A 57,051-nucleotide genomic window follows, 5' to 3' on the forward strand; every position below is an offset into this window, starting at 1 on the left:
GACCGCAGCATCGATCCGGAGCCGTTGGGACAGGTGCTGGCACAGGCTGCCGAGCGCGGGCTGCCGTTCACCGGCGTCGTGTGGCGCAGCAGCGGACCGAACAAAGAAGACGGCGCCGGCTCGGAAAACTGGGCCGGCCGCCTCGAAACGGAAATCACCAATCTGCTCAGCGCCGTGCATGCGGTGCAAGGCGGCGCGGTGAAACTGCCTGGCGGACTGTGGATCGTCACCGAACGGGCCGTGGCCACCGAATCCGGCGAACAGGTAGACCCGGTGCAGGCGGCACTGTGGGGATTCGGCCGCACCACCATCAACGAGGAACCGGTACTGCGCGCCAAGTTGGTCGATTGCGACGGGTCACCCGAGGCCGTGCAGGCACTGGCCCACTTGCTGGCGACCCCGGTTGACGAACCGGAACTCGCGGTGCGACAAGGAAAGCTGCTGGCCTCCCGGTTATTGCCATGGTCGCGCAGCGGTCATCTCACGGTGCCGCGTGCAGGCGACTACGTCCTGGCCCCCACCGAACGCGGCGCCATTGACAACCTGCGGCTGACCGAAGTGGACGTGGCGCCCCCGGACGCGGGCTACGTGCAGGTCCGGGTGGAGGCCTCGGGCCTCAACTTCCGCGATGTGCTCAACGTCCTCGGCCTCTACCCGGGCGACCCCGGGCCGATCGGTGGAGACTTCGCGGGTGTCGTCACCCAGCTGGGCGAGGGCGTCGCCGGAGTCGAGGTGGGCCAGCGCGTCTACGGCTTCATGCAGGGGGCGTTCTCCAGCCGGTTCAACGTGCCTGCCCAGTTGCTGGCGCCGATCCCGGACGGGGTGAGCGCGGTCGAGGCGGCGACGATTCCCGCTGCGGCGCTGACGGTTCGGCTCGCGTTCGACTGGGCGCAGCTGAAGCCCGGCGAGCGTGTGCTCATCCACGCCGCCAGCGGTGGTGTCGGCCTGGCGGCGATTCAGATGGCACAGCAGTGTGGTGCCGTCGTCTTCGCCACGGCCAGCACCTTCAAACGTGCGACGTTGCGCAAGTTGGGTGTGGAGCACGTCTACGACTCGCGCACAACGGATTTCGCCGACCAGATCCTGGCTGATACCGATGGTGCCGGCGTCGACGTGGTGCTCAACAGCCTGACCAGTGAGGGATTCCTCGAAGCGACCGTGCGGGCCACCGCCCACAATGGCCGCTTCGCTGAGATCGCCAAACGTGACATCTGGACGCCTGAGCAGATGGCGCAGGCTCGTCCCGACATCGCCTACGAGATCGTGGCGCTGGACACCGTGACCTTCCAGGAGCCCGAACGTATTCGGAGCTTGCTGATGGAGGTCTCGGAAGGATTGGCCAAGGGCGAGTGGACACCGCTGCCCGCCGAGATTTACCCGCTGACCGAGGCGAGGGCCGCATTCCGCCGGATGCAGCAAGCGCGGCACATCGGAAAGATCGTGGTTCAGACACCGAATCCGCTGCAGCCCCAGGCGGATCGGAGCTACCTGATCACCGGCGGACTCGGTGCGATCGGTCTGCACACGGCGTCGTATCTGGCTCAACTCGGTGCGGGTGACATCGTGTTGACCAGCCGGCGCGCGCCCGGTGCGGACGTGCAACAGGCAATCGACGAGATCGCCGAGCGCTACAAGTGCCGCATCCACGTGTTCTGCGCCGATGTCGGCTCGGAGTCCGACGTCGCGAAGCTGTTGGAGCGCATCCGCGCGGAGTTGCCCCCGTTAGCCGGTGTGGCACATTTGGCGGGGGTGCTCGACGATGCGCTGCTGTCCCAGCAGAGCCTGGAGCGATTCCGAACAACCTTGACGCCCAAGGCGTTCGGCGCGTGCCATTTGGACAGATTGACGCAGGACGACGATCTGGACTTCTTCATCGTGTCCTCCTCGGTGTCGAGCTTGTTCGGTTCGCCCGGTCAGTCCAACTACGCGACCGCCAATGCCCTGCTCGACGGCCTGGTCGCGCGGCGAAGGGCGCAAGGCTTGCCGGCCACCGGCGTCAACTTCGGTCCCTGGGCCCAGGGTGGCATGGCCTCTTCGGAGGCCGCGACCGCCAATATCAGTGCGCAGGGCCTGATTCCGCTGGAACCGGCGGCCGCGCTCGGTGCCCTCGCCGAGGTCGTGGCGAATGGAACGGGCCAGGCCACCGTGCTCAAGGCCAACTGGCAGCGTGCCGCGAAGGTGCTGGGCAGTTCGCGCCCACCGATCCTCGACCTCGTGTTGCCCAGTGCCGTCGGAGAGGTGACCGGTGACAGCGAATTGCTCAAGCAGCTGATGGAGATTCCGGTGCCGCAGCGCGCCGGCTTCGTGACCGAATTCCTTCAACGGGAGGTGCAGAACTTCCTGCGGCTCGCGTCGCCGCCCGCCGCAAGCAGTCGGTTCCTGGACCTGGGTACGGATTCACTGATGGCGATCGAACTCCGCAACCGGCTGCACAGTCAGTTCGGCGGCAAGTTCACGATCAACGCGACAGCGGTCTTCGACTATCCGACCATCGGGGGCCTTGCCGAATATCTCGTGGGTCAGCTGTCCGAGGCGGACTCAGAGCCGGGCGAGGCGGAATCGATTGCCGCGCCAGAGTCCAACTGATGTCAGGCGCTGATGTCGAAACCGGTGATGACCTTGGTTGGGCGGACCCGTACCAATAGTTCGCCGGGTGCGGAGTTGCGGCGGCCGAACTCCTCGGCCCGCTCGGCGCCCATGTAGCGGCCGCCGGTGCGGGTCGCGATGCGCAGCACGTCCTGCGGATCCTCCGTCACCGTCGCGACCCCCTGCACCTGCACAAACGAGTAGGGCGGGTGGGGGTCGTCGACACAGATCACGACTCGCGAATCACGGGCCAGCGCACGGCCTTTCGACGTGCCGCGGCCGGTGTTGAACGCCAGATGGCCATCGTCGACGACAAACCACACCGGGGCGACCAGGGGCCTGCCGTCGGCGGCAACGTACCCCAGCATCCCGGTACGGGTGCCGGCTGACAGGAACTCGATGACCCTCTCGGTCAACTCCGCGGGCTCGGCCATTCGTTACAGGCGGGCCAGGTCGTAGTCGCCGAGGTGGTCAATCAGATTGTGCAGGTGCTCACCCGAGGTGCCCAGCGTGTGTTCGATCGCGGTGAGCCGGGCGGCGTAGTGGCTGACCGGATATTCCACCGTCACCCCGATGCCGCCATGCATCTGGACCGACTCCTGCGCGATGTGCCGGCCCGAGCGGCCGACCTGCAGCTTGGCGCGCGAGGCGATCACCGGGTCGATGTCGCCGTCGGCGATCGACATGGCCGCATACAGGGTCATGCTGCGGGCCAATTCGAGCGAGACGTACATGTCGGCCGCGCGCTGGGTGAGCGCCTGGAATTTGTTGAGCGTGACGCCGAATTGCTTGCGGGTCTTCAGGTAATCGGTCGTCAGGCGCAGTGATTCCTCCATTGCGCCCAGCGCTTCGGCGCACAACGCCGACTGGATGCGCACGATGGCGTCGCGAATGGGGCCCGATGCGTCGATGGCCTCGCCAAGAGGTTCGGCGGGGGTGGAGTCCAGATCGATCTGGGCGCCGCGCTGTCCGTCGAACGTCCGGTACGGGTGCCTGGTCACCGATGCCGCATCGACCAGGAACAGACCGGTGCCGCCGCTCGGCAAGGCGGCGCTGACCACCAAGGTGTCCGCACAGTCCCCCGCGAGCACCGGGTTCTTCCGGCCGCTCAAGGTCCACGAATCACCTTGCTGCGCAGCCTTGGTGACCACCTCGGTGGACGGCTTGCGCTGGCCCGGCTCGAGGTGGGCGAACGCCAGCAGTCGCTGTCCGCCCGCGACCTCGTCCAGCAGTTCCTTCTGCTCAGCGCTGCCCAGCTCGGCGATCAGCGCACCGGGGCCCAACGCGGCGTGCAGCACCGGTTCGGGGGCCAGCCGGCGTCCGACCTCGTTGAGTACCACCATGATCTCGATCTGGCCGGACTCCTCCGGATCGAAGCCGAGGCCCAGAATCCCGGTGTCGGCGAGTTGATTCCAGACCTCGCGGCTCCAGCCGAGATCGGAGCCGATGATCTTGTTGCGGCTTTCTGGGTCATAGGTGCGCGACAGCAGGTCGCGGGTGGTGTCGCGGAGCAGGCTTTGCTCGTCGCTCAACTGAAAGTCCATGGCTGCCTCACAATCCCAGAATCGTCGACGCGATGATGTTGCGCTGCACCTCGCTGCTACCGCCGTAGATCGACGTCTTGCGATAGTTGAGGTAGTGCGGCGCACTGTGTTGCGCCCAGGCCGGGGACGCAATGTCTTCGCCGTTGGCCGGCAGCGCATCCGGGCCGGCCACCTCGACGAGCAGTTCGGTGGCCGCCTGTTGCAACTGGCTGCCGCGCAGCTTGAGCACCGACGACGCCGGATTGGGCTGCCCGTTCGCGGAGTCGGTGACCACCCGCGACTGGGTGAGTTCCAGTGCCAAGAGCTCGTTTTCGGCCTCGGCCAGCCGCGCCGCGAACAGCGGATCGTTGAGCACCCCGGTAGCCGCGGCGTGTTTCTTCACCTCGGCGAGGCGCACCTTGGTCCGCCCCACACCCGCGATGCCGGTGCGCTCGTTGCCCAGCAGGAATTTTGCGTATGTCCAGCCCTGATTCTCTTCTCCGACAAGCTGATTGGCGGGCACTCGGACGTCTTCGAAGAAGACCTCGTTGATCTCGTGGCCGCCGTCGATCGTCTTGATGGGTCGCAGGGTGATGCCCGGCGTGTTCATGTCGAACAGCAGGAACGAGATGCCGGCCTGCCGCTTGGGCGCCTGCGGGTCGGTGCGGACCAGGCAGAAGATCCAGTCCGCGTACTGGCCGAGCGTGGTCCAGGTCTTCTGACCATTGACGACGTAGTTGTCGCCGTCGCGCACCGCGGTGGTGCGCAGCGACGCCAGGTCCGAACCCGCCTCGGGCTCGGAGAAGCCTTGGCACCACCAGATGTCGAGACTGGCCGTGGGAGGCAGGAAGCGTTGTTTGACCTCCTCCGAACCGAATTCGGCGATCACCGGGCCCACCATCTTGGTGTTGAAGTTGAGCGGCTCCGGGACGCATGCCAGCTGCATTTCGTCGGCCCAGATCTGATGCTGGGTCGGCGTCCAGTCCTTGCCACCCCACTCGACAGGCCAGTTCGGTACCGCCAGGCCGTGCTCGTGCAGGATCTTGTGGCTGGCGACGATGTCGTCGTGGTTCACTTCCGCCGAGCCCCGGCGCACCCGCTCGCGCACTTCCTCTGGGATCTTGGTCGTGTAGATGTTGCGAAGTTCGTCGCGGAATGCGGCTTCCTCGGGCGTGAGCGCCAGTTGCATGGCAGCCTCCTGTCGTTTCGGGGTGAGGGTGACGATGCAGCGTCCAGAGCTGTCTTCTGGCGATGCTGGTCGTTCGCTCGACTTCCATCTTGACCCATCCCTCGCGGGTCTCGTGCACAGCCTCGGGTTAATCCACAGTTCGGCCCGGCGGCGCGGTTGAGCGGTGCCGTTGTGGCGGTCCGCGGACCTACCGTCGGCCCATGCGAACAGAACTTCCGGCGGAGCGCCTGCAGCGGCGGCTCAACGCGGAACCGCAGAACGATGCGTCCCCCGAGCCCGAGGACGCCGGGTCGGCCTCGAGGGAGGACGCCCCGGATGACGACCAGAATTCGCTGCTGCCGCGGTGGCTTCCCGACGCGTCGCAGGACCGGGGCTGGGTCGCCAGGGTGCGTGCCGACCCCGGACGCGCCGGCGCTATCGGGTTGGCGATCGTGGCGGCGCTGGCGGTCCTGGTCACGGTGTTCACGTTGCTGCGCGACCGGCCGACGCCGGTGATGTCGGCCAAGCTGCCTCCGGTGGAGAAGGTCTCGACGGCCAGCCCCAGGTCATCGGCGAGTCCGGGTGCCGCACCAGCGCCGAGTCCCGACCGCCCGGTGGTGGTCAGCGTGGTTGGTCTGGTGCACACGCCAGGCCTGGTGACCCTGGCGCCGGGCGCGCGCATCGCCGATGCGCTGCAGGCGGCCGGCGGTGCGGTGAACGGCGCGGACACCATCGGACTGAACATGGCCCGACCGCTCGGTGACGGCGAACAAATCGTGGTCGGGCTCGCACCCGTTCCGGGACAGCCGACGGCGCTGGGCAGCTCGGTGGCCACCGGAACGACACCGACATCGAGGGCACCGACGCCCGGATCGGGATCGGTCAAGCCGAAGCCGGGCCAGGCGGTCGATCTGAATACCGCGACCGTTCAGGACCTCGACGCCCTGCCCGGTGTCGGGCCGGTCACCGCCGCCGCGATCGTGGCGTGGCGGCAGGCCAACGGCAAATTCACCAGCGTCGACCAGCTGGCCGATGTCGAGGGCATCGGGCCGGCGCGGCTGGAGAAGCTGCGCGCCCTGGTCCGTGTCTGACCCCGGTGGTTCATCCCGGGGCGGGCGAATCACTTTCGGGGCATGTCGATGTACGCCTGGTGCCTGCCGCGCTGGCCTCCTGGGCGGTGACTGCCGCCGGGATCTGGTGGTCGACCGGCCGGATCTTCGCCTGCTGCTGCGTCGCGCTGACCATCGTGTCCGGTGTGGCGGCGTGGCATGCGGTGCGCGGGCCCGATCGAAATGCGCGGCTCCGTGCGATCAGCGCCGGTCTCGCCGCGATCGGTGTGGTGGGGGCGGGATACGGCTTCGCCATCGCGCTGCGCACCGACGCAGTCGGTCACCACCCGATCACCGCGGCCTTCGGCACCAGCGCTCCGGTTACGGTTGCCCCCACCGAGAGCCCGGTGTCGTTGGGCAGCAGCCGGTTGATGTTCCGGGCAACCCTGCGACGCCTGCGCACGGCCCAAATATCGGGCCGGGTCGTTGTTTTCGCGCGCGCCTCGGACTTCGGAGCCGTGACGGTGGGCCAGCCCGTGCAGTTCACCGCGCGCATCACCCGTCCGACCCGTCGCGACCTGACCGTCGCCGTGCTCAACGCGTCTGGCCCCCCGACCATGGGCACGGCAAACGCGGTGCAGTCGGCGGCGCACAGCGTGCGCAGCCGCTTCGCCAGGGCCGTCCGCGACACGCTGCCCGGCGATCAGGCAGCGATGCTGCCCGCGCTGGTGATCGGTGACACGTCGGCGGTGCCGGCCGACACCGGCCGCGACTTTCGCGCAGCCGGCATGACGCACCTGATGGCCGTGTCGGGTGCCAACGTGACGATCGTGTGCGCCGCCGTGCTGTTTTCGGCCCGGTTGATCGGCCCCCGGGCGGCCGTCGCGCTTGCCGCGCTGGCGCTGGTGGCCTTCGTCATCGTCGTGCAGCCGACGGCGAGCGTGTTGCGGGCGGCCGTGATGGGCGCCATCGGGCTGGCCGGAATGCTGACTTCGCGCCGGCGGCAAGCCATTCCGGCCCTCGCCGCCAGCGTGTTGGTGTTGCTGGCCGTCGCCCCCGCGCTGGCCGTCGACGTGGGGTTCGCGCTGTCAGTGCTCGCCACCGCCGCGCTGATCGTCATCGCGCCGGTCTGGTCCCGGCGCCTGGTGGCCAAGGGGTGGCCCAAGCCGCTGGCCGACGCCCTTGCCGTCGCCTGGACCGCGCAGGTGGTCACCGCACCGCTGGTCGCGGCGATCTCCGGGCGATTCAGCGTGGTTGCCGCGGTCGCGAATCTCATCGTGGCGGCCGTGATCGCGCCGATCACGGTGTTCGGCACGGCCGCGGCCGCGCTCTGCGGGATTTGGCCGGCCGCCGCGCGGCTGCTTATCCGCTTCACCGGCCCGGAGTTGTGGTGGGTGGACGGCGTGGCCCGCTGGGCGGCCAACATGCCCGGCGCCACGGTGCCGGTCCCGGAGGGTACGCCCGGCACCGTGATCGTCGGCGGTGTCACGGTGCTGGCGGTGGTGCTGTGGCGATGGCGGCCGTTTCGCGTCGCGGCGGGAGGGGCGGCGCTGGTCGGGCTGGCCTGGGCGCTGTCCGGACTGGGGTAGGGCGGGTGTCGAGCCGGTGGATCCCCGAGCGGCATGGTCGGCGGGGCGTGACACCATCGTGGGGTGAGCGAGGATTCGCCGTTGCACCTGGTCCTGGGAGACGAGGAACTGCTGGTCGAGCGGGCGGTAGCCGACGTGCTGCGGTCGGCGCGGAAACGGGCCGGCACCGAGGACGTTCCGGTCAACCGCATGCGGGCGGGCGACGTCAGCACCTATGAGCTCGCCGAGCTGCTGAGTCCGTCGCTGTTCGCCGACGAGCGCATCGTCGTGCTGGAGGCCGCCGGCGAAGCGGGGAAAGACGCTGCCGCCGTGATTGTTTCGGCCGCGAGCGACATGCCGACGGGCGTGGTGCTGGTGGTGGTGCACTCGGGCGGTGGTCGAGCCAAGGCGTTGGCCACCGAGCTGCAGTCCCTTGGCGCCGTGGTGCATTCCTGCGCGCGGATCACCAAACTCAGCGAACGCGTCGATTTCGTCCGCAAGGAGTTTCGCGACCTGCGGGTGAAGGCCGACGAGGAGACGGTGACCGCAATGCTGGATTCGGTCGGTTCCGATCTGCGGGAGTTGGCCTCTGCCTGCTCCCAGTTGGTCGCCGATACCGGCGGGGTGGTCGACGCCGCCGCGGTGCGCCGCTATCACAGCGGCAAGGCCGAGGTGAAAGGCTTCGACATCGCGGACAAGGCGGTGGCCGGCGACATCCAGGGAGCCGCCGAGGCGTTGCGGTGGGCGATGATGCGGGGCGAGCCGCTGGTGGTGCTGGCGGATGCGCTGGCCGAAGCGATCCACACGATCGGTCGCGTCGGACCGCTGTCGGGTGATCCCTACCGGCTGGCGTCACAGCTCGGGATGCCGCCCTGGCGGGTGCAGAAGGCCCAGAAACAGGCTCGGCGTTGGTCGCGTGACTCGGTGGCGACGGCGATGAAGGTGGTGGCCACGCTCAACGCGAACGTCAAAGGCGCGGTGGCGGACGCCGACTACGCCCTGGAATCCGCGGTCAGACAGGTTGCCGAGCTAGCCGCCCAGCGCAGCCATTAGGGGCGGGCGTTCTCGGCCGGGAGAGCCTCAGATCTTGTTGAGGACCTGCGCCAGCGCCGACTTCTTGTTCGCCGCCTGGTTCTTGTGGATCACGCCCTTGCTGGCCGCCTTGTCCAGCTTGCGGTTGGTCGACACCAGCAACTCGGCGGCCTTGTCTTTGTCGCCGGCGTGGGCAGCCTCGCGGAAGGCGCGGACCGCGGTACGCAGCGACGACTTCACCGACTTGTTGCGCAGGCGAGCGCGCTCGTTCGTCTTGTTGCGCTTCTGCTGCGACTTGATGTTGGCCACGCGGGAGTTCCTTCTTCGATTAGACGTTTTGTTGGGCGCCGGATACCACCACAGCGATTGCCCAGGTTATCAGTGAGTTACGTTTTCTCCCAAAACGGGAACACGTGGGCTGCCAGAACGTCGACCTGAGGCAGCATCTGAACAGTGAGTCTTACGAACCAGCTTGACGACACCAAGCGGGGTTTTCGCGCTGCCCGTTCTGAGCGCATCTTCGGCGGATACAACATCTCGTCGGATGCCTACGAGATGGCGTTCGACGAGATGTTCGACGCCCAGGGCACCGTGCGCGGCCCCTACAAGGGCATTTACGCCGAGCTTGCGCCGTCGGATGCCTCGGAGCTGAAAGCGCGCGCTGAAGCGCTATCCCGCGCCTTCCTCGACCAGGGGATCACCTTCTCGCTGTCGGGCCAGGAGCGGCCCTTTCCGCTGGACCTGGTGCCGCGGGTTATCTCGGCTGCCGAGTGGACCCGGCTGGAACGCGGCATCACCCAGCGGGTCAAGGCGCTCGAGATGTACCTCGACGACATCTACGGTGACCAGGAAATACTGAACGACGGGGTCATCCCGCGCCGCCTGATCACGTCTTGTGAGCATTTCCACCGCCAGGCGATGGGCATCGTCCCGCCCAACGGCGTGCGAATCCACGTGGCCGGAATCGATTTGATCCGCGACGAGAAGGGCACCTGGCGGGTTCTCGAGGACAACCTGCGCTCGCCGTCGGGGGTCTCCTATGTCATGGAGAACCGGCGGACCATGGCGCGCGTTTTCCCGAACCTGTTCGCCAGCCACCGGGTGCGCGCGGTCGACGACTACGCCAGCCACCTGCTGCGGGCGCTGCGCAACTCCGCGGCCACCAACGAGGCCGACCCGACGGTGGTGGTGCTGACCCCCGGTGTCTATAACTCGGCGTATTTCGAGCATTCGCTGCTGGCCCGCCAGATGGGCGTCGAGCTGGTCGAAGGGCGCGACATGTTCTGCCGCGACAACCAGGTGTACATGCGCACCACCGAGGGGGAGCGTCAGGTCGACGTCATCTATCGGCGCATCGACGACGCCTTCCTGGACCCGCTGCAGTTCCGCGCCGACTCGGTGTTGGGGGTGGCCGGGCTGGTCAATGCCGCCCGCGCCGGCAACGTCGTCATTTCCAGCGCAATCGGCAACGGGGTCGGCGACGACAAACTCGTCTACACCTACGTGCCCACCATGATCGAGTACTACCTGGGCGAGAAGCCGCTGCTGGCCAACGTGGACACCCTGCGCTGCTGGCTCGATGACGAACGCGAAGAGGTGCTGGACCGCCTCGACGAGTTGGTGCTCAAGCCGGTCGAGGGGTCTGGTGGTTACGGCATCGTGTTCGGACCGGAGGCCTCCGAGAAAGAGCTGGCCGCCGCCGCCAAGAAGGTGCGCGACGATCCGCGGAGCTGGATCGCGCAGCCGATGATGGAGCTCTCGACGGTGCCGACGCAGATCGGCAACACGCTGGCGCCGCGCTATGTGGACCTGCGGCCGTTCGCCGTCAACGACGGCAACGACGTATGGGTGTTGCCCGGCGGGCTGACCCGGGTTGCCCTGGTCGAGGGGTCGCGGGTGGTCAACTCCAGTCAGGGCGGCGGCTCCAAGGACACCTGGGTGCTCGCGTCGCGGGCGTCGGCCGGCGACCACGAGCTCGGGGCGGCGGAGGTGGTGCGCTCGTTGCCCACCTCCATGCCGGACCCGATGCTCGACGACGCGCCGCGGCGGGCCTCCCAGCAGGCGCAGCCCACCGAACTGCCTCAGCGCGAGCAGCAACAGCTACAGCAACAGCAAAGGGCGGTGCACGATGCTGGCACGTAACGCCGAGGCGCTCTACTGGATCGGCCGTTACGTCGAACGCGCCGACGACACCGCACGGATCCTGGACGTGGCGCTGCATCAATTGCTCGAGGATTCCAGCGTGGTCCCGGACCAGGCTTCGCGCCTGCTGCTGCGGGTGCTCGGTATCGACCCGCCGGATCACGACCTGGACGTGTGGTCGCTGACCGACCTGGTGGCCTACAGCACCAACACCCAGGGTGGGTGCTCGATCGTCGACGCCATCACCTCGGCGCGCGAGAACGCGAAGTCGGCGCGCGAGGTGACCTCCAGCGAGATATGGGAGTGCCTCAACACCACCTACCACGCCCTGCCCGAACGCGAACGTGCCGCCAAACGCCTTGGGCCACATGACTTCTTGTCGTTCATTGAGCGGCGCGCGGCAATGTTTGCCGGGCTGGCCGACTCAACGCTGTCCCGCGACGACGGCTACCGGTTCATGGTGCTGGGCAGGGCGATCGAACGGGTGGACATGACCGTGCGGCTGTTGCTGTCGCGGGTCGGTGACAGCGCCTCGTCCCCGGCATGGGTGACGTTGTTGCGCTCGGCGGGCGCGCACGACACCTACCTGCGTACCTACCGGGGTGTGCTGGACGCCGGCCGGGTAGTCGAATTCATGTTGTTGGACCGGCTGTTTCCGCGTTCGGTGTTCTATTCGCTGCGACTGGCCGAACACAACCTCGACGAACTGGTTCACAACCGGCAGAGCCGGATCGGGGCCACCGCCGAGGCGCAGCGGTTGCTCGGTCAGGCCCGCAGCGAATTGGAATTCGTCCAGCCCGGCGTCCTGCTGGAATCGTTGGAAGGCCGTCTGGCGGGGCTGCAGAGCACCTGCCGTGACGTCGGAGAAGCCTTGGCGCTGCAGTATTTTCACGTGACGCCCTGGGTGGCCTGGTCGGACGCGGGCCAGCGCGGCCGACTGGTCAGCAGGAAAGGGGACGGCTGATGTGGCGGCTGCGGGTGGTGCACACCACGGGATACGCCTACCAGTCGCCGGTGACCGCCTCCTACAACGAGGCCCGCCTGACCCCGCGGTCGAACAACCGGCAAAACGTCATCCTCAACCGCGTCGAAACCATCCCGGCAACCCGGTCCTACCGCTACATCGACTACTGGGGCACCGCGGTCACGGCGTTCGACCTGCACGCGCCCCACACCGATCTCACGGTGATGTCGTCCTCGGTCGTCGAAACCGAGCGCGCCGAGCCGCTCACGACGGAGGTGGGCTGGAACGATTTGCAATCCGAGGCGGTGATCGATCGTTACGACGACCTGCTGCGCGCTACCGAGCACGCCCCGGCCAGCAGGCGGGTGGCGTCGGTGGGCAAGAAGATCAGCAAGACCCACAAGCCGGCCGAAGCCGTTGTGGCCGCCGCCAATTGGGTGCGCAACGAATTGGAATACCTTCCGGGAACCACCAGCGTGCACTCGTCCGGGCTCGATGCGCTCAAAGCGGGTAAGGGCGTCTGCCAGGACTTCGTACACCTGTCGCTGATGTTGTTGCGCGGCATGGGAATTCCTGCGCACTACGTCTCGGGTTATCTGCATCCCAAACGCGACGCCGTCGTGGGGGACACCGTGGAGGGGCGAAGCCACGCCTGGATCGAGGCGTGGACGGGTGGGTGGTGGAGCTATGACCCCACCAACGACACTGAGATCACCGAGCAGTACGTCGGCGTGGGTGTGGGCCGCGACTACGCCGACGTTTCCCCACTGAAGGGCATCTACTCCGGGGAGGGCGCCACCGACCTCGACGTGATCGTGGAGGTGACCCGGCTGGCCTAGCCGGAACGGAACCCGCCGGCGTGGGACCGCGCAGGGATACCGTTGTAGGGATGAACGATTCAGCCGAAGGTGCAGCGCGGCGCTTGGCGAGTCGCCCCAGGCTGGGCGGCTCGTCCCTGGCGGTGCTGTCCCTGTTCTGCATCGGGCTGCTCATCGGCGGGATCGCGATCGGGGTTGCCGTGGGCGGCGTGATGCCGTTGCCTTACGGCCCGGCGAGCGCCGTCGCGGCTTACGTCCGCGCCCAGCCGGCGGCCGTGCGCATCATCGCCGTTGCGACGTTCGCGTCCTCGGTGCCGTTGGCGATCTACGCGGCGACCGCCGGCGCCCGGTTGCGGCAACTCGGCGCCGGCGCCGGGCCCGCGGCGATCGCGCTGACCGGCGGAACCTTGGCCGCCGGTGCCCTCGGTCTGTCCGGCCTGCTGGGTTGGACGTTGTCGATACCGGACGTCGCTGCGAACGCTGCCGTTGTCAGGGCGCTCTACTTGTTGGTCTTTCTCACCGGCGGTCCGGGCCACATGGTGGCGTTGGGTCTGCTGGTCGGCGGGATCGCTGCGCCGTGCCTCGGTCGGGCGTTGGTACCCGGACCGGTCGCCCGGATGGGTCTGGCGACTGCCGCCTTGGCCGAATTGACGGCGGTGGTGCTGATTTGGCCGGCGTTGGGCGTCATCTTGCCGATCGCCCGGGTCCTGGCCTTGACCTGGCTGATGGTCGCAGGCGTTGCGCTATCCCACGGGGCGCAACGAGATTCGGCAGCCCGGTGAGCGGCGGCCGCCGGCGTCACGAGGGTGCGTCGACCTGAACCCGATGCAGGTCGTCACCGAGTTCGATGCGCCCACCGAAGTGCGCGACCGCCAAGGCGCGCCACTGTTCTTCTTGTCCGGGCACCAGTGCCGGCACGTAGTGCGTCATGACCAGGGTGCCCACCCTCGCGCGGGCCGCGGTTGCCGCCGCCTCCTCGACCGAGGAGTGGTAATCGCAGATGTCCAGCAGCCGCTGCTGCGGGATGGTGGCGACGATGTCTTTGCGGATCACGGTGTGCACCAGCGCGCCGGCGCCCGCCGCCAGCTCGTCCAGGCCGGCGCACGGGACGCTGTCACCGGCCAGCACCACCGAGGCGCCCTGGTAGTCGATGCGAAAGCCGATGGTCGGGGCCACCGGGCGGTGATCGGTGGGGGCTACCCGGATGGACACGTCGTCGTGGTCCCAGACGGCACCGCGGGTGTATTCGTGAACATCCACCGCCGGCGGCTCACTGATATCGGCGTGATGGGCGATCCGGTAGCCGATGTCGTGGCGGAACGCGTTCAGCGTCGCCGCGACCGCCTCGGCGGTGCCGGGCGGTCCGATGATGGGCAGCGGCGCGGGGTCGGGGGTGAAGGTGCTGATCCACCGCGTGATGAGGACGTCGCCCAGGTCACCGATGTGGTCGCTGTGCAGATGGGTCAGCAGTAACGCCGACAATCCGGCGGCGCCCACCCCGACCGCCGCGGCGCGCTGCAGCACGCCGCGCCCGCAATCGACCAAGAACACCTGGCCGCCGGCCCGCACCAGGGTCGACGGCCCGGCGCGGTTCGGATCGGGGATAGGACTTCCGGTTCCCAGCAGCGTGACCTCGATCATGGCCCCATCTTGCAAGCCAGCCGCGCCCGCAGTGGGTCAATCGGCCGATCCGCGCGGCTTTCACCGATTGGACACGATCTGTTTGCAGCTTCTCTTAGTGGCTTTTCCGCCGCGCGACTTCCCCGTAGCCTGGTGTGAAGCGGATCACAACCCGGCTGGAGGCCTCGATGCGGATAGCGGACGTCTTGCGGAACAAGGGCGCGGCGGTGGTGACGATCAACCCGGACGCGACCGTTCGCGAGCTGCTTGCCGGGCTGAACGACCAGAACATCGGCGCCATGGTGGTGGTCGGCGACGAGGGCGTGGTCGGCATCGTGTCGGAGCGCGACGTGGTGCGCCAGCTGCATACTCACGGCGCCAGCGTGCTGTCTCGCCCGGTGTCCAAGATCATGACGTCCATGCTGGCCACCTGCACGAAGACCGACGAGGTCGACGCCATCAGCATGTTGATGACCAAGAACCGGGTGCGGCATGTGCCCGTGCTGGACGGCAAGAAGCTGATCGGCATCGTCAGTATCGGTGACGTGGTGAAGACCCGGATGGAAGAACTCGAGGCCGAGCAGCAGCAACTGCAGTCCTACATCACCCAGGGCTGATTTCCCGGCTCCACCTCGAAGCCGCTGCGCGACCCGCATCGTCGCCGGGCGGGGCGGAAAGTCAACGCCAGAAGTAGTCGGCGCGCAGCCGGGCGGACACCACATCGAAGGTCTCGCGATCCAAAATGGCGCCCTCGCGGCGAATGCCCTCTTCGGGTACGTCGAGTACGCGGTCCAGCCGGACCCAGCTCTGCCTGCCCTCGTAATCCCAAGGGCCGGAACCGATTCCAACCCAGTCGGGGTCCTCAGCGTGACGCTCCTGGCTGGACACCATCAACCCCAACAGGACGCTGCGGTCCCGTCCCACGACCAGGACGGGCCGGTCCTTGCCCTGGGTGGGGTCGTCCTCGTAGACCACCCACGTCCAGACGATCTCGCCGGGATCGGCCCGGCCGTCCAGGCTCGGCGCGTACACCAGCTTGCGGGCCCGCTGCGCCGTGGGAAGGCTGCCGCTGGTCACAGGCCGGCCGGTGACGGGCGCCTCGGAAGGCGGCGGCGCGACCGCGGCGATGACGTTCGCGGTGATCCTCACCGCCTGCTGCAGCTCGCGCAGCACAGTCTGGGAGTTCTGCACTTGCCGGACCAGGCGCGGGGCGCCGCTGAACACCAAATTCTCGGCAAACCGCTGAAACGTCTTCCACTGGGATTTCCGGGGAGACGCCATATTCGCAGCATAGACGCGAGCGGCGGGGGTGCGATTGTGTCCAAGTAGGTTCCGGCGGCCCTGTCTGGATACGCTGGACATGCCCGCGAACCGCCCTAGAAACGGCCGCGAAGCGCCCGTCAAGCTTCAGTGCACCAGGAGATTCCCATCAGCAGTTTCGCCGACAAGACCTTCACTCCGCCGGCGCAGATTCGGAACTTCTGCATCATCGCCCACATCGACCACGGCAAGTCCACGCTGGCCGACCGGATGCTCCAGCTCACCGGCGTCGTCGACGAGCGGTCGATGCGCGCCCAGTACCTGGACCGGATGGACATCGAGCGCGAGCGCGGGATCACCATCAAGGCCCAGAACGTGCGCCTGCCGTGGAAAGTCGGCGACACCGATTACGTGCTGCACCTGATCGACACCCCGGGCCACGTTGACTTCACCTACGAGGTGTCACGGGCGCTGGAGGCGTGTGAGGGCGCGGTGCTGCTGGTCGACGCCGCGCAGGGCATCGAGGCGCAGACGCTGGCCAACCTCTACCTTGCGCTGGACCGCGACCTGCACATCATCCCGGTGCTGAACAAGATCGATCTGCCCGCCGCCGATCCCGATCGCTACGCCGCCGAGATCGCCCATATCATCGGCTGCGAGCCGGGCGAGGTGCTGCGTGTCTCCGGCAAGACCGGAGACGGCGTTGCCGACCTGCTCGATCACGTGGTGCGCGAGGTGCCGTCCCCGCAGGGTAAGGCCGACGCGCCGCTGCGGGCGATGATCTTCGACTCGGTCTACGACATCTACCGTGGCGTGGTGACCTACGTTCGGGTGGTCGACGGCAAGATCACCCCGCGCGAACGCATCGCGATGATGTCCACCGGCGCCACCCACGAACTGCTCGAGGTCGGCATCGTCTCGCCGGAGCCGAAGGCCAGCGACGGCCTGGGCGTGGGGGAGGTGGGCTACCTGATCACCGGTGTCAAGGACGTCCGCCAATCCAAGGTGGGTGACACGGTGACGACGGCACGCCACGGTGCCGCCGAAGCGCTGACCGGATACCGCGAACCCAAGCCGATGGTCTACTCGGGCCTGTATCCGGTGGACGGCTCCGACTACCCGGATCTGCGCGACGCCCTGGACAGGCTGCAGCTCAACGACGCGGCCCTGACGTACGAGCCGGAGACATCGGTGGCGTTGGGGTTCGGATTCCGTTGCGGCTTCCTGGGTCTGCTGCACATGGAGATCACCCGCGAGCGCCTGGAGCGTGAGTTCAACCTGGACCTGATTTCGACGTCGCCCAACGTCGTCTATCGCGTGGTTAAGGAGGACAACAGCGAGATCGTGGTGACCAACCCGTCGGACTGGCCGGAAGGTAAGGTCCGCGACGTCTACGAGCCGGTGGTCAAGACCACGATCATCGCGCCGAGCGAATTCATCGGCACCATCATGGAACTGTGCCAGTCGCGCCGCGGCGAGCTGGGCGGCATGGATTACCTGTCACCCGAACGGGTCGAGTTGCGCTACACGATGCCGTTGGGGGAGATCATCTTCGACTTCTTCGACTCGCTGAAGTCACGCACCCGCGGCTACGCCAGCCTGGACTACGAGGAGGCCGGCGAGCAGGAGGCCCAACTGGTCAAGGTCGACATCCTGTTGCAGGGCGAGGCGGTCGACGCCTTCAGCGCGATCGTCCACAAGGATGGGGCATCGGCGTACGGCAACAAGATGACCACCAAGCTCAAGGAGCTGATCCCTCGCCAGCAGTTCGAGGTGCCCGTCCAGGCGGCCATCGGATCGAAAATCATTGCGCGCGAGAACATTCGCGCGATCCGCAAGGACGTGTTGTCCAAGTGCTACGGCGGCGACATCACCCGTAAACGCAAGCTTCTGGAAAAGCAGAAGGAAGGCAAGAAGCGGATGAAGACCATCGGCCGGGTCGATGTGCCGCAGGAGGCGTTCGTCGCGGCGTTGTCCTCCGACGCCGCAGGGGACAAGGGCAAAAAGTAGCCATGCGGATACCGGGGGCGACGACGGTGCTGGTGGCGGTGGCAGTGTTGGCGACGGGTTGCGGCGGGGTCGTGGCGGGCACGGCGAAGCCGGCGCCGAACCTGAAGCCGCGACCGCTCAGCGGCGCGACGGTCAAGCAGGTGCTTCTCGACGGCGCGACGCTGTCGCGGATGCTTAATCAGACCTTCGTGGCGCGGGATCCCGCCGAATTCGGGGGGCCCGAAAAGCTTTATCAGGTCAGGCGATCGATGTCGCAGACCGGTTGCCTGGGCGTGACGGCGATGCTGCAGCAGGACGTGTACCGGTCCGCCGACGTGAAAGATGTCGCGTCGGAGTCGTGGTGGAACAACGGCGAGCCGGCGCAGGTGATCGTGGTTGAGGAGGGCGTGGTCACCCTTCCGTCGGCCACGCAGGCCCAGGCGCTGTTCGCGCAATTCTCCCAGCAGTGGCAGCAGTGCAACGGCATGACGACCTCGGAACAGAGCGGCCCGATCAGCACCACCAACGTCATCAGCGATGTCCGCGCCACGGAATCCACCATCGCGGCGACCAAAACCGCGACATCGATACTGCCCAACATGCCGCCGCTGCGACCCACCCCACAGGCACGCGCCATCGGCATCAGGTCGAACTGCCTCGTCGAGGTTCAGGTGGTGTTCTTCGGCGGCCGACGGTCCTCCGACCCGGGCTCGGCCGACATCAACTCCAGCGCCATCGACGTAGCGCACGCCTTGATGGACAAAGTCAGCGCTCTGGGCTGACGCCGCATCCTGGCTCACGGCCGAGACAACGCCCAGCATTACGTTGTCGCTAGTTAGCGGCCGGACAACGCACCGGAAACCGTAGACTGCCGACAAACGGCGTTGGGAAAGGGCGAGGCAAGAAGTGAAAGGCCGCTGGCGCTCGCTGGCCGCGTTGGCTGCCGTGGTGCTGGCGAGCGGGTGCGCCGAAACCACCGCTGGCACAGCAAGTCTGGCGCGCAGCGCAGGACGGGTGCCAGCCATCAAACGGGTCCTGTTCGACGGTACCGCGCTGGCACGGCTGCTCAGCCAGCCGTTCCAGCCCTACCCGCACTACTCCGAGTTCGGGGGCAGCGACAAATTGGGAACCGCTGGGGATGGCGGGGTGCCCGCCGACTGCATCGGCGTGGTCCACCTGATGCAGCGGGGACCGTATGGCTCCGCGCCGATACAAGACACGGCCGGCGAAATGTGGGTGCACAAAGGTGATTCCGTGAAGGTCGACAGCGTCGAGGAAGGCGTCGTGGCGTTGCGGACGGCGGCGGACGCCAACGCGTTATTCGCCAAGTTCAGCGCGCAGTGGCAGAAGTGCGACGGCACCACGCTGACGATAACGCCCATCGAGGTGTACGAATCGGACGCCATCTCCGACGTACGTGTCCTGGATTCGGTTGTCGCGGCTACGGTTTCGATGGGATCCGGCCCACACTCCGGCTTGAGGGATACCCCCACAGCCCGGGCCCTTGGCCTCAAGGGAACCTGCTTGGTCGAGGTCACGGTCGACTTCATTCCCATCTCTAACCCAGGTGATGTGGGGAACGGCGACATCAACACCACCGCCATCGACCTCACGCACGCGATCATGGACAAACTCGGCGCCCAGACCTGACGCGTCGCCGCGCTCGCGATCGCCACTACACCTGATGGTGGTGACCCGCTTCGCCCGGCTTCGCCGCGCTCGCGATCGCCACTACATCGGTGCGTTGGCGGGCTGGAACATCCCGGAGCCGTCGGCTTCCTCCTCGGCGCGGATCACGTGCACCACCGCATTGATCAGCGCCAGGTGGGTGAACGCCTGCGGGAAGTTGCCCAGCTGCCGGCCGGTGCGCGGCTCGATCTCCTCGGCGTAGAGGTGCAACGGGCTGGCGTAGGACAGCAGCCGCTCACACAGGCGTTTGGCGCGCCGGACCTCCCCGATCTCGACCAGCGCTGACACCAGCCAGAACGAGCAGATCGTGAAGGTGCCCTCCTCGCCGGACAGCCCGTCGTCGGTTTCCTCGACCCGGTAGCGCAGCACCAGGCCCTCCTGGGTGAGTTCGTCGGCGATCGCCAGGACGGTGTTTCGCACCCGCGGGTCATCCGGCGGCAAGAACCGCGTCAGCACCACCAACAGCAGCGAGGCGTCCAGCGCGTCGCTGCCATAGCGCTGGGTGAGCACCCCGCGGGAGTCCACGCCGTGCTGCAGGATGTCGTTCTTGATCTCCTCGGCGATGCCCCGCCACTGCTGGGCATAGCTTTTCTCGCCCTGCCGTTCGGCGAGTTTGGCCCCGCGGTCGAGCGCCACCCAGCACATCACCTTCGACGACGTGAAGTGCTGCGGTTCCCCGCGCACCTCCCAGATCCCGCGGTCCGGCTCGCGCCAGTGCTTGATCGCCTCTTCCACTTGCTTTTTCAGCACCGGCCACAACGACTCCGGGACTTGCTCGCGCGACTTGGCGTGCAGGTAGAAGGAGTCCAGGATGGAGCCCCAGATGTCGTGCTGGATCTGGTCGTAGGCGCCGTTGCCGATTCGCACCGGCCGGGCATGGTCATAGCCGGACAGGTGATGCAGCTCTTCTTCAACCAGGCTGCGCTCGCCACCCACGCCGTACATCACCTGCAGCGGATGGCGCTCGTTGTGGTTGGCCCCGGAGACGTCGGCGATGAAGGCGAAGAAGTCGTCGGCCTCGCGGTCCAGCCCGAGCGTGTACAGACCCCACAGCGCGAACGTGGAGTCGCGCACCCAGGCGTAGCGATAATCCCAGTTGCGTTCGCCCTGCGGTGTTTCCGGCAGCGACGTGGTGCTGGCGGCCAGCAGCGCACCGGTGGGCGAGTAGGTGAGGCCCTTCAACGTCAGCGCACTGCGCTGCAGGTACGCCCGCCAGGGGTGGTCGGGGAAGTTACCGATGTTGATCCACTGCCGCCAGCACTCGGTGGTCTGCCACATCTTGTCGGCGGCTTCCTGGTAGGTCTGCGGCGCCGGGTGCTTGGTCCAGCTCAGGGCGACGAACACGTCGTCGCCCTCCTTCATCCGGGTGCGTGCGCGTGCCTCCCGACCTTCCAGCCCGATCCGCAGGTTGGAGGTGAGCCGCAACGTCGGATGGGCGTCGGGTTCCTTGGTGGCGCGTGCGACGGCCTCGCCGTACGCGTTGGCGGAGTACTCCCAGGTGGCGCCGACGCGGTGGTAGTCGAACGCCGGCTCGCAGCTCATCATCAGTTCGACGGTGCCGCTGACGCAGCGCACCGTGCGCAGCAGAATGTGCTCGGCATCCCAGTCCATCGGGGTGCGCCGATGCGTCCGCGACCGCCGCTCCAGGTCGTGCCAGGGGCCCATGACCAGCGCATCACGCACGATCAGCCACCCGGTATGGGTCTGCCAGGTGGTTTCCATGATGAGGCTGCCCGGCAGGTACCTGCGGGCCGAGGGCACCGAGACGCCGTAGGGACCCAGCCGGAAATGACCGGCGCTGCGGTCCAAGATTGCCCCGAACACGCTGGGGGAGTCCGGCCGGGGCACGCACAGCCATTCCACCGACCCGGCGGGAGAAATCAGGCAGGTGGTTTCCCAGTCCGACAAGAACGCATAGTCGGCGATCGGCGGAAACGGGTTCCTCAGGCCCGCGCTGGGAGCAAGGGGTCCGGGCGTGCGCAAGTCGATGGACGACGACATCGACGTGGTGGGGGCACCTTGGAACGCTTCGTCGGGCATGGCTTCGCCCGGTTGGGCCGGTTGGTCTTCGGGCTGGGCATGCAGAACCATCTGGACATCATCGACGCTCAGCGGTCGCGCGTCCAACGTTTCGCCGAGGTGGCGTGGCGCGCCTATCCGCTGCGTCTGGCGTATCCGGGGGCGTGTTCGGGCAGCGGGCCGATGGCGACCAGGTAGCCGACCAGTCGCCGCAAGACGGCGAAGTGGCCGACCAGCTTCACCCCCGCCGGGGCGCGCTGCTGGGTTCCGGCCACCGCCGCCGCGATGACCTTGGCATGGATCATTCGTTGCGCACCTTGCAGCATGGCCGTCGGGATCCAGCGGCGCCCTTGCACCCGTGCCAGCTGCCGGGTGGAAACCCGCCCCGCGCGCAGCGGGCCGGCCAGGATGCGCGCCGCGGCCACCGCGTCGGCCACCGCGAGGTTGATGCCGATACCCCCGACCGGCGACATCGCGTGCGCGGCGTCGCCGATGCACAGCACCCCGTCGGCATACCAGCGCGGCAACCGATTCAGTTGCACATCAAGCAGTTTCACGTCGTCGAACGACGTCAGTGTGTCGACCCGGTCAGAGACCCAGGGCACCATGCTGACCAGTGCGCGGTGTAGCGCCTCGATGCCTTGGGCCCGCAGCTGCGTGTCGGTTCCCTTCGGAATGATGTAGGCGATCTGGTAGTACTCGCCGCGGTCGATCACGATCGTTGCGTGCCCGGCGCGCAGCACGCCGCCCAGTCCGCCGGGGTCGCCGGGATGGCGTGGCAGCCGGAACCACCACACGTCCATGGGCGCGCCGAAGCTGTGCGGCCTCAGCCCCACCGCGGAGCGCACCGTCGACGAGCGACCGTCGCAGGCCACCGTCAACGCGGCGCGCATCTCTTTGACCTCGCCACTCTGCTCGCGGTACTTGACGCCGACGATCCGGTCGTGTCCCGCCCGACCGTCCGGATCGCGAATCACCCCGATGACCTCGGTGCTGCGCAATAACCGAAAACTGGGTTCGGTCTGGGCGGCGGTCGCCAGCATCTCCAGGAAGTCCCACTGGGGTACCAGGGCGATGTGTTGGTGTGCGCCCGGAAGGTGGGTCAGGTCGAGTGCCACCGGCTGGTTCTGGATCTCCATGCGAACGCTGTCAATCAGGCGATGCGGAAGCTGCTTGAACTGCGACGCCAGACCCAGCTCGTCGAGCAGCCGCAACGTGCTCGCGTGCACCGTGTCTCCGCGGAAGTCGCGCAGGAAGTCGGCGTGCTTTTCCATCACCGTGACGTCGATGCCGGCGCGGGCTAACAGCAGGCCAAGCACCATGCCCGCCGGTCCGCCTCCGGCAATCAAGCAGGTCGTGTCGACCGGTGGGACTGTCATGCGCCGATCTTCACACATTGGTCTTCGGCAGCCGGGCCGAATAGGGTGAGTCCGTGAACGCGTTCCTCAATTGGTGGGACGGCAACGAGCTATGGCTTTCGGGGCTTCCTTTCGTACTGCAGGCCATGGTGGTGATGCCGGTGGTGCTGGCGGTGGCCTACGCCACGGCGGCCCTGCTGGATGGTCTGCTCGGCAAGGGCATCGAGCTGATGCGCCGAACCCGCCACGCCGACGGGACCTCCGGGTAGCGCCCATGCCCCGGTCCCACGTGACGCTGATTCTCGTCATCCTGGTGGCGCTGGTGGTCGTCACGTGGTTGGTAACCCATTCGATGCACGGCTGACGGCATGGCCCGTTTACTCCCCACCGGCGCGGTGGCGGCAACCTCAATTCCTGTTAGGCTTCCCGCCATGCGCGTTGCCATTGGCATTCCCGGGTGCTATGCCCTCGTGCACTGTTGTCGCTGACTCCCAAACCCGTGCGCGGTCTGGTCTGGAGTTTTCGAATTCTCCTGAAGTAATAGGTGCCTTTCCGCAGAAACGGGACGCAAATCCCATACGTTCCGCACCGGAAGGCCCTCAATGGACACAAGGACCGCATTGCGCTGGCGGCCCGTCCTCGCCCTTGCCCTGATTGCCGGCCTCACCGCCGGATGCTCCGGTGGCGCCAGTGATGCCGTCGGCGGCGGTGGGCTGGCCAACGCGCGCACGAGCATCACCCTGGTCGCCTACTCGGTCCCAGAACCCGGTTGGAGCAAGATAATTCCCGCGTTCAATGCCTCCGACGAGGGCAAGGGCGTGCAAGTCGTCACCTCCTACGGGGCCTCCGGTGATCAGTCCCGCGGGGTTGTCGACGGCAAGCCGGCCGACGTCGTGAACTTCTCCGTCGAACCCGACATCGCTCGACTGGTTAAGGCCGGCAAGGTTTCCAAGGACTGGAATGCCGACGCCACCAAGGGAATTCCATTCGGCTCGGTCGTCACGTTGGTGGTGCGGAAGGGAAATCCGAAGAACATCAAGGACTGGGATGACCTGCTGCGGCCCGGCGTAGAGGTCATCACACCCAGCCCGCTGAGTTCCGGATCGGCCAAGTGGAATCTGCTCGCGCCGTACGCCGTCAAGAGCGAAGGCGGCGCCCACAGCGATGCCGGTGTGGATTTCATCAAGAAGTTGGTGACCGAACACGTCAAACTGCGCCCCGGATCGGGACGGGAAGCCACCGATGTCTTCGTCCAGGGCAGCGGTGACGTATTGATCAGCTACGAGAACGAGGCCATCGCCACCGAACGGGCGGGCAAGCCCGTCGAACACATCAACTTGCCGCAGACCTTCAAGATCGACAATCCGGTGGCAGTGGTCAACACCAGCCCGCACCTGGATGCCGCGGTCGTCTTCAAGAACTTTCAGTACACGGCAGCGGCCCAAAAGGTATGGGCGCAGGCCGGTTTCCGGCCGGTGGATCCGGCCGTCGCCGCCGATTTCCGAAACCAGTACCCAGTGCCGGCGAAATTGTGGACCATCGCCGACCTGGGTGGCTGGGCCACGGCGGATCCGCAGCTGTTCGACAAGAACACCGGCAGCATCACCAAGATCTACACGAAGGCCACCGGATGACGGCGATCACACCGGACCCGCTGGCAATCCGGCCCGAGCTCCGCGGTGACGCGCCACCGGGTCCGCTTCCCGGGCGCGGCCGCGGGACCACCGCCCTTCGCGTCGGCGTGGCCACGGTGTGGCTCTCGGTGATCGTGTTGCTGCCGTTGGCGGCGATCGCCTGGCAATCCGCGGGTGGCGGGTGGCACGCGTTCTGGCTCGCGGTCTCCTCGAATGCCGCGCTGGAGTCGTTCGGGGTGACCCTGACGATCTCGGCCGGGGTCACTGTGCTCAACCTGATCTTCGGCCTGGTGATCGCGTGGGTGCTGGTGCGTGATGACTTTCCGGGCAAGCGGCTCGTCGACGCGATCATCGATCTGCCATTCGCGTTGCCCACCATCGTCGCCAGCCTTGTCATGCTGGCGTTGTACGGCAACAACAGCCCGGTCGGTCTGCATCTGCAGCACACGTCGTGGGGTGTGGCGGTGGCGCTGGCCTTCGTCACGCTGCCGTTCGTGGTGCGCGCCGTCCAGCCGGTGCTGCTGGAACTGGATCGCGAAACCGAGGAGGCGGCGGCGTCGCTTGGTGCCAGCGGTCCGAAGATCTTCACCTCCGTGCTGCTGCCGTCACTGCTGCCCGCGTTGTTATCCGGTGCGGGCCTGGCATTCTCTCGGGCGATCGGCGAGTTCGGATCCGTGGTGCTCATCGGTGGTGCGGTACCGGGCAAGACCGAGGTGTCGTCGCAGTGGATACGCACCTTGATCGAGAACGACGACCGCACCGGTGCCGCCGCGATATCGATTGTGCTGTTGGCGATTTCGTTTGTTGTCCTACTCATCTTGCGAATCGTGGGTGGACACGCGGCCAAGCGAGAGGAACTGTCCGCATGACATCGTCTGCGGGAGTCCGCTATTGGTTGCGATTCATCGCGCTCGGATACATCTTCGTGCTGCTGGTCATTCCGGTGACGTTGATTCTGTGGCGGACATTTCAACCCGGGCTCGGCCAGTTCTACGCCTGGGTCAGCACCCCCGCGGCGATATCGGCGCTGAATCTGACGCTACTGGTGGTGGCCATCGTGGTGCCCCTCAACGTCGTTTTCGGTATCCCCACGGCACTGGTCCTCGCGCGCAACAGGTTTCGTGGCAAGGGCGTGCTGCAGGCGGTCATCGATCTGCCGTTCGCGGTCTCGCCCGTCATCGTGGGTGTCGCGTTGATCGTGCTGTGGGGGTCGGCGGGTGCGCTCGGGTTCGTGGAAAAAGACCTCGGGTTCAAAATCATCTTCGGCCTGCCGGGAATCGTGCTCGCCAGCATCTTCGTCACCCTGCCATTCGTGGTGCGCGAAGTGGAGCCGGTGCTGCACGAGCTGGGAACCGACCAGGAGGAGGCGGCGGCCACCCTGGGTTCGGGGTGGTGGCAAACCTTTTGGCGGATCACCCTGCCGTCCATCCGGTGGGGTCTGACCTACGGCATCGTGTTGACCATCGCACGTACCCTGGGGGAATACGGTGCCGTGCTGATGGTGTCGTCGAACCTGCCGGGAAAGTCGCAGACACTGACATTGCTTGTCTCCGACCGGTACAACCGCGGCGCGGAGTACGGCGCCTACGCGCTGTCCACGCTGCTGATGGGAGTTGCCGTGCTGGTGCTGGTTTTCCAGGTGGTGCTCGACGCGCGCCGCGCACGAGCGGCCAGACAGGCCTGACGAGGGGAATGACCGTGACTGACGCCAATCGCGACGACCTCGCCATCATCGTGCGCGACGCCAACAAACGTTATGGCGATTTCGTCGCACTGGACCACGTGGACTTCGTCGTGCCCACCGGTTCGCTGACGGCGTTGCTGGGTCCCAGCGGTTCGGGCAAGTCGACCCTGCTGCGCACCATCGCCGGCCTCGACCAACCCGACACCGGAAGCGTCACGATCTACGGTCGTGACGTGACCCGGGTGCCGCCGCAGCGCCGCGGCATCGGGTTCGTGTTCCAGCACTACGCGGCCTTCAAGCACTTGACGGTCCGCGACAACGTGGCCTACGGGCTCAAGGTCCGCAAGCGACCCAAAGCCGAGATCAAAGCCAAGGTCGACAACCTGCTGGAAGTGGTGGGACTGAGCGGGTTTCAGGGCCGCTACCCCAACCAGCTCTCGGGTGGCCAGCGGCAGCGGATGGCGCTGGCGCGGGCGCTGGCGGTCGATCCGCAAGTGCTGCTGCTCGACGAGCCGTTCGGCGCATTGGATGCCAAGGTGCGTGAGGATCTGCGAGCGTGGTTGCGACGCCTGCACGACGAGGTGCATGTGACCACGGTGCTGGTCACCCACGACCAGGCCGAGGCTTTGGATGTCGCCGATCGCATCGCGGTGCTGAACCAGGGCCGCATCGAGCAGATCGGATCCCCGACCGACGTCTATGACGCCCCGGCGAACGCATTTGTGATGTCGTTCCTCGGCGCGGTGTCCACCCTGAACGGCACGCTGGTGCGACCGCACGACATCCGGGTGGGCCGCAACCCCGAGATGGCGATCGCCGGCGGGGACGGCACCGCCGAGTCCGTCGGGGTGGTGCGCGCCGTCGTCGACCGAGTGGTAACGCTGGGTTTCGAGGTACGGGTGGAGTTGACCAGCGCCGCCACCGGTGGCTTCTTCACCGCCCAGATCACGCGCGGCGACGCCGAGGCCTTGGCCTTGCGCGAGGGGGACACCGTCTACGTGCGTGCCACCCGGGTGCCGCCGATCGCCCTTGAGGCAAGGGACGCCAGTCGTGCGGACGAGGCCGATGAGGATGAGAACACGCTGACGTCGGCCTGACGGCGGGATTCGTCGTCGTCCTACCGAGCGTCCGGCGCTACGACGCGTGCAAACCGCATTCGGTCTTGGCGCGTCCCTGCCAGCGTCCGCTGCGCGGGTCGGCGCCAGCCAGCGGCTTGGCCGTGCAGGGCTCGCAGCCGATCGATGAATAGCCTTCGTAGATAAGCGGATTGACCAGCACACTGTGCTCGTCGATGTAGTTCTGCACGTCCTCGTCGGTCCACGCCGCCATCGGGTTGACCTTCACCAGCTTGAAGCCCTCGTCGAAGCCGACCACCGGCGCGTTGGCGCGCGTCGCGGCTTCCGACCGTCGCAGTCCGGTCACCCACGCCGAGTATCCACGCAGCGTCTTGCCCAGCGGAGCGACCTTACGCAGCCGGCAGCATTCGCCGGGATCGCGCGCGAACAGATCCTTGCCCAGCAGTCTGTCCTGCTCGGCCACGCTCTGTTCGGGAGTGACGTTGAGCACCCGGATGTCATACACGGATTCGATCGCGTCGCGGGTACCGATGGTCTCCACGAAGTGATAACCGGTGTCCAAGAACACCACCGGAACGCCGGGGCGCACCTTTGCCGCCAGATCGATCAACACGGCCTCCTGCATGCTGGAAGCCACCACGTAGTTGCAGGTGGCCCAGCCGCGCGGCCCGTTGATGCCCCCGAACGTTTCGTCAGTCCAACGCAACACGTCGGCGGCGCTGGCACCCTCCAGCTCGGCCGCACCGCGGGCGGCAAGTGCCCGCAGTTCGGCTTCTGGAAGTTTGGTTGTTCGTTCGCTCATCGCAAATCGTCCTCGTCTGCCCTCATAGCCCACTGTGCGAAACGTTCACCCTCGCCGCGATATTTCACGAAGTTGCGTGTGACCCGCTCGATGTAGTCGCCGAGCTCATCGCTGGTGACTTTGTGCTGGCGCAGTTTTCGGCCGAATCCGCTGTCCAGGCCCAAGCTGCCGCCCAGGTGAACCTGGAAACCCTCGACGGAGCCGCCCTCTCCGTCATCGACCATCTGACCCTTCAGCCCGATGTCGGCGACCTGAATGCGGGCGCATGAATTGGGACAACCGTTGATGTTGACAGTGATGGGCACGTCGAGCTGCTGGTTGATGTCGGTGAGCCGACGCTCCAGTTCGGGCACCAAAGACTGCGCCTTCACCCGGGTTTCGGCGAATGACAACTTGCAGTACTCAATCCCCGTGCACGCCATCAAATTCCGGCGCCAATGCGATGGCTTCGCCTGGAGGCCCAGTGCCTCTAGACCGGCGGTCAGGTCGTCGAGCTTGTCGTCGGGCACATCGAGGATGACCAGCTTCTGGTAAGGAGTGAGCCGGATCCGGTCCGAGCCTGCCCGCTCGGCGAGATCGGCCACCGCGGACAGGATGGTGCCCGACACACGTCCCGCGATCGGGGCGACGCCGACCGCATTGAGCCCGTTCTTGAGTCGCTGCACGCCGACGTGGTCGATCGGATGTTTCGGCGGCTCGGGGGCCGGGCCGTCGATCAGCGGACGCTTGAGGTACTCGGTTTCGAGAACTTCACGGAATTTTTCTACGCCCCAGTCCTTGATTAGGAACTTCAGCCGCGCTTTGGAGCGCAAACGTCGGTAGCCGTAGTCGCGGAAGATCGAGGTCACTGCGTGCCACACCTCGGGCACCTCCTCGAGCGGCACCCAGGCGCCCACCCGCTGTCCCAGCATCGGGTTGGTCGACAGCCCGCCGCCGACCCACAGGTCCAGGCCGGGTCCATGCTCGGGGTGGTTGACGCCGATGAACGCGATGTCGTTGACCTCGTGGACCACATCCTGCAGGCCAGAAATCGCGGTCTTGTACTTGCGCGGCAGGTCGGCGAAGTCGGGCTGACCGATGTAGCGGCGCACGATCTCGTCGATCGCCCAGGTCGGATCGAGCACCTCGTCGAGCGACTCGCCGGCCAGCGGTGAGCCCAGGATCACGCGGGGGCAGTCACCACATGCCTCGGCGGTCTGCAACCCGACCTCGGTCAGCCGCCGCCAGATTTCCGGGACGTTCTCCACTTCGATCCAGTGGTACTGCACATTTTCGCGGTCGGTGATGTCGGCGGTGTCGCGGCCGAATTCGGTGGAAATCTGCCCCACGGTGCGCAGCGCGGCCGCCGACAGCGCGCCGCCGTCGCAACGCACCCGCATCATGAAGTATTTGGCTTCCAGCAACTCGGCATTGTCGTCGCCGGTGAACGTGCCGTCGTAGCCCTGTTCGCGCTGGGTATACAGGCCCCACCAGCGGAAACGCCCCCGCAGGTCGCTCTTGTCGATGCTGTCGAAGCCGTTCTTGGCGTAGTTGGTCTCGATGCGCTCCCGCACGTCCAGCGGGGCGCCGGCCCGCTTCATCTCTTCGTTCGGGTTCAGCGGCTCACGATTTCCCAGTGCCCATTGGCCCTCGTCACGGGCCTTCGCGGGTCGGGCGGTGGTCATCGGAAGTTCTCTCCTTCAAAAAGATCGCCAGCGCGGTCAGCACAGTTCACCGATACTTTTGGGCGGCACGGAACCGTCTGCCAGCTGGAGACACAGTGGGGCTGGGTCTACCACGTCAGGGCAGACAGATACAGCTGCAAACGCGCTTGAGATCAATGTGCCGTCGCGCCACGAGCACCAAGTACGGGCCGGGCTGGTCGACAGTCACGCCACCATTGTGCCATGAATGCCGAAGGGCCACGCGAACAGGTCAAATCTTGGCTCACGGTGATTAAAACTACCGACCCAGTCCGGCAGATCCCACCCCCAAAGCTCCAGAAGTTCATGCGACCGTTCCCAGCGGCCCGGCCTCCGTTCAGGCTGGGCCGACGACCCCGGGCGGCCCGCTCGTCGTGGGATCATTTGGCATGGTCATTCGCGAGCAGGCGGTCGAGCTGCCCCCCGTCCGGGTGGTGGCTGGGCAACCGTTTGGCATCTACGTGCATGTCCCGTTCTGCATTACGCGTTGCGGTTACTGCGACTTCAACACCTACACCCCGGCCGAGTTGGGGGGCGTCAATCCGGACGCCTGGCTCAGCGCGCTGGGGACGGAACTGGAATTGGCTGCCGCCAGGTTGCAGGCACCGCCGGTGAACACCGTGTTCGTCGGTGGAGGAACACCCTCACTGCTGGGCGGGCCGCGCATGGCCACGCTGCTGAACATGGTGCGTCAACACTTCACGCTGGCACCCGATGCCGAGGTGACCACCGAGGCCAACCCCGAATCGGCATGGCCGGATTTCTTCGACGCCATCCGCACGGCCGGATACACGCGGGTGTCGCTGGGGATGCAGTCGGTGGCGCCGAGGGTGCTGGGTGTGCTGGACCGCATCCACACGCCAAACCGGTCCGCAGCCGCGGCCCGCGAGGCGTTGGCCGCGGGCTTCGAGAACGTTAGCCTCGATTTGATTTACGGCACTCCGGGGGAGTCCGATGACGACCTGTTGTGCTCGGTCGAGACGGCGATCGAGACCGGCGTGGATCACGTATCTGCCTATGCGCTGGTTGTCGAGGAAGGCACCGCGCTGGCCCGGCGAGTCCGGAGCGGCGAACTGGCCGCACCCGACGACGACGTGCTGGCCCATCGGTACGAATTAGTAGACGAGCGGCTGTCACAGGCGGGAATGTCTTGGTACGAGGTGTCCAACTGGTCGCGGCCGGGCGGTGAATGCCGGCACAATCTCGGCTACTGGGACGGCGGTCAGTGGTGGGGCGCCGGGCCGGGCGCGCACGGCTACGTCGGTACGACGCGCTGGTGGAATGTCAAGCATCCCAACGCTTATGCGGAGAGGTTGAGCGCCGCGGCGCTGCCGGTGGCCGGATTCGAGCAGCTCGATGCCGACGCCTTGCACACCGAGGATGTGCTGTTGAAAACCCGTTTGCGCCAAGGCCTTCCAGTCGGCCTGCTGAGTGCCACCGAGCGCGAACGCTCCGAGGGAGTGGTCGCCGATGGGTTGTTGGTGTCCGACGGTGACCGGCTCGTCCTGACTCCGCGTGGGCGGCTGCTGGCCGACGCCGTGGTGCGAACGCTATTGGGGTAGCGGCGTTGTCCGCGCGGTCAGACGCCGAACCAACGCTCGAAGATGCGGGCGATCTCGATGTAGAGCGGGATTCCGATGGTGACGTTGTAGGAGAACGTCAGACCCAGTGAGGCGGCCAGCGGCAGCGTCGGGCTCGCTTCGGGGATCGCCACGCGCTGCACCGCCGGGACGGCGATATAGGACGCCGCACCGCAAAGAACCGCGAACAATACGTAGGTCCCGGTCTTGAAATCGGTGTGGGTCAACGATGCGTAGCCGCAGGCGACGACGATGCCCAGTATCGCAAAGACATTCGGCGCCACCAGACCGAAGACGATGAATCCGGGACCCGCGGCGCGAAGGTCCTTCAATTTACGCGACGCCGTCATCCCCATCTCCAGCAGGAACAGACACAGCACGCCCTGGAAGGCGATCACGAAGAATTTGTCGTCGTCGGCAACGACCTTCTGTCCCTGAAGCCCACTGACGAGGCCGATGATGATGCCGCCCATCAAAAGGACAAGCCCGGGATTGAGGAAGACCTCCTGGAACAGTTCCCGGGAGAAAATCGGTACCCTCTTGCCCTTTGGGCGCGGCGGACTCTGGTCGGGCTCCCAATCCGGATGTTCCAGCTTTTCCAGCGAGAGCTCCAGCTCCTGCTCGATGGCCGCTTCTTCCTGGCTTTCGAGGCTCTGGCCGTGCGGCGGACGCGCGGCGGTGCCGGGGCCGACCCCGACCTTGACGGGCGGTGTGTAGCCGGGCTCGTCGGGCATGTAGCCGGCGGAGTCCATGCCCCGGTGGCGCAGTCGGGCAACGAAATACAGTGCCACCAGACAGCCCGGAATCTCCATCACGGCCAGCATCACCGGCATGTACGCGTTGAAAGCGATGTTCACCGCGGCCAGGACGGCCACGCAGGTGGCAAAGGTTCCCGCCGAGTCCGACCCGTAATAGCCGGCGACGGTCGCGCGGTCGACTTTTCGCAGTGATTTCAGGCGGCTGAGCCCGAAGTAGGCCAGGCCGCCGATCACACAGTTCAGCACGAAGCCCAGAACCATGAAGCCCACGATGGCCCCGACGCTGGACGCGCTGACCTGCGCGAGCTCTTCCCCGCCGTGCCAGCCGATGGCCAGCAGCAGGTACATGGTCAGTCCCTGATAGATGACATAAGGGAATTCGAACCGCACCTTCAGGATGGGAATCAGAAACCCGAAGTAAAAGAACAGCAGAAGCGGTTTGAACAGGTTATGGGTGAAGTTGTGCCAGAACTCTTGCAGCATCGATGCCTCCGTTGGTTAGCGCGCTGATCTGGGGAAGCACCGTCCGCAAGCGGAGCAACCACGAAACATCCCGACGACCGTCAAGAATTTATCCCCACCGCTGATTCGCCGCCACTTGACAGCACACAGGGAAGCGGACGCCACCGCGGGGACTGATGCCGGACAAAAGCGCTGGTCAGAGGAGAATCAATAGTGCGAAATCCCGCAGATGCGGGGCTCACGCGTGCCGTGAGTGTGGTGTGAAGGTGCTGTGCATTTACTGTGGAGTTAATACAGTTCAACGCGCCGACGGCACGAGCGAGGGCCGAACGCCGGCTCCCTTTTTGCGGTGCGTTACCGACAGCCAGGCCGACGGCGAGTAATGCGTCGTGATTTCCTCGAACCCGTCGACCCGGGAAACCGAAAGAACCCCGGTCTGTGGATTTATTTCGAGTTCGTCGCCTTCGCTCGCGTGCACTTCCTCGCCGTTGAAAAGCCGGATGATGAACACTGTGTTCCTCCAATCCGGCGGATTCGTGCGGGCGGTTATTAAGCCTTAGGAAAAGTCTGGCTGCCGGAGCCGCCAGTTGTGCGGCCGCGACGTAAACGCTGGGCAAACCTTTGGCGTGGCGATCTTCACAGTCGGCGGCGGAGCCCGCATCACGAAGGCGGCCTTGACCCCGATCTACCTGCGTGAACAAGTCGGAGACGCCAATGTGTCGGCACGGTTCGACGGATCGCCGCGCAACGGCCGCCGCTTTAACTCCGCGGGAGCTTTAGCGGAATCGGGCCATCGAGGGATTACTTGGCGGGATCGGTTGCGCGCGGCTACATAGGTTAGGCTACATTTACTAACCGTGACCGAGGTCAGCGTCGAGACAAGTTCCGCGGGCTCTGAGTCGCCGTCGATCCCGCTCCCTGTACATATCGACCCTGCGGACCTGGCGGCCGAGCTGGCCGTGGTGCTGTCCGAGCGCGTCGGGGAAGAGTATTTGCTTTACGAGCGCGGCGGTGAATGGGTGCTGGCCACTGGCGTGCGCGCCATGGTCGAGCTGGACAGCGACGAGCTGCGAGTGATCCGCGACGGCGTGACCCAATGCCAGCAATGGTCGGGCAGACCCGGGCCGGTGCTCGGTGAAGCCATTGACCGCCTGTTGCTGGAGACCGACCACCTCTTCGGCTGGATCGCCTTTGAATTCGGCGTTTACCGCTACGGGCTGCAGCAGCGGCTGGGCCCGGAAACTCCACTGGCCCGCGTGTTTTGGCCGAACGGCCGCGTTGTGGTGACGCGGGAGGAGATCCGTCTGTTCGGTACGTCGGCCGGTCATCGTGACGAAGTGCTGGGCGTGCTCGGCGACGGCGTGCCCGATGTACGCGACGCCTCGGCGGTCGACGTGGTCGCTGACCCGTCCGCCTACCGCGACCGGGTGGCGTCTGCCGTCAGCGAGATCGCCGCGGGGCGCTACCACAAAGTGATTCTTTCCCGCTCTCTCGAGGTGCCTTTCGCGCTCGATTTCCCGTCAACCTATCGGCTGGCCCGTCGGCACAACACTCCTGTGAGGTCGTTCCTGTTGCGGCTGGGCGGAATCCGCGCTGTGGGCTACAGTCCCGAACTGGTCGCGGCCGTGCATCGCGACGGCGTCGTGGTGACCGAACCGCTGGCGGGTACCCGCGCGCTCGGCCGTGGCGAGGTGCGCGACCGCCAGGCCCGCGACGACCTGGAGTCGAATTCGAAAGAGATTGTCGAGCACGCTATTTCGGTGCGAAGCTCGCTGCAGGAAATGACCGAGATCGCCGAGCCGGGCACCGCCGTCGTCACCGATTTCATGACAGTGCGGGAACGGGGGAGCGTGCAGCACCTCGGCTCCACGGTGAGCGGTCGGCTCGATACATCGAACGACCGGATGGACGCGCTCGAAGCGCTTTTCCCGGCCGTCACCGCGTCCGGCATCCCGAAAGCGGTAGGTGTCGAAGCGATCATGCGTCTCGACGAGGGTCCGCGTGGGTTGTATTCCGGTGCGGTCGTGATGATTTCTGCCGACGGCGGGCTGGATGCGGCGCTGACGCTGCGGGCGGCCTACGAACGTGACGGGAAGACGTGGCTGCGCGCCGGTGCGGGCATCATCGAAGAGTCCACACCCGACCGCGAATTCGAAGAGACCTGCGAGAAGCTGTCCACGCTCGCACCGTATCTGATTGCGCGCCAATAGCTACCGTCGTCACCACTTAGCACGCCGGCACGTTTTGCGTTGCGCTCAGCGAACCAGGTGCAGGCGGCCGCGGCCACTCACACCGAAGGGCTCGACTCGAGATAGTCGGCCAATATGCGGCCGACCAGCGACTCGATATTGGATTCGATCGACGATGCGAGCGTGGCGGTGACGGTCGCCACCGCTTGAGTCCGGAAGCGCACCAGCATAGTGATCAGCTCGGCGATTTCGGCGTCGGCCGGCAGCGGTTCGCCGGGCTTGATGCGGTCCAGCACGTGTTCGGCTCCGGCGCGCACCAGCATGTCGCTGATCTTGTCGATCTCGGGGACGATCTGTTCATGGAGATCGATGAGCTTGTCGAATTCGACACCATAGCTTCGGATCTCGTTGAATGCTTCGATGAGTTTCGGGCGCGTGATGGTGGCCTGCGTCCCATCGATCCTGATCACCTGAAGCGCCACCAGGCGCTCGAACGCATCGGCGTCGTCGACCAGTCGCTGGGCGTCGGCGAGCGACACCGTTTCCGGCTTCTCGGTGGTCCAGGTGCCGACGATGGCGGTTTCGAGGCCCAGCACGTCGCCGAGGTTTTTGCCTTCCTCCCACGCGCTGAGCATTTCCCGCACGTGTGCGATGTTGTAGCCGCGGTCGAGCATCGAGGTGATGAGGCGCAGCCGGGTCAGGTGGGTGTCGTTGAACAGCGCGATGCGCCCGACCCGCAGTGGGGGCGGCAGGAGTCCGCGGTCGCGGTAGACGCGGATGTTGCGGGTGGTGGTGCCGGCCAGCTGGGCCAGGTCGTCGATCCGGTACTCACCGGAATTCGTGGCGTCGTGCGGGTGCCGGGCCGCCGACTCGAAAAGCTGTGACACAGCCGCCTCGATGAGTTGGCGGTATTCGCGCGATTGGCGCCGCACCCGCTTGGGTGCGCGCCGCACGTTGTGCAGCACGCTGGCGATGGTGCCGGGTTCGGGTCGCGATGCGCGCTCGGTGGCCATGTCAGTGCCGCAGCTCAGGCCGACGCGGTGGCCTGCGTCTGGGCGCGACGCGCCGCCGCCTGATAGTCCTCGTACCGGAAATCCCTCATCTGGCGAAGATACTGCGTGGCGAAACCCGGGTACATCGACCCGTTGAATCCGTCCTTGGTGAGGTACCAACTGCGGCAGCCCGACATCCAGGTCGTCTTGGTGAGGCGGCGTTGAATGCTTTCGTTGTGGTGACGTTGGACCTCTTCGCGCACATCGAGATAACGCAGGTCGTTGTTGAGGATGGTGGTGATGCCGCGTACCGCGTAGTCCAGCTGCCCCTCGATGTAGACAAGCAGCGAGTTGTGACCCGGTCCGGAGTTCGGGCCGGTCATGACGAACAGATTCGGATAGCCGTGCACGTTGATGCTCTTGTAAGCCTCCGCGCCATCGGCCCAGTCGGTGGCCAGCGACCGGCCGTCGAGCCCAGTGACTCCGAAGGGCGGACCGGTCAGATGCACGTCGTACCCGGTGGCGAACACGATGCAATCGAGGTGGTGCTCGATTCCGTCGCTGGTGCGAATGCCGACTGGGCTCAACGTGGCGATCGGCCAGTCGATGAGCTTGCAGTTGTCGCGTTGCAGCGCGGGATAGTAGTCGCTGGAAACCAGCATGCGTTTGCATCCCGGCCGGAAGTCTGGCGTCAGCTGACGGCGCAGCCACGGATCTTTCACCTGGGCGCGTAGGTGCGCCCGTCCAAGCCGGGCGACCAGCGACGTCAACGGGGTATCCCACACCAGCGCCGTGGCGCTGGCTTCGTGGCCCCAGTACAGCGCTTGGCGCGCAAGCTGTTGGGTGGCAGGGACTTTGGTGAACAATGTTTGTACGACGGGCGGGGTGGCGACGTCCAAGCGTGGCAGCACCCAGCACGGCGTGCGCTGAAATACCTTGACGAATCCGGCCCGCTTGACCAGCTCGGGGATGATCTGGATGGCGCTGGCGCCGGTACCGATGACCGCGACTCGCTTGCCGGTGAAGTCGTAGTCGTGATCCCAGCGTGCGCTGTGGATCTTGTGTCCCCGGTAACTGTCCAGGCCCCGGATGTCGGGGAAGCTGACGTCGGAGAGCGGACCTGAAGCCAGCACGACGGTGCGGGCGCGAAACTTCTTGCGGTTCTTGGTGGTAGCGGTCCAAACGCCCGCGTCCTCGTCGAAGGTCAGGTCCTTCACCTCGTGGCCGAACTTGATCCGGCGGCGGATGTCGAACCTGTTGGCCATGTCCTCGAGGTGGCGATATATCTCGGGGGCGGGCGAGTAGGTGCGTGACCAGGTCGGATTCTTGACGAACGAGTACGAATACAGCAGTGACGGCACGTCACAGCTGGCGCCGGGATACGTCGTATCGCGCCAGGTCCCGCCGACGCGGTCCGCGCGTTCCAGCATGACGATGTCGTCGACTCCGGCTTCGGCCAAGCGGATTGCCGCCCCGAGTCCGGTGAAGCCGGCTCCGACGATGAGTGCTGCGTGGGCGCGGTCATTTACCATCGTCACGCCGCCGGCTCGTGGGTGAGTTCCCTCGACCAGCTCGGCATGGACCGCAGCAGGGGCTTGGGATAGAAATCCGACAGCCAAACCATGGAATTGGCCAGCAGTTGGTAGGGGTGTCGTGGGTTGACCACCCACATGCCGTGCCGCTTGAGCAGCCTGTAGGTAGGCACTCGGCGGGTGTGCTCGCCACGCTCGCCAAGTTGCTTGAACCGGTTGACCGCGTTGAACAGCCGCTCGGTATCCATGCCCATACCGGCCATCTCGTTGCGGACCCGGTTGAGCAGCGGTACGTACATGATCATCCCGAGGATCAGACCGGGAGAGGCGAAGCGGCCGACGAAGTCGATGGCCAGCCGCCGGGCTGTGGCGTGGCCGATTATCTCCAAGACGTCGAAATCGACAGCGATGTGCCGAGATTCGTCATTGTTGATTTTCTCGAAGACCTGGTGGCAGACCGGGTCTTCCACGGATTCCAGCAAAAACTTCAGCAACGCGCCGTCGAGTGCCACCTCCAGCATCGGGATCACGGTACCCAGCACCGATAGCGGCATATCGTCGGCGAAAGTGTCCAGCCACTCGATGGCCAACTTGATGTTGACGCTTGGTTCTGGGATCTCGCCGTCGGCGAGCATGCCCCAGCGCTTCATCAGCGCCAATTCGGCATTGGCGTGGCGTTGTTCCTCGGCATGGAAATACCGGTAGATTTCGGCGATCGTCGGGGTGGGCGCCTTCTTGGCCAGCGCCGCGAAGCCCCGGGCGCCGATGTTCTCGATCCAGCACAGATCGGCCATGAATGCCTTGAGTTTGGAGCGGAATTCGGGCCGGATGGTGTCGGCACCGGGGGCGTCCCAGTCGATGTCGGCGAGGGCCCACTGTCGATCCTTGATCTTGGCGAGCATGGCTTCCATGTCGATGGTCACGGGGAGCTCCTTTTCTTCGGGTGATCAGGGCAGGTTGATGCGGGACACCAGGCCGGCTGCCCGCGTATAGGTCTGTGGGGCCAAGCGTTTGATGTTCCAGCCGATCTTGGCGTCGAATTGCGGCATGCAGTACAGCTCGCCGCGATCGTGTGCGTCCAGACAGGCACGCGCTACCTTCTCGGCGGATAAACCGGTCCAGCGCATCAGTTTTGCGGCCAGATCGCTGGATTGCTCGCTGATGCGGCCGGACTCGAGGATGTTGGTCTTGACGAAGGTCGGGCACAGCACGGTCACCCGCACCGGCGTGCCGGCCAATTCGGCGGCAAGGGTCTCCGAGAGTGAAAGCACACCGGCCTTGCTGACGTTATAGGCGGCCATGCCCGGAGCCGCCCCGAAGGCCGCCGCCGAGGCCACGTTGATGATGCCCCGGGGTGCGTGCGACGGCTCAGCGTCGCGCAGAATCGGGGTGAACACATGGCAGCCGTGGATGGGCCCCCACAGGTTGATACCAAGGGTCCACAGCCAATCGTCCAGCGGCGCTTCGCCGATGGCGGCACCGCCCGCACCGACACCGGCATTGTTGATCACCAGTGTGGGCGGCCCTTGAAACCAGGCCTGCGACTGTTCGGCCAGCGCCTGCACGTCCTCGAATCGCGATACGTCGCAACGGATCGCGACCGCCTTTGCGCCCCGCTCGGTGATCGTGTCGGCCGTCTGCTGCGCGGCGGCTTGGTCAATGTCGCTGCATACGACCGCGCCGCCACGCTTGGCCAGTTCGACGGCGAAGGCGGCACCGATGCCGCTTCCGGCGCCGGTCACCACCGCCGAGGCGCCACGGCTGGTTTTGGATTTGTTGAGGAGTCGGTCCAACATGTCAGTGGACCTCCTCGGTGACGGCGCGCGCATCCTGCAGGGCGTGGGCGATGAACCGCGCGACATAGGCCATCGCCTTGGCGGCTTCCGGGGTCATGCGTGGCAGTGCTTGAAACACGTGCACCTGGTGGGGCCAGATCTGCAGTTCGCATCTGCCGCCGGCGTTTCGGATGTCGGCCGCGAGCTGGCGCGCATCCTCTTGCAGCATCTCGGCACCGCCGGCCTGGATCAGGGTCGGAGGAAGCGGGGGGCCACCGGCGACGTCGAGCGTCAACCGCCGGTGGGTGAGGTCGACGCCGCTGTGGTAGAGGCCGACCAGGCGGACCGCGTTCGCCGCCCGGGTGGCGGGATCGGGGTGTATCCGTTCGCGGGCGAGCGCCAGCTCGAATGTCAGGTCGTACAGGGGGGAGAACAATACCAGCGCGGCGGGGTGATGGGCGGTGACCTCCGGTTGCAGCACCAAGTCGACGGACAGGTGGCCACCTGCCGAATCTCCCGCAATCACAATCTGTTTCGGCGGCACACCGCAGGTGTCGACCAGCCAGTCCCAGCCCGCACGGACGTCGTCGGCCGCGGTGGGGAAGCGATGCCGCGGTGCGAGTCGGTAATCGATGCAGAACACCGGGAGGCCGGTCAGGGCTGAGAGCCAGGATGTCAAGCGGCGGTGTGTCTTCGGCGAACACACGGCGTATCCGCTGCCGTGCACGTAGTAAATCGCACCCTCGCTCGTTGACGAGCGTGGGGTTTCGCTTGTCGGCGTTCGCGGTCCATAGACCCATTCACCCTTGACGCGGCGGGCGTCGGGCAGCTTGGTGTCTACGGATTCGACCCGGGTGCCCGCGAGCGAGGGGCCGAACGTCCCCATGATTCTGGCGATGATTCGGCGCGATAACCACAGCCCCCAGGCCCGCTCGGGCGGAATCACGCTGGTGATCGGCCGAAGGGTGTACGTACTTACCGCTGCCGCGCCGCGGGATCGCAACGACCCGCGAGCCGGAACGCCGTCCGTCATGCAACGCAGTCAACAGCAAATGATGACATTAGTCAATGGCAGCTTTGAGAGGGCGTTGAAATACGCTTACGCGCCGCTGTAGGTTCTCAGATTCGGTGTCACATTCTCAGTTGAGATGTCATATGGATGCCATATGTGACACGAACCTGAGACACTGATGTCTAACTGGCCGATGGTCTCGAGGCCCGCGGAAAGTCTGATTCATCGTCGTTCGGGCGAAAGTTACTGCAAGAACGCATTATTCGGCGTGCAAATCATTTGGCCCCTGCCCGCTGTCGTCGCTGGACTCCGGCCCAATGAACTCGGCATTGCGGGCAAGAGCCGGCGAACCATCACTCCTGATTGCCGGGGGAGCACCGTACTTCGTGGCTGACGGAGTCGATCCTTCTGCGACGCACGTCCACGGGCAGTCCCAAACGGAACGAGCGGCTATCAAATCCGGCACCCAGCAAGACGACTTGACGGCTCTATCACATGCTGGGAGTTTGCGGCCACCTAACGCCTAGACGAGGACGCTGCCGCCGTCGACCTTGACGACCGCTCCGGTGGAGTATGTCTGCTCGATGCAGTACAGGTAGGCCCGTGCCACCTCGTCGGCCTCGGCGATCCTGCTCAGCGGGATCCGTTCTGCTGCGGCAGCGAACATTGCGTCGCGGTCGTCCCTGCCCATGTTGTCCCACAGCGGCGAGCGCACCAGGCCTGGGGCGACAGCGTTCACCCGCACTGGCGCCAGCTCGACCGCCAGAGCGGCGGTCAGCGCGTTCATTGCGCCGCACAGACTTACCGGTAACGCGCCGAATTCCGGCTGCTCGGCGGCCGATCCGCTGGTTAGCGTGATCGAACCGCCCGCGGGCAGGTGCGGCCCGAGCATCCGAGCCGCGCTGCACGCGCCGATGAAGCGGGTTTGGTAGAAGGCGGCGATAACGGCAGGTGTCAGTCCGGCCAGCGGCACCATCTCCAGCGGCTCGCCCGCGGTGTAGACGAGGTGGTTGACCGGGCCGACCCGTTCGGCCAGCCGCTCGATGGACGCGGGGTCGGCGACGTCGACGGTGGCGCCGACCGCGCCGGCGGGCAGCGAGCCCAGCGCGCGCTCAACACTCGGCGTCCGGCGCGAGGCGACGATGGGGGTTGCGCCACGCTCGGCGGCCGCCGCAGCCACGGCCAGGCCGATGCCCGATGTCCCCCCGATGATCAGGACACGTTGGCTGTGCAGACTCATGCATACAGGGTCAAGGAGGGGGCTCCGTTCGTCCAACACCCTTTTCGTCCGGGGGCGATACCCTCTGGGTATGGCTACAGGGGATCTGGATATGCGCAAGCTGCGCTACTTCGTCGCGGTGGCGGAGGAACTCAACTTTGGCCGGGCCGCGGCACGCCTGCACATCGCCCAACCGGTGCTGTCCCGTCAAATTCGCGCGCTCGAGCACGAGTTGGGAATCACGCTGCTCAATCGGGGCACCCGCGGGACGACGCTGACCCCCGCCGGTTTGCGGCTCCTCGACGACGGCCGTTTCTTGCTCACGGAAGTGCAGGCGCTGCAGCAGCGGCTAGCGCGGGCCGAAGCCCCCGCCGTGGTGGTCACGGTCGGGGTACTGCCCGGGCTGTTGGCGACCGCTGCCGCCCGGGCGTTCGAGGCGGGCGACCCGGTGCGGCGCACGGTGATCGTGCCGGTGACCTGGAACGAGCAGGCCGAAGTGATCCGCCGCCGCGATGTGCAGGTGGTCTACGCTCGCTCGCCATTCGACCTGTCCGGCCTGGCGACAGCGCCGCTGCTTGAGGAGCCGCGCGACGTAGTGCTGTCCGCCGGTGATTCTTTGGCCGAGCGGCCGTCGGTATCGCTGGACGATCTGGCACCGCGACGGTTGCTGCAGAATCCGGCATCGGTGCCCGAGTGGTACGCCATCGCCAGCCCGGAGTTGCGCCGCGCGGCGGTGCAGTCGTCGGTCAGCGGGGTCGAGCAGAAGCTTGAATTAGTCGCTACCGGTACCGGTTTCGCAGTGCTACCCCGGTCGACGGCCGTGTCCTACCGGCGGCCAGACCTGCGGGTAGTGCCGGCCGACGGCCTCGCCCCCAGCCGGGTGGTGCTGGCCTGGGACGCCACGATCACTGATGCGGCGCGCGACGACTTCATCACAGCCGCGCTGGCCTGTGCCGGACAGACGATCGATCCGACCTCGTAAGCGTAAGATATCGATAGTTATACTACAAAGGTTCATTTCATGAGATATCCGGCAGACCAGAAGGCGAAGGCGCGCGCCGCGTTACTCCGTGCGGGCACGCGCTCGATGAAGGTCGCGGGTTTCAACGGGATCGGGGTGGACGGGCTGGCCTCCGCGGCGGACGTGACCTCAGGGGCCTTCTATTCAAACTTCGCCAACAAGGAAGCGATGCTTGAGGCGATTGTCGAGGTCGCCGTCGGTGAGCCTTTCGTTTCCGACACGAAATGGGGCACGAGGGCCGAGCGCAGGGCAAAGCTGAAAGCGTTTGTCGCGGAATACCTTAGCGCCGAGCACGTGGACAACCCGGGCGACGGATGCGTGATGCCAACCCTCAGCGCCGACGTGGCGCGCTCGGGAGCACCCACTCGCGAAGCGTACGAACGCAGAATCGCCGTGCTGGCGGACCGGATGGCAGAGCTATTTGACGGCGCGGACCCGGAACGCCGGGCGTGGAGCCTTGTCGCGCTGATGGTGGGGGCGCTGTCGATCTCGCGCGCCATGTCTGATCCCGCCACGCAGGCCGAGGTGCTCGACGCCGCGAATAAGACCGCGGACAGGCTCATTTCACCCGGCAAGCGACGCAAATGACCGGAGGCGGCAGGCGGGCTTGGATTGCGTGAAAATCGGCCCCGAGGGCAGCGGCTATCAGCATCGCGATGGTGCCCGCCGGTAACTTGGCCGCGGCACCGGGCGACGAAGCGGCTCACACGCAGCGGCAGCGGGCCATCGTCGCCGCATCCGCGACCCCCAACGCGCACGACCACAATTCGGGCATCGCCGAACACGCAACCCCCCACCCTCTAGGCAAACCCCGGCTCCAGCGCGGTGTCCGGCCGGGCAACCGGCATCGGCGAAGTTCACCCGGCCCGGCGACACACTCGCCCAGTAAGGGCTGCGCATAACGCCCCATGCGGTCGACTTCGGCCAGGACACCGCGGCAGACACTGCACGACACCGGTGACCAAAACGGCCGGCCGCTCGACCCGGACGTGGTCAACGTCCTCATCCATCCGCGGAAGCAAGTTTCCGAGGTCACCGCGCATCTGACCGACATCGGGTCGTTTGACGCGTACTTCTCCTAGCCGAGGTGCGTCGCGAACCAGTCCCGGGCGGCCCCGGCCGCCAGCGCGAACCCGTCGCCGGTGTACGCCGCGAAGTGGCCGCCCGGCACGAAAACGATCTTTTTTGGTTCGGCTGCGGTCTGGTACGCGGCCGCCGCCAGGTTCCCACCTGTCAAACCGTCCTCGCGACCGACGATCATGAGCAGCGGCGTCGGTGTGATGTCGGGCAGGTAGCGCGCCGGTTCGTACCCGTAGAAGTTGTCCATGCTGCGCAACGACACCTCATTGGGCCATTGCGGATCCAGCGTCGCGCGCGCCTCGGTGAAGAACGCGTAGGCGTCCGAAGTGGGCAGGCCCACCAGCGTGGTCGGCTCCGCACCGACGACTGGCACCATTTCCGGTGGAGCGCCGCGAGCCCGAGCGCGCCGGTCCGCGGTGAACCGCTGGGGGCCGATCACCTGATTGTTCACCCGGGCAAGGTTGGCATAGGTAGCCCGGCCGCTGATGAATGGTGCCTGGCCGCAAACGGCTTGCACTCGCCGGTCGATCGCGGCGACAACGAACGCGTGCGCCGCCGAGAAGCTCGTTCCCCAGACGCCGACACGATCGGGGTCGACCTCGGATCGGTTCTGCGCGTAGGTGATTGCATGCTGGTAGTCACGGATCTGCTCCCATGGGTCGACTTCGTGGCGTGGCTTGCCGGGCGCTGTCCCCGACTCGCCCCAGCCCCGATGGTCGAAGACCAGCACGCACAGTCCCGCCGCCGCGAACACCTCGGCGAACTTGTCGAGGTGCATTTTCTTCGTTGACGTCCACCCGTGCGCCATGACCACACAGGAACTCGCCGTCCCCGCTCGGCGCTTTCGCCGCCCGTGGTACCACCACGCGTGGAGAATGGCCCCCTCGGCATCGACCGCCACGTCCTCACGCAGCACTCCTCATCACCCCTCGAAATAGTTTGCAGCCACGACGTTTCCACAATGCGCCGGATGCCGTCCAATACCGATTCGGGCGCCCGGCCATACCTCGCGGGTATGACCGATTAGCCCTAGTCATCAGATAGCGGTCGTTATATAGTGATCGTTATTCAATAATTCACGATTGGAAGGCAGTTGGATGGCAAGCAAGCAGGCGGTCGATTTCGCCGAGTTCTTGGCGGAGATCGGGAGGCGATCTTCGAATGCTAACTTTGAGCTGGAGACGATTCGCGACGTCACCGAGAACATCCATTTGGCAACGAAGGAACCCGAAGGCGTCACCTATGCCGAGGTGGAAGCTGGCGGGGTTGAGGCCTTGTGGTGCATCCCCGTGGACGGTGACCCCGAATCAGTGCTGTTGCACACGCATATGGGCGGCAGCGTGCTGATGTCGATGCATTCCGACCGGAAGGCAGCGGGGCACCTCGCGAAGGCGGCCGGCGCGCGCTCGCTGGTACTGAACTACCGGCGTTCCCCGGAACACAAGTACCCAGCGCAAGTCGAAGACGTGGAAAGCGCCTACCGCTGGCTGCTCGACCAGGGCTACCGCCCCAACAAGATAGCCAGTGTCGGCCACTCGATCGGCGGCTATCTCGCAGTCGAACTTGCGCTGCGTCTGCGAGATCGCGGCGAGGCACTGCCCGGCGCCGTGTTGTCCATTTCGCCGTGGACTGACGCCACGCTGTCGGGGGAGTCCATCAAAACCAACGCCGAGCGGGACAAGCTGCTCACGCCGGGATTGCTCGAGTTGTTCCGGTCGTGCTGGCTCGATGGAACCGACGTGGAATTCACCGACCCGCGGGTACACCTGCTGGGAGCCGACCTGTCCGGATTGCCTCCCATCGCGGTGTACTACGGCGAGTACGAACTGCTCGCGTCGGACGCCGTCGCTTTCTCCCAAAAGGCAAAGGAGGCGGGCAACGACGTCATCGTCCGACAGGTCGAGCAGGGCCAGCATTCCTTCATCATGGGAGCCGGCCACGTTGACGAGGTGGACCGCGCGATTACCGAAATGGGCCGCTGGCTGCGATTGATGCTGGGACTTAAAACGGCGGTGGCCTAGCAACATGCCGCCGCTCGAATTGATCATGGCCTGACCACGGCCGCGGCCACCCAGCAGATCATCGAGCCGAGTATGCGGCCGCGTCCGGGTGCCCATCAACCGAAAATGTGATGGCCACTGAAGTGGCGATCACGCACCCCAAGCCCGCCAGTTATCACCAGCAGATGCTCGGGGGGCTTGGCGATTGCTGTCCTACTTGGTCCGACAGGCCTCAGGGCTACCCGTAAAACCGTTGCGGCGTGGGCGGTTCGCGCCGCGCGCCGGAGCGTGCGTCGGTATCGCGTTTCTCCAGTGACAAGGAGCGGCCGCACGCTTCTTGAGTCATGTTGAACCACAGGAGCATTCGGTACGTCTTTATAGAATTGCACCTAGAGAATGATCAGGAGAGCTTTGTGGATACTGTGTTGGAGCAGCGGTACGATTACGACATCATCGTGTGCGGTGCTGGGTCGTCAGGATCGGCGATCGCCGGTCGGTTGGCCGAAAATCCCGACATCAAGGTCTTACTGTTGGAGGCCGGTGGCAGCGATGACGTCCCCAGTGTGACCGAGGCAAGCCAGTGGCCATCGAACCTTGGCAGCGAACGTGATTGGGGTTTCCTCTCCGATCCTGACCGCCGGCTTCATGGGCGCGCGATCGCGTTTTCGATGGGCAAAGTGCTCGGTGGGGGTTCCAGTATCAACCTCATGATTTGGGCGCGGGGGCACCGCAGCGACTGGGACCACTACGCTTCTGAATCCGGCGAGCCGGCCTGGGGATACGAAAACGTCCTTGATTTGTATCGCCGGATCGAAGATTGGCATGGCGTCGGTGAGCCAAATCATCGGGGCAGGGGCGGGCTGGTGTTCGTACAACCGGCCCCCCATGCGCATCCGCTCGCCGCAGCGACGCTGGAAGCCGCTAGGGCACTGGGAATTCCGACCTATCAAAGCGCCAACGGCCGCCTGATGGAAGAGACCCGCGGCGCTGCCATCGTCGACCTGCGCTGTCGCGACGACAAACGCCTATCGGTGTTTGACACGTACATCGCCCCGCATCGGCGGCAGCCGAATCTGACCGTGGTGCCGCACGCGATGGTCACCCGCGTGCTCTTCGACGGCAACCGTGCCACCGGTGTCGAGGTCGTCCATGACGGCGCGGTTCACCGGGTGCCCGCCAGCGCCGAGGTCGTGCTATCGCTTGGTGCCATTCACACGCCCAAGGTACTCATGCACTCCGGCATTGGCGACCAAGATGAATTGCATCGAGTTGGCGTGTCCGTTCGCCAGCACCTGCCCGGGGTCGGACGCAACCTTCAAGACCACTATGGGTTCGACTGTGTGTGGGAGTTTCCCGAGACCATCCAAGGCAGCACTCAGGTGGGGTCGGCATTGTTTTGGGATTCCGGCGCTGCCGATGTCCAGGGTCCGGACCTGTTCGCATGCTCAGGCCCATTCCCGAAAGCCACAGCCGAAAACACTGCGAAATACGGTCTGCCGCAGAGTGGTTGGACGTTGTTCGGCGCGCCCACACACCCCTACAGTCGCGGTCGACTCCATTTGTCCGGCCCCGACCCGACCGATCCCATCCGGATCGAAGCTGGCGCGCTATCAGACCCCGAAGACTTCAAGACCGCGATCGCGTGCATCGAAACCCTGCGCGAGATCGGCAACTCCCGAGAGCTTCGACCTTTCGTCGCGCGCGAGGTCATGCCCGGCGGCCTGACCGGCACCGAGTTGGAGACCTATCTGCGCGACGCCGTCACCACCTACTGGCACGAATGCGGTACCGCAAAGATGGGGCGTGACTCGATGTCGGTAGTCGACGGACACCTGAAGGTCCACGGCATCGAGCGCCTGCGCGTCGCCGATGCCTCCATCATCCCGCGTATCAGCACGGCCAACACCATGGCACCGTGCGTCGTGATCGGCGAGCTGGCTGCACAATTCATCAAAGTTGACCATCGAATCTAAAGTGTTGTGGTGGTAGGTGTCCAAAGACGTTGCGACGCAATGCAGACCGTCACCATAACAGCGGTCCAGCGAATAAAGACAAGAGAAAGGTCCTGTCGGGGCCAGCTCACCCCGTCCTATCGCCGGAATCGTCTCACTACCGCACCGAAAGCGCGCGGTAGCCACCATCGCGGATCCCATCTCGTACCGACGCAAGCGCATCGCGGGGTCTCACACATCGGATAACAGGTCGAAGGAGAAGCGCATGCTGATAGTGATTGATAAGGGACAAGCTGGCAACGAGGATCCACACCCCCTACTCTTCGCCGACGGTGCATGCCACGGGGGATGGTGTTGGAATGAACACTTTCTCGACTTCTTCGCGAGCAGGGGACTCCGCGCCCTGGCCCTAAACCCAGGCGGGCATGGCTCCACCCAGCGTAAGAATCCGCTTCGCATCTGCTCGATCGCAGACTTCCTTGCTGACTTAGCTTCAGCCGTCCATAGTCTCTCCAGACCTCCGGTGTTGGTAGGCGACTCGATGGGCGGATTCCTCGTCCAAAAGTACTTAGAGACTCAGGCACTTCCCGCCGCGATACTGATCGCCTCAACCCCACCGCGAGGACAACCACACGCCGGACCGTCGGCACGGCAACCTGCTATCCACCGATCTTTCCGGACGAAACCCTGTAGTGATACCGATGTCCTGGTGCGCGAGCTTCCCTCATTCTTCATCGCCGCCGGACATGTACCACAAGTCAACCCAGCCATCGCAGAAATGAAGGATGGATGCAACCGAAGCTGGAACCTGCCGAACCCGACGCCTCTTGCACCTGACAACTGATGCCTTCACAACGGTTCGAGCCACACCAAGGACTATTCGGAGTCGCGCCCGACAGCCTGGTTTTGGTTCAGGAATTTCTCAACACAGCTCCCATCCAAGGGTACGACACCGATCTGCTGGTCGACGTTGAACTGGCAGGAAACTGGTGCGCCGCTACGGTGCCCAAGTGGGTGGCGCTGCGAGGCGCCGACGCCGAACCGCCGTCGCTTAAGACAGAGGACCTGCCGAAACTGCGGGAGTTGCGCGACGGGATCGCGAAAATGCTCAACGGAATATCACTCGATAGTCGACAGCTGAGCTGTATCAGCTCCGTTCACGGAGCCTTCGCTCTGTCGGACTGCAATGGACTGCGGATAACGCCCACCGGCAGCGGCTGGCGTTGGCTAGCGTCGGCCCTCTTCAGCGAGATCTATCGTAGTCAGCTGAATGACACATGGAGACGGATCAAGCAATGCCGCTTGCAATCATGCGGGACAACGTTCTACGACCGCTCTAAGAACAACAGCGGCGCGTGGTGCAACGTAAAGAGGTGCGGAAACGCCGCAAACCTGCGAGCACTTCGGGCGCGCCGGCGCGACGAACGTCAGCGCGCGGCCGCAAACTCGCAAGGGACGGAATGACACCTGTTTGAGACAACACACGATGACACGAAGTGGGAACGCCGCATATCCTGCGCTCCAATCGTTAAGCGGGATCTCAGCGCTCCCTCAGTTTTTTGCGGAGAATCTTTCCAGATGCCGATTTCGGGATGAATGTGGTGAATTCGACCTCACGAATCTTTTTGTATGGAGCGACGCTTCTAGCCACGAACGCCATCACCTCGGCGGCAGCCAGCGAAGCGGAGGGAGTTGCGACGACAAACGCCTTGGGGATTTCCTCGCCGGACTCGGGGTCTATGGCTGGAACCACGGCAGCATCCGCGATCGCGGGGTGGGTCAGCAACAGTGCCTCGAGTTCAGCGGGCGCCACCTGATAGCCCTTATATTTGATGAGTTCCTTGAGGCGGTCGATGATATAGATACAGCCGCCGGCGTCGACGCAAGCTAGGTCCCCTGTGTGTAGGAACCCGTCCTCGTCGATGGTGTCGGCTGTCGCCTCATCGTTGCCGAGGTAGCCGATCATCACATTCGGGCCCTTGATCCACAGCTCGCCTGCTGCGCTGACACCGTAGTCGGGGACCGCGATTTCGACACCGGTCTCGGGCGCAATGAGCTTGCTGACCGTGTTCGGGAGAGTCCACCCGCAGGAATGCAACTGCGCGACAACGCCTACCGAATTGCGCCCCCCGTCGACGGGCATGCTGTGGCCGACTCCGCTCAGCTCACTCATGCCGAAGCCCTGCAGCACTGCCACACCGAGTCGCGCGCCCACCGCGCGTGCGAGCTCCCCATCTAGCGGCGCGGCCCCACACATGACGACTTCCAGCGAGGACAGATCGTAGGAATCCACCATTGGGTGCTTGGCCAGCGTGACGGCCACCGGTGGCACGATGAATGCCTTGGTGCACCGGTGATCCTGAATGGCGCCCAAGAACGCGGCCAGGTCGAACGAAGGCATAACGACCAGCTTGGCGCGCGGCACCAGTGAAGCCGTCAGCAGCACAGACAAGCCATAGATGTGAAAGAACGGCAGTACCGCCAGAACGACGTCATCCGGACCGACGAGGTTGAGGGGTTGAACTTGGGCGGCATTGGCTACCAGGTTGCGGTGGGTCAGCATCACCCCCTTTGGAAGACCGGTGGTGCCGGAGCTGTAGGGGAGCACCGCCAAGTGGTCGGCCGGATCAAAGCTCCTGGCGCCAGCGCAGTGAACTGCCGGCTGGGACCTGAAGTCGACTTCGTCGAGCATAAGCACGTCGCCGGGAGCGAGTCCCATTTGCGCGGCGGCGGTTTCGGCTTTCTCGCGGTGCTCAGCGACGGCTAGCATCATCCGAGCATGTGAATCGCGCAACTGCCGGGCAATTTCATCCGCGGTCGACAACACGTTGAATGTGGTTGCGGTCGCTCCTGCTCGCAGGATGCCGTGAAACGCGACTGCGAACGCTGTGCTGTTGGGCGAAAGTAGCCCGACCACGTCACCGACGCCAACTCTGCGGGCGACGAGATTCGCAGCGAATGCTTCGATTTGATCAATCAGCTCCCCGTAGTGTGTCGTGGCACCGGTCTTCGCCTCGACGAGCGCGACGAGCTGGCGGTCGTCGTCGCTGATGCCATCGAACAGGTAGTTGAAGACAGGAACGTCGGGGATGCAGACATCTGGAAAGGGGCTGGTGAAGCTCACCGTACTCCAATCTGGTTGCGGTTATTTGGCTGCGGTCTCAAAGCCCTTGACGTGTCAGCCAGGACTCAATAAGTCCGGCGACCGCGCTCCACTGAGGTTCGAGCATCATCTCGTGTCCGACGCCGCGAAAGAAGACCGGTTTGGTTCCGTAGGCCGCGGCGGTTCGACGCACGTGCTTAGGCCGATAAACTTGGTCGTGCTCTCCGCCGACGATCAACATCGGCGAGCGGACTTTCCTGGTTTTGACAAGATCGCCGACCACCGTGTCAAACATTATCGCTCGCGTGCTGTCGGGTTGGATAAGCCGCGTAAAACTGTCGATGAGGCTGTCTGGCGCGTCCTCACCGAAAAACAACTCCCGCGCACCAGCGGACGTCCCTACTAGATCTAGCGGCTTGGCGGTCAGGGCGAATTTTGTTGAACGCCAAGGATGGCGACGTATCATTCGCATTACGGAGCCCAGCTGTCCGCCCCGGGGTGGGGTCGAAGCCATCAGTACGGCCGCTGGTGCGTCGTGTGTTTCAAGATACTTTTGCACGACAAAGCCGCCCATGGAATGCCCGACGAGGATGGGCGGCTCTGGGAGCGCGCCGACGACCTCACAAACATCGGTGACGTAGTCGGCAATCGAACACAACCGCAGCGACTTGCTCAACGAGCTGTGACCGTGACCGCGCAGGCTGGGCGCCAAGACGCGAAATCCCCGGTCGACGAAGAAGGCAACGAAATTCTCCTGCCAACACCAAGCGGCATGCCAAGCTCCGTGCACGAAAACGATCGGATACCGACGTTTTTGAGTGGGCTTTCCGGTGTCAAGCAATTCGAGCATCTTTCCCCCTGTTCTCGTCGCTTCGTACGGTGGTTATGGAAGGGATTCGTCGCGCTCGGGCTCAGGCACACTCCACCAGCAACACCGACACATCAGGATTCGCGGCGAGTCGACGCGCAACCACCGACCCCGACGTCCCAGCTCCACACACGACAACGTCGTACCGCTGCTCCACCACACCTGCCATCACAGCCTCCTCGATGGAATAACGACCGCTATCTCACTAGAACGCGACGGCTACGAAAAGAGTTCGACTCGGATCAAACTCACAAAGAACCTCAAGACCACCAATGATGGTGGGCAAAGCCACGATGGTGCTTTCGCAGACGCACGCGCCGGCTGTACGCCCCAGCGGTGGTGTCGACGCCGAATGATCCGTGAAATCGGGCTCGACGCGTTCACGCGTGTGGCCAAGGACGCACCCAGCGCGCTCGGTATGCCGCATACGACAAACCATTGGTGCCCCTGGCCTGCCGGGCACGGCCCTGTTCGAGCAGTAAGCGGCCGCCGTCCTGACGTCGTCGACGGGGTGATGATGACGTCCGTGGCGGCCAACCGGTCGTCAAAAAGAACGCCGAGCAACTCGACCGGCTCACCCACGCGTTGGCGTTGCTCAGGTTCGCAGCGACTGAAATGTCGCGAACTGCGGATCAATAGGCGGGGGAGGGCGGGCGCTTGCCGAAGTACAACCCGCCGGCCCATTCCCAGACGCGTTGGTTGGCCAGTCCATGCTGTGCAATCATGTTGAGATCACCCAGTTTTCGGCCCAATGAAGAGGGTCGGTGCAGCGCGCTAGAACCAACCGTGTCGACAAGGAGTTGCACGGCGTCTCGACACGTCGTCCCGGTGTGCACCACGCATCCTCCGGGTGAGGCCAAGAAATGACATGAGCTTGAGACAAATCCCACCTGACATCGTGTGAGACGACTTCGATCGCAGCTGGTCAGAGAATCGCGAGATGACACGCGGAATGAGAACCTACAGCCGCGTTGTAGGTTCTCGGATCGGTGTCACATTCTCAGTTGAGATGTCATACGGATGTCATATATGACATGAACCTGAGACACAGACCCGTGTAGCTGGCCGCTGGCTCTTAGGGCCCGGCGAGTAGCCGATGCATCCATCTAAGCGAATGGCTTGCTAGAGAGCAGTATTCGCCCTGTAATTTCTCTGCTTTTGTTGTTGTTGTTGTGCTCGTGAGTAGCTGCTGTTTCCTGCTTCGCGCGAGCGCGGTATGCGGTCAGGACGGTACGGTCGGATTCGCTGTTGATCAGATAGTACGGCGCGTCATCTCCCTCTGCGAGAATTCCCGCATGATCACGGTCTTGTCCGTCGGGTAGGCCCGTTCGGGGTGGAAGTGACGGAACTCGTGGATTCGGGTGTAGGGTGCGTCGGCGTCGTTGTAGTTCATCACCGGGGCGCCCTGGAAGTCCCCGGTGTTGAGCATGTTGACCTCGAAATCCACTGTGCGCCAACCTAACCGGCCTTCGGCGTAGTCGAAGTAGCGATCCAATGGGCCCGTGTACACCACGGGGTGTCCGGGCTCGCTGCGCGCAGCCCGTCGCGAACGTCGAACCAGTCGGTGTTCAAGCGCACCTCGATCCGCTCATCAGCGGATGGAGCAATTGTCAAAAACCTGTGGATGGGAGGCGCCGCTAAAGCTAAGGGCCTGTGCCCACCGTCGACGTGTAGTAGGTGACGCCGTTCATCGTCTGTCGATCATCGTCGGCCCGCGCGATCGCCCCTAACCCGTGGCCGGCGAGGAGCTCGGCCATCGGCGTTGCTACCGACGTCCAGCCGTACGTCTGCAGGTACGCGCCGACGTCGTGGCGCTCACCCTCAAACACGATCACGTCGAAGTCGAGTTCGAAGCCGTGGTCGCGCCACCTGGCCGTCGCCTCGCGCATGCGTTCGCGCGCTGCGTCGGGGTCCATGTCGGCGGTATTCGGCACAGCCTCACTCCCGAGTCGGCTGCCTGGCGCGCTCAGCGCAGTGACCGCATCGAGCAGCCCATCCTGGGCCTCGGGTGCCAGATAGCCGAACAGACCTTCGGCGATCCACGCCGTGGGTTTACTGGTGTCCAAACCCGCCGTCGCCAGTGCCGTCGACCAGTCCTCGCGCAGGTCGATCGCGACCGTGCGCAAGTCAACTTTTGGTTCGGCACCGAGCCTGGCCAGCGTCGTGGTTTTGAACTCGATGACGGCCGGTTGATCGATCTCGAACACGGTCATCCCCGCGGGCCAGTCCAGTCGATAGGCGCGGGCGTCGAGGCCCGAGGCGAGGATGACGGCTTGGCGGATGCCCGCCGCTGCGGCATCGGCACAGAACTCGTCGAAGTACCGCGTGCGGGCCGCAATCGATGCAGGCATCTGCGCCAGGCCCCATGGGCTGCGCTCGACGTCGAGATCCGAGGCGACCAGCTCACCGGTAGCCCAGCGGGTCAGAAAGTTCACACCGGCCGCCCGAACCAACGGCTCGGCGAATGGATCGCTAATGACCTCATCCCTGGTGGCGATGGCCCTTGCTGCCGCCGCCATCGTGGCCGTGGTTCCCACGCTGGCGGCCGGACCCCAGGTGTCGTCGTTGGGTACTGTCACCGTGAACCTCCGAAAGTCGACTGGATACAGTACAACCAGTTGTCCTGGCGCCCCGCCACACGGAGCGTTCAGCGGTGGCTACATCTGGCGGGGTAGCGGGCCGGGGGTTGCGCCCAGCGACGAATGCCGCCGGTGGTTGTAGTCGTGTTTCCAATCGCCGATGACGACCCTGGCCTGGCCAGTAACCGATTGAGCGGCTGGGCCGGTTGGGCCCCACACTGAAGCGGACCGTGCGTGATGTCTGGGTAAAAGGCTGGCCGCACAACACGACGGTCATCATCCGCTAGACCGGCACTCAGGATCTGAAGGGCTGCGTTGGGAAATGACTACAGGCCGCTGATACGCGGGTTCGTCAGGCGGGCATTGTTTGGTCGCCGACTTTGTCGATGATTTCTTGTTCGGATTCGGTGGGAACGCGTGTGCTGACGAGGAATCGGTTGAACATGTTGTACCAGCAGATGACGGCGATGTAGCGGCGGGTGAGATCGTCGCCGAAGCGTTGTTTGAGTGCGGCCAGCGTGGTGTCTTGTAGGCCTATGTTGCTGGTGATCTGTTCGGTGGCGAGCATGACGAGGGTGGCGTCGTCGTCGAGTCCGGTGACGGGTCCGTCGTTTTGGATGCCTTGTTTTTCTGCATCGGTCGCACCCAGGTTGTCGAGCATTCGGAGGTTGGGGCCCCAGGGGTTGACTCCGCCGAGCAGTTTGGCGATGCGCAGACAGATTAATTCGCGGATTTTGGGATCGACGCCGTCGACGCGAAAGACAGCGCGGGCGAGTTCGATCATGGGCCGGCCGATGGCGCCGGTCCCGAGCATCATGCGCCCGTCTTTATAGTTGCGCCCGAAGTCGTGTAAGTAGGTCGCGGTCTCCGGTCCCAGTTCGTCGTCGGTGGGTAGTGGGATCGATTCGGTGAACGGGTAAGCGTCCAGATGTGGCATCTCACTGGTCCTTTCGGGTGTTGGCGGGACGGTATAGCCAGGGGTGCAGGTGTTGATCGTGGGTACGGTAGGCGTCGATGTCTTTGCGGTGGCGCAGGTTGTCATCGATGTCGTCCAGTCCGTCGAGAAGCAGTTGGCGGGGCCGTGCGTCAATGGGGAAGGAGCGCCAGGGCCCTCCAGCGGCGCGTACGCGGTTGTGTTCGAGATCGATCTCTGCTTGTGGTGGTTCGGCGGCGTCAATGTGTAGTTCGGCGACCAGACGGGCGTGTTCGTCTGGGGGGAGGGCCAGCGGCAGGATGGTGTTGCGGTAGCAGTTGGCGGCGAAGATGGACCCGAAGCTGGGGGCGATGATCGCTTTGATGCCGAATCCGCGTAGCGCCCACACGGCCGATTCTCGGGAGCTGCCGCAGCCGAAGTTCGCGCCGACGATAAGTATTGTCGCGGTCCGGTAAGCTGTCTGGTTCAGAATGAAATCGGGCCGTTCGCAACCGTTCTCGTCATATCGCCAGTTGCCGAACAAGATTGATTCGTAGCCGGTTTTGCCTAGTCCGGCCACATGGAGCCGGGAGGGGGCGATGACGTCGGTGTCGATGTTGTCGCGTAGCAGTGGCGCGACCGCGCCGGCGACGTGTCTCAGTGATCGGTCTGTCATGACAGGGTCCTGGGATCGGTGATGTGTCCGGTGAGTGCGGAGGCGGCGACGGTGCCGGGGCTGGCCAGGTGTGTGCGAACGCCGGGGCCTTGGCGGCCTTCGAAGTTTCTGTTGGTGGAGCTGATCACCCGCGCGCCGGTCGGGAAGCCTTCGCCGCCGCCGAAGAAGCAGAAACCGCAGCCTGATTCGCGCCATTGAAAGCCGGCATCGATGAAGATGCGGTCGATGCCCTCGGCCTCGGCAGCGCGCTTGACCGCGGTCGACCCGGGGATGCAGATGGCGGTGACTCCGTCGGCGACGTGGCGTCCGGCCAGCAGTGATGCTGCGGCTTTTAAATCGGAAAGGCGTGCGTTGGTGCAGGATCCGATGAAGGCGGCGTCGATGGGTATGGTGGTCATCGGTGTGCCGGGCGTCAGGTTGGTGTAGGCGAGTGCTTTTGCGGCTCCGGCGGGATCGGGCAGGGTGTCGGGATGCGGCACCGATGCGTCGATGCCGACGCAGTGCTGGGGACTGGTGCCCCAGGTGATCTGAGGTGTCAAGGCGGTGACGTCGATGTCGACGGTGCGGTCGAAGCGTGCCCCGTCGTCGGTGCCCAACTCCAACCATTGCGGGGCGGCGCGCTCCCAGTCGCTACCGGAAAGTGCTCGTGGTCGGGTCTTGAGGTATTCCAGGGTGATGGCGTCGGGAGAGATGATGCCAGTGAACCCGCCGGCTTCGACGGCCATGTTGCACAGCGTCATTCGGCCTTCGATGGGCATCGAGTCGATAGTCGGCCCGGTGTACTCGATGGCGTAGCCGGTGGCGCCGGCGGCACCGATGGTCGCGATGAGCGCCAGAATCAGGTCTTTGGCGTAGATGCCATCGCCGAGCGATCCGGTGAAGCGGGCCTGCAGGGTCTTGGGCCGTTTGACGGCCAGCGTCTGGGAGGCCAGGGCGGTCTCGCAGGTGCTCACGCCCACGCCCCAGGCCAGTGCGCCGAGCCCTCCGTTGGTGCCAGTGTGGCTGTCGGCGCACACCATCGTCATGCCGGGCAGGACTAGTCCCTGCTCGGGGAAGGTGACGTGACAAATTCCTTGGCGGTCGTCGTCGAGGTCGAAGATCGGGATCCCTGCCGCTGCGGCGGTGGCCCGGAATCCCTCAATGAATTTCTGACTGTCGGGCAGGGGGCTGGCGTCGGTGCGTCCGGGCCGGGTGTCCACCGAATGGTCCATGGTGCCGAATACGGTGTCCGGGTCAAAGACTTGTCGGTGATCGTCGTGCAGGCTGGTCAGGGCGAACGCGCCGCTCTTCTCGTGCAGGAAGATCCGGTCGATGTAGAGCCGGGCGGTGTCGGCATCGAGTTGGGATACCACGTGGGCGTCCCAGATCTTGTCGAAGACCGTGCGCGGTTCCGGTGCCATCACTGCCTCCCACCGCTGGTCGCGAGACCGGCGAGGTAGCGCTGTTCGAGTTGGTCGACCAGCGGCGTGCCGACGAGGCGATGTATGTCGGCGAAGCTGGCCGTGCGCGGGCCCAGATTCCAGGTCCCGTCGTCTTCACCAATCTGCTTGAGTGCGTTGGTGATACCCGTGATCGCGGCGGCAAACAGGGCACCGGGCAGACTGACCCGGGCCACACCAAGCGTCTGCAGCTCGGTGAACGTCAGATGGGTCGGCGAGTTGCCGCCTTCGATGATGT

Annotated in this window: 53 protein-coding genes and 3 pseudogenes (2 of these 56 only partly in view); 26 read left to right on the forward strand and 30 right to left on the reverse strand. The window is 65.3% G+C overall.

Annotation, left to right across the window (positions count from 1 at the left end; all coding sequences use genetic code 11):
- Positions 1-2,586, forward strand: the 3' end of a protein-coding gene (locus A5782_RS06655) for a type I polyketide synthase (protein ID WP_067096784.1). 8,460 nt of this gene lie to the left of the window's left edge; only the last 2,586 of its 11,046 coding nucleotides appear in the window; its start codon lies beyond the left edge, outside the window; it ends in the stop codon at positions 2,584-2,586.
- A 2-nt stretch (positions 2,587-2,588) separates the two neighbouring features.
- On the opposite strand, the gene A5782_RS06660 is transcribed toward A5782_RS06655, so the two are convergent.
- Genes A5782_RS06660 through A5782_RS06670 form a run of 3 tightly spaced genes read right to left on the reverse strand, consistent with a single transcriptional unit; the run spans position 2,589 to position 5,298 of the window.
- The gene (locus tag A5782_RS06660) at positions 2,589-3,020 is read right to left on the reverse strand and encodes a PPOX class F420-dependent oxidoreductase (RefSeq protein WP_067096787.1); all 432 of its coding nucleotides are present in this window, start codon (positions 3,018-3,020) and stop codon (positions 2,589-2,591) included.
- Between the two features lie 3 nt (positions 3,021-3,023).
- Positions 3,024-4,130, reverse strand: coding sequence for an acyl-CoA dehydrogenase family protein (locus tag A5782_RS06665; protein WP_067096789.1), 1,107 nt, complete (start codon positions 4,128-4,130; stop codon positions 3,024-3,026).
- Between the two features lie 7 nt (positions 4,131-4,137).
- Complete coding sequence (locus tag A5782_RS06670; RefSeq protein WP_067096791.1) at positions 4,138-5,298, reverse strand: acyl-CoA dehydrogenase family protein; 1,161 nt, start codon at positions 5,296-5,298, stop codon at positions 4,138-4,140.
- Between the two features lie 200 nt (positions 5,299-5,498).
- On the opposite strand from A5782_RS06670, the gene A5782_RS06675 reads away from it, so the two are divergent.
- The 3 genes from A5782_RS06675 (at position 5,499) to holA (ending at position 8,947) form a co-directional block, all read left to right on the forward strand.
- Complete coding sequence (locus tag A5782_RS06675; RefSeq protein ID WP_067096794.1) at positions 5,499-6,368, forward strand: ComEA family DNA-binding protein; 870 nt, start codon at positions 5,499-5,501, stop codon at positions 6,366-6,368.
- 5 nt (positions 6,369-6,373) lie between these two features.
- Complete coding sequence (locus A5782_RS06680) at positions 6,374-7,915, forward strand: ComEC/Rec2 family competence protein (RefSeq protein ID WP_067096797.1); 1,542 nt, start codon at positions 6,374-6,376, stop codon at positions 7,913-7,915.
- Positions 7,916-7,996: 81 nt separating this feature from the next.
- Complete coding sequence (gene holA / locus A5782_RS06685) at positions 7,997-8,947, forward strand: DNA polymerase III subunit delta (protein WP_156623832.1); 951 nt, start codon at positions 7,997-7,999, stop codon at positions 8,945-8,947.
- A 27-nt stretch (positions 8,948-8,974) separates the two neighbouring features.
- On the opposite strand, the gene rpsT is transcribed toward holA, so the two are convergent.
- Positions 8,975-9,235, reverse strand: coding sequence for a 30S ribosomal protein S20 (rpsT, locus tag A5782_RS06690; protein WP_067096802.1), 261 nt, complete (start codon positions 9,233-9,235; stop codon positions 8,975-8,977).
- Positions 9,236-9,379: 144 nt separating this feature from the next.
- Here rpsT and A5782_RS06695 point away from each other — a divergent pair, with 144 nt between their 5' ends.
- The 4 genes from A5782_RS06695 to A5782_RS06710 are packed head-to-tail and all read left to right on the forward strand — an operon-like array spanning position 9,380 to position 13,632.
- Entirely contained in the window at positions 9,380-11,068 is a 1,689-nt protein-coding gene (locus A5782_RS06695) for a circularly permuted type 2 ATP-grasp protein (protein ID WP_067096805.1), read from the forward strand.
- Positions 11,055-12,032 carry an alpha-E domain-containing protein gene (locus tag A5782_RS06700; protein ID WP_067096807.1) on the forward strand — a complete coding sequence of 326 codons (978 nt, stop codon included), beginning with the start codon at positions 11,055-11,057 and terminating at the stop codon, positions 12,030-12,032. The genes A5782_RS06695 and A5782_RS06700 overlap by 14 nt, the downstream gene beginning before the upstream one ends.
- A complete protein-coding gene (locus tag A5782_RS06705) occupies positions 12,032-12,871 on the forward strand; it encodes a transglutaminase family protein (RefSeq protein WP_067096810.1) in 840 nt (279 codons plus the stop codon). Before A5782_RS06700 ends, A5782_RS06705 begins: the two co-directional genes overlap by 1 nt.
- Positions 12,872-12,921: 50 nt before the next feature.
- A complete protein-coding gene (locus A5782_RS06710; RefSeq protein ID WP_067096812.1) occupies positions 12,922-13,632 on the forward strand; it encodes a hypothetical protein in 711 nt (236 codons plus the stop codon).
- Between the two features lie 16 nt (positions 13,633-13,648).
- Here the strand turns inward: A5782_RS06710 and A5782_RS06715 are convergent, their stop codons facing one another.
- Positions 13,649-14,491 carry a ribonuclease Z gene (locus tag A5782_RS06715; protein WP_067097049.1) on the reverse strand — a complete coding sequence of 281 codons (843 nt, stop codon included), beginning with the start codon at positions 14,489-14,491 and terminating at the stop codon, positions 13,649-13,651.
- A gap of 167 nt (positions 14,492-14,658) precedes the next feature.
- On the opposite strand from A5782_RS06715, the gene A5782_RS06720 reads away from it, so the two are divergent.
- Complete coding sequence (locus A5782_RS06720; protein ID WP_067097047.1) at positions 14,659-15,087, forward strand: CBS domain-containing protein; 429 nt, start codon at positions 14,659-14,661, stop codon at positions 15,085-15,087.
- Between the two features lie 61 nt (positions 15,088-15,148).
- Here A5782_RS06720 and A5782_RS06725 read toward each other — a convergent pair whose 3' ends face one another.
- Positions 15,149-15,751, reverse strand: coding sequence for a type II toxin-antitoxin system PemK/MazF family toxin (locus A5782_RS06725; RefSeq protein ID WP_067096818.1), 603 nt, complete (start codon positions 15,749-15,751; stop codon positions 15,149-15,151).
- Positions 15,752-15,880: 129 nt separating this feature from the next.
- Here A5782_RS06725 and lepA point away from each other — a divergent pair, with 129 nt between their 5' ends.
- The 3 genes from lepA to A5782_RS06740 all read left to right on the forward strand — a co-directional run bounded on the left by lepA (position 15,881) and on the right by A5782_RS06740 (position 19,369).
- Positions 15,881-17,740: a translation elongation factor 4 gene (lepA, locus tag A5782_RS06730; RefSeq protein WP_067096830.1), complete on the forward strand. Its 1,860-nt coding sequence runs from the start codon at positions 15,881-15,883 to the stop codon at positions 17,738-17,740.
- 2 nt (positions 17,741-17,742) lie between these two features.
- Positions 17,743-18,501 (forward strand): sensor domain-containing protein, encoded by a 759-nt coding sequence (locus A5782_RS06735; protein ID WP_067096833.1) that lies wholly within the window; start codon positions 17,743-17,745, stop codon positions 18,499-18,501.
- A gap of 124 nt (positions 18,502-18,625) precedes the next feature.
- Positions 18,626-19,369: a sensor domain-containing protein gene (locus A5782_RS06740; RefSeq protein WP_067096836.1), complete on the forward strand. Its 744-nt coding sequence runs from the start codon at positions 18,626-18,628 to the stop codon at positions 19,367-19,369.
- 81 nt (positions 19,370-19,450) lie between these two features.
- Here the strand turns inward: A5782_RS06740 and A5782_RS06745 are convergent, their stop codons facing one another.
- Both A5782_RS06745 and A5782_RS06750 read right to left on the reverse strand, forming a co-directional pair.
- Positions 19,451-21,499 (reverse strand): glycoside hydrolase family 15 protein, encoded by a 2,049-nt coding sequence (locus A5782_RS06745; RefSeq protein ID WP_067096839.1) that lies wholly within the window; start codon positions 21,497-21,499, stop codon positions 19,451-19,453.
- Positions 21,500-21,561: 62 nt separating this feature from the next.
- Positions 21,562-22,806, reverse strand: coding sequence for an FAD-dependent oxidoreductase (locus A5782_RS06750; RefSeq protein ID WP_067096841.1), 1,245 nt, complete (start codon positions 22,804-22,806; stop codon positions 21,562-21,564).
- A 53-nt stretch (positions 22,807-22,859) separates the two neighbouring features.
- On the opposite strand from A5782_RS06750, the gene A5782_RS06755 reads away from it, so the two are divergent.
- From A5782_RS06755 to A5782_RS06775, 5 genes are all read left to right on the forward strand, one after another.
- Positions 22,860-23,054, forward strand: a complete 195-nt coding sequence (locus A5782_RS06755) for a hypothetical protein (RefSeq protein WP_067096844.1) — start codon at positions 22,860-22,862, stop codon at positions 23,052-23,054.
- 333 nt (positions 23,055-23,387) lie between these two features.
- On the forward strand, positions 23,388-24,419 hold the full coding sequence (locus A5782_RS06760; protein ID WP_067096847.1) for a sulfate ABC transporter substrate-binding protein: 1,032 nt from the start codon (positions 23,388-23,390) through the stop codon (positions 24,417-24,419).
- Positions 24,416-25,288, forward strand: a complete 873-nt coding sequence (cysT, locus tag A5782_RS06765) for a sulfate ABC transporter permease subunit CysT (protein ID WP_067096850.1) — start codon at positions 24,416-24,418, stop codon at positions 25,286-25,288. The genes A5782_RS06760 and cysT overlap by 4 nt, the downstream gene beginning before the upstream one ends.
- Complete coding sequence (gene cysW, locus A5782_RS06770) at positions 25,285-26,103, forward strand: sulfate ABC transporter permease subunit CysW (RefSeq protein ID WP_067096853.1); 819 nt, start codon at positions 25,285-25,287, stop codon at positions 26,101-26,103. Before cysT ends, cysW begins: the two co-directional genes overlap by 4 nt.
- Positions 26,104-26,111: 8 nt before the next feature.
- On the forward strand, positions 26,112-27,200 hold the full coding sequence (locus A5782_RS06775; protein WP_067096856.1) for a sulfate/molybdate ABC transporter ATP-binding protein: 1,089 nt from the start codon (positions 26,112-26,114) through the stop codon (positions 27,198-27,200).
- 37 nt (positions 27,201-27,237) lie between these two features.
- On the opposite strand, the gene A5782_RS06780 is transcribed toward A5782_RS06775, so the two are convergent.
- The 3 genes from A5782_RS06780 to A5782_RS27205 form a co-directional block, all read right to left on the reverse strand.
- Entirely contained in the window at positions 27,238-27,981 is a 744-nt protein-coding gene (locus tag A5782_RS06780) for a phosphoadenylyl-sulfate reductase (protein WP_067096859.1), read from the reverse strand.
- Complete coding sequence (locus A5782_RS06785; RefSeq protein ID WP_067096862.1) at positions 27,978-29,645, reverse strand: nitrite/sulfite reductase; 1,668 nt, start codon at positions 29,643-29,645, stop codon at positions 27,978-27,980. Before A5782_RS06785 ends, A5782_RS06780 begins: the two co-directional genes overlap by 4 nt.
- Before the next feature lie 115 nt (positions 29,646-29,760).
- Entirely contained in the window at positions 29,761-29,886 is a 126-nt protein-coding gene (locus A5782_RS27205) for an Ms4527A family Cys-rich leader peptide (protein WP_369815591.1), read from the reverse strand.
- 166 nt (positions 29,887-30,052) lie between these two features.
- Between A5782_RS27205 and hemW the strand changes: the two genes are divergently transcribed.
- A complete protein-coding gene (gene hemW, locus A5782_RS06790; protein WP_067096865.1) occupies positions 30,053-31,225 on the forward strand; it encodes a radical SAM family heme chaperone HemW in 1,173 nt (390 codons plus the stop codon).
- Between the two features lie 17 nt (positions 31,226-31,242).
- On the opposite strand, the gene A5782_RS06795 is transcribed toward hemW, so the two are convergent.
- Both A5782_RS06795 and A5782_RS06800 read right to left on the reverse strand, forming a co-directional pair.
- Positions 31,243-32,484 (reverse strand): sodium-dependent bicarbonate transport family permease, encoded by a 1,242-nt coding sequence (locus A5782_RS06795; RefSeq protein ID WP_067096868.1) that lies wholly within the window; start codon positions 32,482-32,484, stop codon positions 31,243-31,245.
- A 277-nt stretch (positions 32,485-32,761) separates the two neighbouring features.
- A complete protein-coding gene (locus A5782_RS06800) occupies positions 32,762-32,974 on the reverse strand; it encodes a hypothetical protein (RefSeq protein WP_007769888.1) in 213 nt (70 codons plus the stop codon).
- A gap of 346 nt (positions 32,975-33,320) precedes the next feature.
- Between A5782_RS06800 and A5782_RS06805 the strand changes: the two genes are divergently transcribed.
- A complete protein-coding gene (locus A5782_RS06805; protein ID WP_067096872.1) occupies positions 33,321-34,673 on the forward strand; it encodes a salicylate synthase in 1,353 nt (450 codons plus the stop codon).
- A gap of 77 nt (positions 34,674-34,750) precedes the next feature.
- Here the strand turns inward: A5782_RS06805 and A5782_RS06810 are convergent, their stop codons facing one another.
- The 7 genes and pseudogenes from A5782_RS06810 to A5782_RS06835 form a co-directional block, all read right to left on the reverse strand.
- Positions 34,751-35,665 (reverse strand): MerR family transcriptional regulator, encoded by a 915-nt coding sequence (locus A5782_RS06810; RefSeq protein ID WP_067096875.1) that lies wholly within the window; start codon positions 35,663-35,665, stop codon positions 34,751-34,753.
- A gap of 14 nt (positions 35,666-35,679) precedes the next feature.
- Positions 35,680-37,176 carry a flavin-containing monooxygenase gene (locus A5782_RS06815; RefSeq protein WP_369815592.1) on the reverse strand — a complete coding sequence of 499 codons (1,497 nt, stop codon included), beginning with the start codon at positions 37,174-37,176 and terminating at the stop codon, positions 35,680-35,682.
- A 2-nt stretch (positions 37,177-37,178) separates the two neighbouring features.
- Positions 37,179-38,099 (reverse strand): reductase, encoded by a 921-nt coding sequence (locus A5782_RS06820; RefSeq protein WP_067096881.1) that lies wholly within the window; start codon positions 38,097-38,099, stop codon positions 37,179-37,181.
- Positions 38,100-38,123: 24 nt separating this feature from the next.
- On the reverse strand, positions 38,124-38,972 hold the full coding sequence (locus A5782_RS06825) for an SDR family oxidoreductase (RefSeq protein WP_067096884.1): 849 nt from the start codon (positions 38,970-38,972) through the stop codon (positions 38,124-38,126).
- A 1-nt stretch (position 38,973) separates the two neighbouring features.
- Positions 38,974-39,984 (reverse strand): alpha/beta hydrolase, encoded by a 1,011-nt coding sequence (locus A5782_RS06830; RefSeq protein ID WP_082942806.1) that lies wholly within the window; start codon positions 39,982-39,984, stop codon positions 38,974-38,976.
- Positions 39,985-40,316: 332 nt separating this feature from the next.
- Positions 40,317-40,439 (reverse strand): annotated as a pseudogene (locus A5782_RS27210) (hypothetical protein); the annotation flags it as partial.
- Positions 40,440-40,486: 47 nt separating this feature from the next.
- Positions 40,487-41,203, reverse strand: a complete 717-nt coding sequence (locus tag A5782_RS06835; protein ID WP_067096887.1) for an SDR family oxidoreductase — start codon at positions 41,201-41,203, stop codon at positions 40,487-40,489.
- 70 nt (positions 41,204-41,273) lie between these two features.
- Between A5782_RS06835 and A5782_RS06840 the strand changes: the two genes are divergently transcribed.
- From A5782_RS06840 to A5782_RS26005, 3 genes are all read left to right on the forward strand, one after another.
- A complete protein-coding gene (locus A5782_RS06840) occupies positions 41,274-42,164 on the forward strand; it encodes a LysR family transcriptional regulator (protein WP_067096889.1) in 891 nt (296 codons plus the stop codon).
- Positions 42,165-42,203: 39 nt separating this feature from the next.
- Complete coding sequence (locus A5782_RS06845) at positions 42,204-42,791, forward strand: TetR/AcrR family transcriptional regulator (protein ID WP_067096892.1); 588 nt, start codon at positions 42,204-42,206, stop codon at positions 42,789-42,791.
- A gap of 320 nt (positions 42,792-43,111) precedes the next feature.
- Positions 43,112-43,285 carry a hypothetical protein gene (locus tag A5782_RS26005; RefSeq protein ID WP_156623824.1) on the forward strand — a complete coding sequence of 58 codons (174 nt, stop codon included), beginning with the start codon at positions 43,112-43,114 and terminating at the stop codon, positions 43,283-43,285.
- Here A5782_RS26005 and A5782_RS06850 read toward each other — a convergent pair.
- A complete protein-coding gene (locus A5782_RS06850; RefSeq protein ID WP_255360773.1) occupies positions 43,282-44,199 on the reverse strand; it encodes an alpha/beta hydrolase in 918 nt (305 codons plus the stop codon). The two genes, A5782_RS26005 and A5782_RS06850, sit on opposite strands and share 4 nt — an antisense overlap.
- Positions 44,200-44,380: 181 nt before the next feature.
- On the opposite strand from A5782_RS06850, the gene A5782_RS06855 reads away from it, so the two are divergent.
- The 4 genes from A5782_RS06855 (at position 44,381) to A5782_RS25250 (ending at position 48,699) form a co-directional block, all read left to right on the forward strand.
- Entirely contained in the window at positions 44,381-45,304 is a 924-nt protein-coding gene (locus tag A5782_RS06855; RefSeq protein ID WP_067096895.1) for an alpha/beta hydrolase, read from the forward strand.
- 323 nt (positions 45,305-45,627) lie between these two features.
- Positions 45,628-47,256, forward strand: a complete 1,629-nt coding sequence (locus A5782_RS06860; RefSeq protein ID WP_197694130.1) for a GMC family oxidoreductase — start codon at positions 45,628-45,630, stop codon at positions 47,254-47,256.
- A gap of 244 nt (positions 47,257-47,500) precedes the next feature.
- Entirely contained in the window at positions 47,501-48,079 is a 579-nt protein-coding gene (locus A5782_RS27215) for an alpha/beta fold hydrolase (RefSeq protein WP_082942807.1), read from the forward strand.
- Positions 48,079-48,699: a CGNR zinc finger domain-containing protein gene (locus A5782_RS25250; RefSeq protein WP_231986607.1), complete on the forward strand. Its 621-nt coding sequence runs from the start codon at positions 48,079-48,081 to the stop codon at positions 48,697-48,699. Before A5782_RS27215 ends, A5782_RS25250 begins: the two co-directional genes overlap by 1 nt.
- A gap of 76 nt (positions 48,700-48,775) precedes the next feature.
- Here A5782_RS25250 and A5782_RS06865 read toward each other — a convergent pair whose 3' ends face one another.
- From A5782_RS06865 to A5782_RS06900, 9 genes and pseudogenes are all read right to left on the reverse strand, one after another.
- Positions 48,776-50,359 carry an AMP-binding protein gene (locus A5782_RS06865; protein ID WP_067096901.1) on the reverse strand — a complete coding sequence of 528 codons (1,584 nt, stop codon included), beginning with the start codon at positions 50,357-50,359 and terminating at the stop codon, positions 48,776-48,778.
- A 37-nt stretch (positions 50,360-50,396) separates the two neighbouring features.
- Positions 50,397-51,188 (reverse strand): alpha/beta hydrolase, encoded by a 792-nt coding sequence (locus A5782_RS06870; protein WP_067096904.1) that lies wholly within the window; start codon positions 51,186-51,188, stop codon positions 50,397-50,399.
- Positions 51,189-52,387: 1,199 nt separating this feature from the next.
- A pseudogene (locus A5782_RS25255) lies at positions 52,388-52,805 on the reverse strand (UDP-galactopyranose mutase); the annotation flags it as partial.
- Positions 52,806-52,849: 44 nt separating this feature from the next.
- Positions 52,850-53,785, reverse strand: a complete 936-nt coding sequence (locus A5782_RS06880; RefSeq protein ID WP_082942808.1) for an SAM-dependent methyltransferase — start codon at positions 53,783-53,785, stop codon at positions 52,850-52,852.
- A 68-nt stretch (positions 53,786-53,853) separates the two neighbouring features.
- Positions 53,854-53,962: pseudogene (locus tag A5782_RS27220) on the reverse strand (integrase core domain-containing protein); the annotation flags it as partial.
- A gap of 175 nt (positions 53,963-54,137) precedes the next feature.
- Positions 54,138-54,722, reverse strand: coding sequence for a carboxymuconolactone decarboxylase family protein (locus A5782_RS06885; protein ID WP_067096909.1), 585 nt, complete (start codon positions 54,720-54,722; stop codon positions 54,138-54,140).
- A gap of 1 nt (position 54,723) precedes the next feature.
- On the reverse strand, positions 54,724-55,374 hold the full coding sequence (gene leuD, locus A5782_RS06890; protein ID WP_067096912.1) for a 3-isopropylmalate dehydratase small subunit: 651 nt from the start codon (positions 55,372-55,374) through the stop codon (positions 54,724-54,726).
- On the reverse strand, positions 55,371-56,774 hold the full coding sequence (locus A5782_RS06895; RefSeq protein WP_067096915.1) for a 3-isopropylmalate dehydratase large subunit: 1,404 nt from the start codon (positions 56,772-56,774) through the stop codon (positions 55,371-55,373). The genes leuD and A5782_RS06895 overlap by 4 nt, the downstream gene beginning before the upstream one ends.
- Positions 56,774-57,051 carry the end of an oxaloacetate decarboxylase gene (locus tag A5782_RS06900; protein WP_067097060.1) on the reverse strand. The gene runs 628 nt beyond the window's last position, so 278 of the gene's 906 nt are visible here — the last part of the coding sequence; the start codon falls outside the window, past its right edge; it ends in the stop codon at positions 56,774-56,776. Before A5782_RS06900 ends, A5782_RS06895 begins: the two co-directional genes overlap by 1 nt.

Source organism: Mycobacterium sp. 852002-40037_SCH5390672, assembly GCF_001665875.1.
Lineage (GTDB): Bacteria > Actinomycetota > Actinomycetes > Mycobacteriales > Mycobacteriaceae > Mycobacterium.

Excerpts from the sequence above, each read along its gene's own strand:
- A5782_RS06750 (WP_067096841.1), bottom strand. The coding sequence starts at position 22,806 with ATGACAGTCCCACCGGTCGACACGACCTGCTTGATTGCCGGAGGCGGA.
- cysW (WP_067096853.1), top strand. The coding sequence starts at position 25,285 with ATGACATCGTCTGCGGGAGTCCGCTATTGGTTGCGATTCATCGCGCTC.
- A5782_RS25250 (WP_231986607.1), top strand. The coding sequence starts at position 48,079 with ATGCCTTCACAACGGTTCGAGCCACACCAAGGACTATTCGGAGTCGCG.
- leuD (WP_067096912.1), bottom strand. The coding sequence starts at position 55,374 with ATGACAGACCGATCACTGAGACACGTCGCCGGCGCGGTCGCGCCACTG.
- A5782_RS06660 (WP_067096787.1), bottom strand. The coding sequence starts at position 3,020 with ATGGCCGAGCCCGCGGAGTTGACCGAGAGGGTCATCGAGTTCCTGTCA.
- hemW (WP_067096865.1), top strand. The coding sequence starts at position 30,053 with ATGGTCATTCGCGAGCAGGCGGTCGAGCTGCCCCCCGTCCGGGTGGTG.
- A5782_RS06775 (WP_067096856.1), top strand. The coding sequence starts at position 26,112 with ATGACCGTGACTGACGCCAATCGCGACGACCTCGCCATCATCGTGCGC.
- A5782_RS06855 (WP_067096895.1), top strand. The coding sequence starts at position 44,381 with ATGGCAAGCAAGCAGGCGGTCGATTTCGCCGAGTTCTTGGCGGAGATC.
- A5782_RS06710 (WP_067096812.1), top strand. The coding sequence starts at position 12,922 with ATGAACGATTCAGCCGAAGGTGCAGCGCGGCGCTTGGCGAGTCGCCCC.
- A5782_RS06825 (WP_067096884.1), bottom strand. The coding sequence starts at position 38,972 with ATGTTGGACCGACTCCTCAACAAATCCAAAACCAGCCGTGGCGCCTCG.
- A5782_RS06845 (WP_067096892.1), top strand. The coding sequence starts at position 42,204 with ATGAGATATCCGGCAGACCAGAAGGCGAAGGCGCGCGCCGCGTTACTC.
- A5782_RS06675 (WP_067096794.1), top strand. The coding sequence starts at position 5,499 with ATGCGAACAGAACTTCCGGCGGAGCGCCTGCAGCGGCGGCTCAACGCG.
- A5782_RS06835 (WP_067096887.1), bottom strand. The coding sequence starts at position 41,203 with ATGAGTCTGCACAGCCAACGTGTCCTGATCATCGGGGGGACATCGGGC.
- A5782_RS06840 (WP_067096889.1), top strand. The coding sequence starts at position 41,274 with ATGGCTACAGGGGATCTGGATATGCGCAAGCTGCGCTACTTCGTCGCG.
- A5782_RS06665 (WP_067096789.1), bottom strand. The coding sequence starts at position 4,130 with ATGGACTTTCAGTTGAGCGACGAGCAAAGCCTGCTCCGCGACACCACC.
- A5782_RS06895 (WP_067096915.1), bottom strand. The coding sequence starts at position 56,774 with ATGGCACCGGAACCGCGCACGGTCTTCGACAAGATCTGGGACGCCCAC.
- A5782_RS06735 (WP_067096833.1), top strand. The coding sequence starts at position 17,743 with ATGCGGATACCGGGGGCGACGACGGTGCTGGTGGCGGTGGCAGTGTTG.
- A5782_RS06795 (WP_067096868.1), bottom strand. The coding sequence starts at position 32,484 with ATGCTGCAAGAGTTCTGGCACAACTTCACCCATAACCTGTTCAAACCG.
- A5782_RS06815 (WP_369815592.1), bottom strand. The coding sequence starts at position 37,176 with ATGGTAAATGACCGCGCCCACGCAGCACTCATCGTCGGAGCCGGCTTC.
- A5782_RS06745 (WP_067096839.1), bottom strand. The coding sequence starts at position 21,499 with ATGGTTCTGCATGCCCAGCCCGAAGACCAACCGGCCCAACCGGGCGAA.
- A5782_RS06810 (WP_067096875.1), bottom strand. The coding sequence starts at position 35,665 with ATGGCCACCGAGCGCGCATCGCGACCCGAACCCGGCACCATCGCCAGC.
- A5782_RS26005 (WP_156623824.1), top strand. The coding sequence starts at position 43,112 with ATGCGGTCGACTTCGGCCAGGACACCGCGGCAGACACTGCACGACACC.
- A5782_RS06785 (WP_067096862.1), bottom strand. The coding sequence starts at position 29,645 with ATGACCACCGCCCGACCCGCGAAGGCCCGTGACGAGGGCCAATGGGCA.
- A5782_RS06860 (WP_197694130.1), top strand. The coding sequence starts at position 45,628 with ATGTTGAACCACAGGAGCATTCGGTACGTCTTTATAGAATTGCACCTA.
- A5782_RS06700 (WP_067096807.1), top strand. The coding sequence starts at position 11,055 with ATGCTGGCACGTAACGCCGAGGCGCTCTACTGGATCGGCCGTTACGTC.
- A5782_RS06705 (WP_067096810.1), top strand. The coding sequence starts at position 12,032 with ATGTGGCGGCTGCGGGTGGTGCACACCACGGGATACGCCTACCAGTCG.
- A5782_RS06830 (WP_082942806.1), bottom strand. The coding sequence starts at position 39,984 with ATGACGGACGGCGTTCCGGCTCGCGGGTCGTTGCGATCCCGCGGCGCG.
- A5782_RS06780 (WP_067096859.1), bottom strand. The coding sequence starts at position 27,981 with ATGAGCGAACGAACAACCAAACTTCCAGAAGCCGAACTGCGGGCACTT.
- A5782_RS27215 (WP_082942807.1), top strand. The coding sequence starts at position 47,501 with ATGCTGATAGTGATTGATAAGGGACAAGCTGGCAACGAGGATCCACAC.
- A5782_RS06760 (WP_067096847.1), top strand. The coding sequence starts at position 23,388 with ATGGACACAAGGACCGCATTGCGCTGGCGGCCCGTCCTCGCCCTTGCC.
- A5782_RS06885 (WP_067096909.1), bottom strand. The coding sequence starts at position 54,722 with ATGCCACATCTGGACGCTTACCCGTTCACCGAATCGATCCCACTACCC.
- A5782_RS06715 (WP_067097049.1), bottom strand. The coding sequence starts at position 14,491 with ATGATCGAGGTCACGCTGCTGGGAACCGGAAGTCCTATCCCCGATCCG.
- A5782_RS06870 (WP_067096904.1), bottom strand. The coding sequence starts at position 51,188 with ATGCTCGAATTGCTTGACACCGGAAAGCCCACTCAAAAACGTCGGTAT.
- cysT (WP_067096850.1), top strand. The coding sequence starts at position 24,416 with ATGACGGCGATCACACCGGACCCGCTGGCAATCCGGCCCGAGCTCCGC.
- A5782_RS06720 (WP_067097047.1), top strand. The coding sequence starts at position 14,659 with ATGCGGATAGCGGACGTCTTGCGGAACAAGGGCGCGGCGGTGGTGACG.
- A5782_RS06670 (WP_067096791.1), bottom strand. The coding sequence starts at position 5,298 with ATGCAACTGGCGCTCACGCCCGAGGAAGCCGCATTCCGCGACGAACTT.
- A5782_RS06725 (WP_067096818.1), bottom strand. The coding sequence starts at position 15,751 with ATGGCGTCTCCCCGGAAATCCCAGTGGAAGACGTTTCAGCGGTTTGCC.